Raw genomic sequence first — 56,079 nt, forward strand, 5'->3', positions numbered from 1 at the left:
CGGCGTCGGTTTGGCTCTGTACACGGCCGCCCTCGAACACTGGCGCGGCCACTGCGCCGGTCAAGCGCCACAGCGCGGTCGGCGCGTTGACGAAGTCGTGCCACTTCAGGTTTTGCACGCCGCCCACCGCCGTCAGTTTGAACGATGGCAGCAGTTGGTCGCGCGTCGCTTGCAGGTTGGCGTTGATGGCGATCAGGTTGTATTCGGCGCGCGCGATGTCGGGACGGCGGCGCAGCAGTTCGGATGGCAGTCCTGCCGGCACTGAAGGCGCTTCCAGCTGCGCCAGTTCAACGCCGCGCGCGATCGGGCCGGGATTGCCGCCGGTGAGGATGGACAGCGCGTTTTCCTGCTCGAAGATGGAGCGCTTCAGTTGCGGCACCTGTTCGGCGGTGGTCTGGTATTCGGCCTGTGCTTGCAGCCATTCCAGCCGCGAGCTGTAGCCGACGTCGAACTGTTTCTTCGCCAGCCGTGCGGATTCCTCGCGCAGCTTGAGCGTGGCTTCGGTCAGCGCCAGCTGCGCATCGAGGCCGCGCAGGTTGAGGTAGCCCGATGCGACGGTGGCGGCGATGGACAGCGCGGCCGCGTCGGCGTTGGCTTGCTCGGATTGCCAGGTGGCGGTGGCGGCGTCGGTCAGCGCGGCGAGGCGGCCCCACACGTCGACTTCATAGCTGGCCTGGAATTCGGCCTGGTAGACGTTGGTCACGTAGGGCACGCCGTTGTAGGCCAACTGGCGCGTGCGGGTTGGCGCGCTGTCGACGATGACGTTGGCTTTCTGTCCCGCCGCCGTGACGCCAACCAGTGCGCGATACTGCGCCACGCGGGCGCGGGCGATGCGCAGGTCGCCGTTGTTCTCCAGCGCCCTGGACACCAGCGAGGTCAATGCGGGATCGCCAAAGCCCTGCCACCACTCGCGCGCCACCGGCCCGCTGCCCTGCCCCTCGACCGCGCTGCGCCACGCCGCCGGCTTCTGCACGCTGGATGCGGGCGGAGGCGGCACCGTCGCCGCGCATCCCGCCAGCAGGGCGACAACGATCGTCCCCGCACCGCGAACGCGCCAGCCAGTCGCGCGGCGCCGCGTCATGGCTTGGCTCCGGCGACCGCCGGCGACTGGCTCGTGTCGCGCACCTGCACCGAGGTGTCGATGCTGACGATTACCGACATGCCCGGCGCCAGGCGGCGCGCCTTCGCCTGTCCTGCATCGATGCGGATGCGCACCGGAATACGCTGCGCGATCTTCACGTAATTGCCGGTCGCATTATCGGCCGGCAGCACGCTGAACTCCGAACCGGTGGCCGGAGAAATCCGCTCCACCACGCCGGTCAGCTGCGCGCCATCGAGCGCATCGACCTTGAACGTGGCCGGCTGCCCAACCTGCACATTATTCATCTGCGTCTCTTTGAGATTGGCGATCACCCAAAGCTGCTTCGGCACCAATCCCATGAGCTGCGCGCCGGTGTTCACATACGCGCCCTTGCGCACCGTGACCTGCCCCAGCTGCCCATCTTCAGGCGCCACGATGCGCGTGTTATCCAGATCCACCTTGGCCGCCTTGAGCGCCGCTTCCGCCGCCGCCACCGCCGCCTCCAGCGACTGCTTGTTCACCGCCACCGAGCGCACCTGCTGCTTCGCGATTTCCAGGCTGGCGCGCGCCTGCGCCACCGCAGCTGCTGTCTGCGCCTTCGCCGCCTTGGAAGAATCCTGCTCGCGCAAAGACAGCGAACCATCCGCCGCCAGCGAATCGACCCGTTTCAAATCCGCCACCGACTTGGCCGCCTGCGCTTCCGCATTCGCCAGCGTGGCCTGATTCAGCAACACGCCCGCCTCCGCCGTGCGATGCGACTGTGCCCAGTTGTCCAGCGCCGCCTTTTGTGCCGCCAGTTGCGCCACCGCCTGCGCATAGCGCTGCTGGTAAGTGCGGTCGTCGATCTGCGCCAGCAAATCGCCCTGCTTCACGTACTGGAAATCCTGCACCTTCACATCCACCACATAGCCGGGCAACTGGGTGCCGATCAAAGTCACCTGCCCGCGCACCAGCGCATTCTCGGTCGAGACGATGGCGCTGCTGAACGGCGGCAGCCGCCACGCGTACAGCACAATCAGCACGCCGACCAGCGCCACCAGCGAAAACACAATAGTCGAAATAATCTGCGCACGCCGGTCCGGTGCCGGTGCGGTGGGCGCCGCTGCCGCAACCGCTGCCGCCGCTGCTGCCGCAGCCACCGCCGCTACGCGGGTTTCAGAAGAAGATGCATTGTCCGGCGTATTTTTATCCATGTTATTCAACGGGATCCAGAATTATTGAGAGAGACATTCGCCATGCCGGTCTGCGCATTGTGCGCAGGCTTCGGCTGGCACACCACACACACCGTCCACAGATGACGCCCCAGCAGCCACGCCATCGTCAGCAGCGCCAGCACGGTAATCGCGAGGAACACGTCGTTGTAGGCGAGGATGTTGGCTTCCCGCGTGGCCACGGCTCCCAGCGAGGCTACACCGCCGGATTGAACGCGCGCCGCCACCTGCGGGTCCAGCAGCGTGAGATGGTCGACCAGGATGCTGGAATGGTACTTCTCGCGCCACACCTGGAAGGTGCCGGTCAACGCGGTGCCGAGCAAGCTGCCCAGGGTTTGCGTGATGCTGAACATGACCGAGAAGCTCACCAGATTATTCGGCGCCGCGATCACCGCGCCAAAGCCTGAGACAAAGGTCGGCCCGACAAACATCGCGCCGCCAAAGCCGAGCAGGAACTGTGAGACGTACAAGTCCGATGGCCGCGTGAGATTGGTCGCATCGGAATCCATGTAGGCGCCCAAGGCCATCACCGCCAGCGAAAAGATCATCTGCACCGGAATGCGCGCCGGCGTGATGGTGAGCGCGCTGACCACCATGCCCGCAATCGCGCCAAACATCACGATCCACCACAGTTCCAGCATCTGGTCGTTGTTGAGGCCCAGCGCCTGCAGGAAGCCCACCGTGCCGCTGGCCTCAGATTGCACCACGCGGATCAGCAGCACCGACAACGCCAGCCGCGCAATATTCGCATTGGTCAGCCAGCGCGTATTCAGCAGCGGGCGCGCGCGGTTATGTTCCACCGCCAGCGCCGCTGTAATCAGCACGATGGCGCCGATCAGCGCATAGCCCAGCCAGCGCGACTCCAGCCACCATACCGTGCGGCCCAGCGCCAGCACCGCCGACAGCAGCGCCACCCCGGGCGCGAACAGGCCGAAGGTGACGAAATCCATTTTCTCGAACGCCTTGATGCGGTCCCCCGGCGGCAGCTTGAGGAACAGCACGCAGGCCAGCGACAGCAGCGCCAGTCCCAGCTCGAAGAAATACAGGCCGCGCCATTCGGCGATCTCCATCAGCTCCGACGAGAACAGGCGCGCCATCGGCGTCGCCAGCTGCGAAAAGCCGATGCCCAGCACCACGCCCTTGAGCCGGTGCTCGGCCGGGAAGGCTTGCAAGCTGTAATACAGTCCCAAGGTGGTGAGCGCCGCGCCGCTCATGCCGTGCGCCGCGCGCACCGCGATGGCCGATCCCAGTCCATGCACGAACAAGTGGGCCACGGTGGCCACCGCGTACAGCACCAGGAACAATTCGGTGAACAGGCGCAGGCCGTACTGCTGGCGGAATTTGACCAGCAACAGGTTCATGGAGACATTGGCCATCACGTAGGCGGCCGGCAGCCACTGGATCTCGGCCGAGTACACGCCCAGCGAGCCTTGCAGATAAGGCAAATTGACCGACACCAGCGCGTTCCCAAGACCGCCGGTAATCGCCACGATGAAGCCGACCAGCAGGAAGGCGACGCGCTTTTCAAATACGTGATGCGGCGTGGACGGCGATCCCGGCAAGGTAGGTCGCTCGTGCGGCTGCCATACTTGGGGGGCGTAAACGTCCATGCGTCATGGTGAGAAGAATAGGCGGTATGGGGAGCATATCACTATGCTCCCCATTATTGAATCTTTCGATGGTATAGGGTGGAGTTACAGCGGGGCGGCGTCGGTTTCGCGGCGGAAGTCGCGATGGCTGGCCAAGGCCTGCTTGAATTCGGCCAGCGCGCCATCCAGCGCACCGGTGGCGGCGTGCCACAAGGCTGGATCGGGTGAGCCATCCTGCAGCGCCGCCGGCACGCCGGCTGCCGTCAGCAGATCGCTGCCGGCTCCCAGCGCCAGGATCGGTTTGCAGTGGCGGTATTGCAGGCGCACGAATTCACGCGCATCGGCGTCGCCGCTCAACATCGCTGCGCTGGAGGCGCCATCGGCAATAATCACCGCGTCGTACAGCACCGACGGGCCGGCGTCGATCGGGATCTCGACATCCACCCGGCTGCCGTCGGCCGCCACCAGTTGCCCCAGCTGCGGCGCCACCACGCGCGGCGCGGCGCCGGCGGCCAGCAGGTCGGCGTAGACCGTCTGCAGGCTAAGCGCATCGACGCCATGCGCGGCCAGGATGGCCACCTTGCGCGCCTTCACACCGACCGCGCCCGGACGCGCCAGCAGCGACAGCGCCGGCGATGGCTGATAATGCGGCGACGGCGCGTCGGTCGCCAGCGGCATCGCTTGCGGCACTTCCAGTCCCAGTCCCTGCGCCACGCCTTCCACCAGGATCGGATCGACATTGGCCAGCATCGACAGCAACCGCAGGCGCACGGCCGGAGTCTGCACCCGGCTCAATTCAAAGCGGAAGGCGTTGACGATGTGCGCCTGCTCGGCCGGCGTCTGGCTGATCCAGAACAGGCGCGCCTGCGCATAGTGTTCGGCGAACAGCTCGGGCTTGCCGCGCACCTTGTCTTCCGGCGCTTGCTGTACGCGGCTGAAGGCCGTGGAGAAGCCCGCCATGCCGGCCTGGAACGGACAGCCGCCGCCCAGCGAATTCGGTTCGTATGCCACGCGTCCGCGATGCACAGCCTGGCGATGCATGCCGTCGCGCTGGTTGTTGTGCACCGGCGCCAGCGGCGCGTTGACCGGGATCTCGTGGAAGTTAGGCCCGCCCAGGCGGCTGATCTGCGTGTCCAGATAGGAGTGGATGCGCCCCTGCAGCAGCGGGTCGTTGGTGAAGTCGATGCCGGGCACGATATGCGCGGTGCAGAACGCCACCTGCTCGGTCTCGGCAAAGAAGTTATCCGGATTGCGGTTCAGCGTCATCTTGCCGACCGCGCGCACCGGGACCAGTTCTTCCGGCACGATCTTGGTTGGATCGAGCACGTCGAACGGGAAGGCTGCCGCTTCTTCCTCGGTGAAGATCTGGACGCCCAGTTCCCATTCCGGATACGCGCCCGCCTCGATGGCTTCCCACAAATCGCGCCGATGGAAGTCCGGATCGGCGCCGACGATGCGCGCCGCTTCGTCCCACACCAGCGAGTGCGTACCGGCCACAGGATTCCAGTGGAATTTGCAGAACACCGATTCGCCTTGCGCGTTCACCAGCCGGAAGGTATGTACGCCAAAGCCCTGCATACTGCGGTAGCTGCGCGGGATGGCGCGGTCGGACATCTGCCACATCAGCATGTGAGTCGACTCAGGCATCAGCGAGACGAAGTCCCAGAAGGTGTCGTGCGCGCTCGATGCCTGCGGCATGGCGTGGTGCGGCTCCGGCTTCACTGCGTGCACCAGGTCCGGGAATTTCATCGCGTCCTGGATGAAGAACACCGGCATATTATTGCCGACCAAATCCCAGTTGCCTTCATCGGTGTAGAACTTGACGGCGAAGCCGCGCACATCGCGCACGGTGTCGGCCGAACCGCGCTCGCCGGCGACGGTGGAGAAGCGCACGAACACCGGCGTGCGTTTGCCGGCGGCGGCAAACGGCGCGGCGCGCGTGATGGCGCTCAGGTCCTGATAGCTTTCAAAGTAGCCGTGCGCCGCCGAACCGCGCGCATGCACCACGCGTTCCGGTATGCGCTCATGATCGAAATGCGTGAGCTTCTCACGCAGGATGAAATCTTCCATCGCGGTCGGGCCGCGCAGGCCAACCTTCAGCGAGTTCTGATTGTCCGCGACCGGCACGCCCTGATTGGTGGTCAGGCGCTGCTCGCTGCCATCGGCACGCACCCGGTCCAGATGGCCGGCCGGGCAAACGCCCACTGGCGGCGCGCCGTTGCCGACCTTGTGCGAGGCGTTGTTTTCGCTGGCGGTACTCGCGGTGGCAGCGGGATGCGGCACCGGACAGGTGGCGCCCGGCTGCGGCGTGCGCGCGGCATCGCCATGCTCGCCTTCCTTGTTGGCGTTGAACGCCATGCCGGCCGCCGCTTGTTGGCCGCCGGCCACTTTGTCGAGCAACACTTGTTCTTGCGGGCTGGCGCCGCCCAGACTGTCCGGCGGTGCGGCCGACGATGGTCCCGAAACGCTGCTTAATACGGAACCGGCCCCCATGACGGAGGCCGGTGTTTTTTTCTTGGTTGCCATGAATATCCTTTAAACGCTATTGGCGAACGGCGCCCGGCGTGAGGCGCTACCGTTCGCCCGGCAGCGCTAACGGCCGGGCAAGAGACTTATTTGCTGCTGCGCGAACCCAGCAGTTTGGAAATGCCATAACCGGCGGCAGCCGCCACCAGCACCGAGATCACCGGGCTGGCGCGCACGTGCTCGCGGCTCGATTCGGTCAGGGTACGGCAGCTTTCGGCCAACTGCTTGCCACGCGCGGCCAGGCGCTCGGAGGTGCTTTCCACGCCGTCGGCGACTTTATCGACACCGGTGTGGGCTTGTGCGCGCAGGCGCTCGGCGGTCGGCGGCACCTGATCAGCCACTTTATCGATGGTGGCGTGAGCGTCGGCACGCAGGTCTTTGCCGATCTGGGTGACACCGTCGCGGGTGTTGTTGATTTTGGTCTCGGTAGTGTTATCCATGATGGGATCCTCTCGTTGTGTGTGTACATGGCAGGAGATGTGACGATAGGCCGACCGGACGTGCTTGACCGTGCGGGAGCTAACAGTGACGAAAATGCGCCTTGCTATGTGAAATGGCACACGGACGCGGCTGTCCTTGCGGCGCATGCTATCGGTAGCCTGCTTTTAGCTTACTTCTGGAGAACTGCATGTTTCCCATCTCATCCTTGACACCGCCTGCAGCAACCTCTGCGGTTAGTAATGCTGGCATCAATGCAGTGGACACGGTCTCCGATGCGCCGCCGGCGCCGTCGGTGGCGGTTGACCTGTCTCCTGTCGCGAGTTTCTTGCTGTCAGTGGACAATGCACGGGAACAGCTGTCCAGCACGCAGGAGACGGGAGCGCAGCGGGCCGCGACAGTGAATGCTGCTGTCCAAGATGTGGTGGATGCGTTTAATCTGCTGCCGTCGGTGGATTTTGATCAGGGAGCAGCGCAGCAGGCGTCCCTGCTCAACAATCTGGTTGGCAGCCTGAATCAGAATGATGGCGGCAATTCGCAGGCGCAGAATCTGGCGCAGCTGGGCGTGACTTTGCAGCCGCCGCTGTTGTCGGACCTGACGGGCGGGCTGTCGCTGGAGCCGGAAGTGCTGCGGGCGGCGGTCAATGCAAACAATGAGCAGACCACCTCGACGTTGCAGAATACCTTGAATACGTTCCGGCAGATTGCGACGGATTTTGCGGAGCAGTTGAGTTCCGCCGGCAGTTCGCAGATTCCGGGGCTGAATCCGGAGCAGCAGCAGGCCTTGACGCAGGAGGACGTGGTCGCCAACGCGCGGCTCGATCTGGCCCGGGCGGCGCTGGATAATCTGGCGCAGAATCCACTGCCACCGACCGCTGCGGACCGGCTGGCGGCGCAACGCGCGCAGCTGGAACAGGCCGGCAATGCACAGCAACAGCCGATACCGTCGCCGATCGTGAATCAGCAGCTGGCGCAGCAGGGCAACCAGCAAGTGGCGCAACAGAATCAGGCGGCGCTGAACCAGCAAATCCAGCGCGGCAATTTCCAGCAGACGCAAAGCGCGCAGCAACTGCAGGCCACGCTGCAAGCGCAGCGGACCGACGCCACGCAGTTGGCGGCCCAGACGCAACAGGTGCAACAAGCCGGCGCGGAACAGCAGGACGCCAGCGCCGAGACGCAGCAGGCCAACACCGCGCAGTCGGCGGCCGAGCGGGCGCGCGCCACTGCCCAGGCCCAAGCCGTGCGTCAACAAGCCACCAGCAGCGTGAACTCGGCCAATGTCGCCGCCCAGGTGGCGCAGCAGCAGGCCGTCGCCGCGCAGAATGCTGCGCAAAGCGTGGTCATTCCAGCCAACGCCACCGCTGCCCAACAAGCCGAGGCGGCACAAAACGCTGCCGTGCAAGTGGCGATCGCCAACGCGGCCGCGCAGGCCGCAGCGGTGCAGGCGCAAGCGGCACAAAACGCCGCCGATGCGATGGCGGCCCAGAACGCCGCTGCCAACGCCGCTGCCGCACAGGCTCGCGCCGCACAGAACAACGCCGGCAACGCCGATGCCGCCACCACGGCGGCCACCGTCGCGGCCCAGCAAGCCGCTGCCGCACGCGAGACCGCATCCAGTCTGGCCGCCGCCAACGCAGCTGCGGCCAACGCGGCGCAACAGGCAGCGGCCGCAGCCAACGCCGCCCAGCAAGCAGCCGCTGCACAACAGGCCGCGACGGCCGAACAAGTCAGCGCCGCCCAGGCCGCCGCCGCGCGCAACGCCGCCAATGCACCGACCGATCCCCTGCGCGCCAACCCGGCGCTGGCCGCCGCGATTGCCGCCTACAACATCAACGACCTCGCCGGCACCAACACCCGCGCCGCCCAAGCTGCCAGTAGCGCCATCCCGGCGGTCGGCGCCGTGAACGGCCCAGCGGCAACCCGTACCATCGGCACCACACCTTAAGCGCTGCCGGCTGACAATTTGCACGGCTAGCGCCGCTGCGGCGCCGCCCGGGCCAGCACAGTTCGGTGCCGGCCGCCAGCCGCGCCGCGCATTGCTTTTCCGGCATGGCGGCTTTTTTCTGCAATAATCGGAGGCATGCCCATGACCATGCCACCATTGCGCCACCTGATCACGGTTCTTCTGCTGGCCGCCTTGCTCAGCTGCACCCTCGCGCCGCGTGCCGTCGCCGGCCCGCCAACCATCCCCCTGATCATCGGCGACACGCTGGATGAACAAGGCAAGCCCAAACCTCTCAGCCCTTTCAAGCGCAAGCTGCTGGACGCGGTGGAGCGTGAACTGGGCGTGGTGTTCGAGTTGCGCATGTACCCGTGGGCACGCGCCGAACGCTATGCGGTGGACGGCGCAGGCCTGATCTTCGGCCTGCCGAAAAACGCCGACCGCCTGCACGCCCTGCGTTATTCCGACGTCGCCGCCTACAACAAGCTGTGGATCGTCACCCGCAGCGACGCCACCTTCCGCTTCAACGGCATCGAGGACTTGCGTGGCAAATCCATCGGCGTGGTGCGCGGCTATAACTACGGCGCGGAAGTGGAGCAGGCGCGCGCCAACAAGCTGTTTCGCACCGATGAAGATATCGCCTCGCGCGGCACCCGCCTCACCCGCCTGATGCTCAAGCGCGTCGACGCCGTGCTGCTGTTTCAGCCCAGCCAGCAAACCGCGCGCGAGGTCGAGACCGAGGTGAACACCTTCATGGCGCCGCGCCTGCGCGCCATCGGCGCCGCCGCCAACGCCAGCTACAGCGTGCTGCCCAAGCCATTGTCCATCGACGATGGTGTCTTTTTCGCCATTGCCCGCAGCAAGGACGACGGCATCATCGACCGTATCAACGCCGCGCTCACCCGGCTGCACCAGCACACACCGAATTAAATTTTGATTACCCACCCTCAACACGCACGATAATATTCTGCGATTTTGGGGATAATCACCGCATCATTAAAAACCGCAGTTCGAATCAGGAGATCGCATGAAACTGAAGCACACCGCCGCCGCACTGGCCCTGTTGGCCGCCTTTGGCGCCCAGGCGCAAGACACCGTCGTCAAGATCGGCCATAGCGGCCCGCTGTCCGGCTCCCAGTCCTTCTCGGGCAAGGACAACGAAAGCGGCGCGCGCCTGGCGGTGGAAGAGCTGAACGCCAAGCCGATCACCGTGGCCGGCAAGAAGCTGAAATTCGAACTGCTGTCGGAAGACGACCAGGGCGACCCGAAGGCCGGCGTGGCCGCCGCCCAGAAGCTGATCGACAACGGCGTGCGCTATGTGGTCGGCCCGTACAACTCGGGCGTGGCGATTCCTGCCTCGCGCGCCTACAACGACGCCGGCGCGCTGATCGCCACCGTGGCCACCAATCCGAAACTGACGCAGCAAGGCTACAAAGGCCTGTACCGCGTGAACGCCAGCGATACCCAGCTGGGCTCCAAGATGGCGCTGTACGCAGCCAATGAGCTGAAGCTGAAGAACGTCGCCGTGATCGACGACCGCACCGCCTTCGGCCAGGGCGTGGCAGAAGAATTCAAAAAGCAGGCCAAGGCCGCCGGCATGACCGTGGCCGGCCACGAGTTCACCAACGACAAGGCATTCGACTTTACCCCCATCCTGACCAAGCTGAAAACCAAGAAGGTGGAAGCCATCTTCTTCGGCGGCTATGCACCGCAAGCCGCGCCGATGGCGCGCCAGATGAAACAGCTGGGCATCAACGCCAAGCTGCTGGGCGGCGACACCATCTGCACCGCTGAAATGGGCAAGCTCGGTGGCGACGCCGTCGGCGATAACGTCCTGTGCTCGCAGGGCGGCGCGATTTTGGAGAAGTCCTCCAGCGGCCCGGCCTTCAAGGCCAAGTTCAAGGCCCGCTTCAAGCAGGAAGCTGACGTCTACGCGGCCGCCTACTACGACGCCGTGATGATGTACGCACAAGCGATGCAGAAGGCGAATTCGGTCGACGCGCAGAAGGTGCAAGCGATCATCAGCGCCGGTTCGTACCAGGGCGTGGCCGGCACTTACGCGTTTGACGCCAAAGGCGACATGAAACAGTCGCCAGTGACCATCTTCACCTTCAAGGCCGGCCAGCCTTCGGCGCTGACCAGCTATTAATACGCTTTGAAGTTGGCGCTCACGCGCTGCTTCAGATAAGCGTCCGCACTGATGGCCGGGTACTTCTTGCCCGGCCCTTCAATCATCACATCGCGATTGGCCTGGCAGAAGAACGCCAGGCTGTAACGCGGCCCCTGATACTCATGCGGCAGCGGGTTCTTCACGCGATGAAAGTTGGACGGCAGCTGGTCGTCGCTCCAGCGCATCAGCATATCGCCGATATTGCAGGTGATGACATCGTCGGCCGGCTCGATGCTGGTCCACTCCTGCGCATCCATCTCCTTGCCGGGGCAGACCTGCAGGCCGCTCTGGTTCTTCTGCTGGAACAGCAAAGTAAGGCAATCGAAATCGGTATGCGCGCCGGCGCGCCACAGATCCAGCTTGTCTTTCATCGACGGATCGATGGCGTAGTAATGCAGCAGCCGCAAGGTGCTCTGGTAGCTGGCCTGCTGCGGATCGTGCGCCCGGGTGAAGAAGTCACTGTCGAATCCCAGCTTGTCGGCAAAGCAGGACAGCAGGCGCATGCCGACCTGCCAGCACTGCGCTTCGAATTCCAGCATGGTTTGTTTGAAACCCGGCAGCTCTTCCTCGCTCGGCCACAGCACCTCCATGTGCGGGCGCGTGATCTGGTAGGACTCTTTCTGGTCGGCGGTGCCGGTCGACGGACGTACTTGCGCCTTGCTCTCCCAGCCGGCGTTGTCGGCCTTGCGCAGCGGGTACTTGGACTTCACTGATTCGGGCAGCGCGAAGAAGGCTTCGGCAGCGGCGAAGGCGCCACGCACTTTCGCCAGATCGATGCCGTGGTTGCGTACCTGGAAAAAGCCCACGTCCACCGACGCGGCCCACAGCTCGTCGGCGATTTGCGCCTTGCGGGTGTTGAAGTCGGAGAGATCGATGCGGCGGATTTCGCGCTTGCCGGTTTCGGTGCCGAAGGTGCCCATGCGGGCTTCTTTGTTCAGTTCATTGAGTGCGTACATAAGCGTTCCTCTTGAATGGATGTTGGATTCAAGAGCAATTCCCTACCGGCGGGCGCCGGCTGAACGCTTATACTCTTGCGGCTTGAAGATGCAATTTACAGGCCAGCGAAAAAGCGCACATTTGCAGCGCGTGCGCACCATTTTCGCCGCAACGCGCATCACACTGGTGCGTCGCACATACCATGCGTGGGCAAAAATCGTGGCACAGGATTTGCATCACAGGAGGGCAAGAGTATAAGCGTTCACCTGCGGTCCGCCGCAGTCGGGAAATTGCTCTTGAAGCTGCGCCAGTGCGCATCTTCAGGAGACGCTTTATTCTTCATGAAGGTGTGATCGCAGGCGCGTTATCAACGCTCTCTGAAAAGACCATCATGCGACTGCTCACCTTATGCCTTAGCCTTTGCCTCAGCATCCCTGCGCTGGCTGCCGACAAAGTCACCTTCCTCACCTCGTGGTACGCACAAGCGGAACATGGCGGCTTTTATCAAGCCGTCGCCACCGGCATCTACAAGAAGTACGGCCTCGATGTCACCATCCGCATGGGCGGCCCGCAAGTCAACGGCGTGCAAATCCTCAGCAGCGGCCAGGCCGACTTCCTGATGGGCTACGACCTGCAAGTGCTGAAGAGCGTGGAAACCGGCGTGCCGATCACCACCGTCGCCGCCAGCTTCCAGAGCGAACTGCAAGGCATGATGACGCACGATGACGTCAAGAGCCTGGCCGAACTGAAGTCGCGCACCGTGCTGGTCTCCACCTCCGGCCGCACCACGTGGTGGCCGTGGCTGAAGAATAAATACCAGCTCGATGAAGCGCAGTCGCGCGTCTACACCTTCAACCTGCAGCCCTTCTTTGCCGACCCGCGCTCTGCGCAACAGGCTTACGCATCGTCGGAAGTCTTCGCTGCCAACAAGGGCGGCGTGAAGACGCGCTTCTTCCTGTTCGCCGACGACGGCTATCCGCCATACGGCACCACCATCGTCGCCATGCAAAAGACCGTGAAGGAAAAGCCTGAACTGGTGGCGCGCTTCGTCAAGGCCTCGATGGAAGGCTGGAAAAGCTATCTCGCCAATCCCGCACCGGGCAATGCGCTGATCAAGAAAGACAACCCGGCCATGCAGGACGACCAGCTGGCATGGGGCGTGGAAAAGCTCAAGGAGTACAAGATGATCAGCAGCGGCGACGCCGCCACGCAAGGCATCGGCACCATGAGCGACGCGCGCTGGCAAAAGACCCGCGACTTCATGGTCAGCACCGGCCTGTTGAAAGCGGACGTCGACTGGAAAAAAGCCTACACCACGCAGTTCGTCAAAGACCTGCGCGTGATGCCATAAAGGAGAAGATCATGGCCGCCATGCTGCCGGAGTTGTACGCCAATCAGGTCGAGAAGACCTACCCTAACGGCACCCTCGCGCTGGAGAGCGTGAAGCTGGGCATACAGCCCGGCGAATTCGTCTCGCTGCTGGGGCCATCCGGCTGCGGCAAGAGCACTCTGCTCAAATTGTTCGCCGGGCTGGAACAGCCTTCGGCCGGCCATATCCGCCGCGCCGAGGGCCGCAAGCTGGCAATGGTATTCCAGGAAGCGACCTTGATGCCGTGGGCGCGCGTAGCCGACAACGCGCGCCTGCCACTGGACCTCGCAAAGCTGGACCGTGCCGAAGCCGACGAACGCGTGGCGCGCGCCCTCAAACTGGTGGGGCTGGAAAAATTCGGTACTGCGTATCCACGCGAACTGTCAGGCGGCATGCAGATGCGCGTCTCCATCGCCCGCGCGCTGGCCACCAATCCGGACCTGCTGTTGATGGACGAACCATTCGGCGCCCTGGATGAATTCACCCGCAACAAGCTCGATGCCGACCTGCGCAACCTGTGGGCCGAGCGCGGACTGACGGTGGTCTTCGTCACCCACAGCATCTACGAGGCGGTGTATCTGTCCAGCCGCGTGATCGTGATGGCGGCGCGCCCCGGCCGCGTGATCGCCGACGTGGCCATCGACGGCCCGGTACTGCGCGACGACGCCTTCCGCGTTTCACCAGCCTTCATGCGCCACTGCGCCGAACTCTCATCGCTGCTGACGCAAGCGAACACCGAACACGAAAGGAACGCAGCATGAATCCTCCCCTTCTCTCCCGTCCCGCCGTGCAGCGCGTAGCGGCGCCGCTGGCGGTCGGCGTGATCCTGCTCGGCATCTGGCAAGCGGTGTGCATGGCGCTGGCGGTGCCGGACTACCTGGTGCCCGCACCCAGCACCATCACCCGCGCGCTGATCGAAGACTGGTCGCTGCTGGCCGGTTCGCTATGGGTCACGCTGCGCATCACGCTGATGGCGTTCGCGCTGGCCGTGGTGGTCGGCAGCGCCGCCGCCTTCCTGTTCGTGCAAAGCCGCGTGATCGAAGCTAGCCTGCTGCCGTATGCCATCCTGCTGCAGGTGACACCGGTGGTGGCGATTGCGCCGCTCATCATCATCTGGGTCAAAGACCCGACGATGGCGCTGGTGATTTGCGCCACGATGGTGGCAGTGTTCCCCATCATCTCGAATACGGTGCTGGGACTGCGCAGCGTCAATCCCGGCCTGCTCAACCTGTTCCGCATCAACCACGCCAGCAAATGGGACACGCTGCGCCGGCTGCGCATCCCTAGCGCGCTGCCCTACTTCTTCGGCGGCCTGCGGATCTCCTGCGGTCTGGCGCTGATCGGCGCGGTGGTGGCGGAATTCGTGGCCGGCACCGGCGGCACCGGCGCGGGCCTGGCCTACCAGATTTTGCAGGCCGGCTTTGCGCTGAATATCCCGCGGCTGTTTGCCGCACTGTTCCTTATCACCGTGAGCGGCGTGGTGCTGTTCGGCGTGATGGCGATGGTGACACGCCTGGTTCTGTCACACTGGCACGAAAGCGAACTGGCATGACCCAACAGACTATCCTGATTCGCAACGCGAGCGCCATCCTGACCGGCGTGCGCGGCGACGGCGAACGCCATGCAGGCCCGGACATCGGCATCGCCGACGGCGTTATCGCCGCGATGGGCGAGCTATCGGCGCAACCCGGTGAACGCATCATCGACGCGCGCGATTGCGTGGTCTACCCAGCGTGGGTCAATACCCACCACCACTTGTTCCAGTCACTGCTCAAGGGTGAGCCGCAGGGCATCGACATGACGCTGACGCCGTGGCTGGCCGCTACGCCCTACCGCTTCCGCGCCGCTTTCGATGAGCACAGCTTCCGGCTGGCCGCGCGCATCGGCCTGGTGGAGCTGCTGCGCAGCGGCTGCGGCACAGTGGCCGATCATAACTACTTGTACTACCCCGGCATGCCGTACGACGGTTCGGCCATCCTGTTCGAGGAAGCGGAAAAACTGGGCCTGCGGTTTGTGCTGTGCCGTGGCGGCGCAACCCGCACGCGCCAGCTGGAAAGCGAACTGCCGCAGGCGCTGCGGCCGGAATCACTCGATCACTTCCTCACCGATTGCGCGCGCCTGACCAGCCGCTATCACCAAAGCGCACCAGACGCCATGCGACGCGTGGTGATGGCGCCGACCACGCCGCTGTATTCGATGTCGCCGGAAGAACTGCGCACCTGCGCGCGCGAAGCACGCAGGCTCGGCATCCGGCTGCACAGCCACTTGTCGGAAACGGTGGAATACCAGAACGCCGCGCGTGAAAAATACGACCGCTCGCCAGTGGCCTTCTGCGGCGAATACGAATGGCTGGGGCCAGACGTGTGGTTCGCGCATCTGGTGAAACTGGACCGCAACGAAATCGCGCAGCTGGGCGCCACCGGCACCGGCATCGCCCACTGCCCGCAAAGCAACGGACGCCTCGGCAGCGGCATCGCCGACATTCCTGCGCTGGAGGCAGCAGGCGTGCCGGTATCGATCGGCGTCGATGGCGCAGCGTCCAACGAAGCAGCCGACATGATCTCCGAAACCCACGCCGCATGGCTAATGCAGCGCGCACGGCGAGGCGAACTCGCACGCAGCCGCGCCGGCGGCGGCACAAGCGAAGGCGGCGCCGACGCGGCCCGCATCGAGGACGTGGTGCGCTGGGGTACGGCCGGCGGCGCAGCGGTGCTGGGCATGGACGCCATCGGCACGCTGGAAGTGGGCAAGGCCGCCGATATCGCCATCTACCAGCTGGACGATCCGCGCTACTTTGGCCTGCACGATATCGCCATCGCCCCGGTGGCCAGCGGCGGCCGGCCGTCGCTGCGCGCCCTGCTGGTGGCGGGCCGCGTGGTGGCGGAACACGACGCCATCCCCGGCCTCGATCTGGCGGAACTCAACGCGCAAGCCCGCGCCGCAGTGAAGCAGATGCAGCAGGCCTGATTGCGCCGCGCTACCGGGCGGCGCGCACGTCGTCCAGTAGCGGCACGATCGCCAGCAGCAGCAAGGCCAGCGCCAACGGCACCGAGGCGATGAAACCGAGGTATTTATAGCCGAAGGCGCCGGCCACGCCGCCAACCAGGAACATCGCCAACAGGGACGCCAGCAAGGCAAGCTTGGGCCGGTCCGCGGTCACGCTGCCGGTGGCGGTATGGCTGCGATTCCAGTAACACAGCTTCCCCAATTCAATGCCGATATCGGTCACCAGCCCGGTCACGTGGGTGGTGCGGATCTCGGCGCGCGAAGCCTTGGTGATGATTGCGTTCTGCAGGCCCATGATGAAACACAGCAGCGCCACGATGGCTTCGATATGCCCAAGCTGCGCCACGCGCGCGCCCAGCAAACCAAACACCATCAACAGTGCAGCTTCCAGCAGCAAGGGCAAGGCGTAGCGGCTGTGCGCCTCGCGCCGCCGTCCCCAGTTAATCAGTACCGCCGAAGTGGCCGCGCCGCAGAAGAACGCGATCAGCGATGCCAGTCCGGCCCACAGCAACGCCGTGTCGCCCAGCGCCAGATTATCCGCCAGCGCCGACACCACGCCCGACATATGCGAAGTGTACTGCCCTACCGCGAAAAAACCGCCGGCATTGACCGCCCCTGCGACGAAGGCCAGCGAGCGCCCGAGGCGGCGGTTGCTGATATCGGTGCGTTGCAGGCCGGTGTAGCTGCGCAGGTAGTCGATGGGCATGGCGGACCTAGAAATCCTGATTGGCCGGGTACCAGGTATAAAAGTCGTTGTCCCACTTGAAGTGGGTGGTGGAAATGGTGATGGTGACGTCCAGCGCTTCGACGAAATGCCACCAGCCCACCGGCAGGAACAGGATTTCGCCCGGCTCCAGCACGCACTCGATCACCTGCACATCGGCCATCAGCGGGAAGCGCTGCAGGTCGATGTGGCGGCCGTCGACCGGCGTGTAGCAGTGGCGCTGGTTGTACAGCTTGGGCGTGTCGCATGGCGCGATCAGGCGCAGGCGCTTGCGACCGGCCACCTGGATCATGAAGTTGTTGGTCAGGTCGTGATGGAACGGCGTGATGGTGCCGGCCGGACCAAACCAGAAAAAGCCGCTGCTGCCTTCCTGCAGGTACTCGGTCAGCGGCGGCAGGTCGCTCATCAACTCGCGCAGGGCGTCGCGATTATGGCCGTCGTTATTGGCGGTCATGTAGAAATCGTTGGTGACGCCGGCATCGCGCACCAGCGCCACGTAGTCGCCGAACGGCATGCGGCGCCTGTGCTGCACGCTGTTGATTTCGTAATCGGGATCGGCGTCGCGGCCGAACTGCACTTCCACTTCGCGCTCGCCCAGCTGCGTGGCCAGATAATCGAAGCTCCACTTGCTGCGCGCCGCGCAGTCGTCCAGCATGCCGGTAATGATGACCGGCTGGTTGCGGCGGTAGTATTCGTCGAGGAAGGCCTGGCTGGACAGGCGCTCGCGGCGCGGCACCTTTTGCGGCGCCAGCTGGTTCAGGCGCGATTGGATGCCCAGCACCCAGTCGCGCTTGGCCACCCGGTTTGACAGCCGCAGCGCGCCGCGCAGGTAGGGGCTGCGCATGGCCGCTTCGAGTTCCGCGCGGGCACTGGACTCCGCGATGCCCTTCTGGACCATCACGCCAAGCAGCGCTTGCGGATGGCCGCCCAGCACCAGGTTTTCGGCAATCCAGCCGCGCCAGGAGTCATCGATGACGGTCGGCGGCGCGGCATGTGGCTGGTTCATCGAGGCGTTATCCTTTTGGCACTAAGCGGGTCAGGCTTTAGTGTAACAGGATGTGCTAGTAAGCGGCCTCCGGCAACACCGCGCGCGCCTTGCCGTCGCGGATATCGATTACCCGAGGGTATAACTTGCCGAGCGTCATCTTGTAGCACGCCTGGCCGTCCTTCCACGCAGAAGGCAACACCATCAGCATCTGGAACGCGGCCGGCGCGTCGTCCAGCACGGAAAAAATCGGCGGCGTGCCGGCCAGTACGATGGCTTCCAGCGGTTCCTCGCTATCGATTTCCATGTGCTGGCCGCGCACCGACATCTCGTGGATATCACCGGTGACGGTTTCCACGGTGGCGGTGCCGACCACGCCGGCGTTGCTGCGGTCGACCACCAGGTTGAGGCGCAGGGACGGACGGCCGACGGTGGCGCTGGTCACTTCATAAACGGCGGCAAATAGCTGACTCATGACAATTCCTAACGTGAAGATATGAAACAGGGCTTCACTGTAGGATGCAATGGCAGAACTTACCTTCCGAATACCTTCCGCGCTATAAGTGACTGTTTATGAAGGAATTTCAACGCTTCGGCAAGACCCATCCCGGACGCACATAATGGCAGGTGTAGCCGTTGGGAATGCGCTCCAGGTAATCCTGATGCTCGGGTTCCGCCTCCCAGAACGGGCCGGCCGGGGCCAGTTCGGTGGCCACTTTGCCGGGCCACAGGCCGGAGGCGTTGACGTCGGCGATGGTGTCCTCGGCGGTCGCCTTTTGTTGCTCGTCGAGATAGAAAATTGCCGAGCGGTAGCTCGTGCCAAGGTCGTTGCCCTGGCGGTTAGGCGTGCTCGGGTCGTGGATCTGGAAGAAAAATTCCAGGATCTTGCGGTAGCTGAGTACGGCCGGATCGTAGATGATTTCAATCGCCTCGGCATGGCTGCCGTGATTGCGGTAGGTGGCGTTGGCCACGTCGCCGCCGCTGTAGCCGACCCGGGTATGTTGCACGCCTGGCATCTTGCGGATCAAATCCTGCATGCCCCAAAAACAGCCGCCGGCCAGAATGGCCTTTTCCGTGTTGCTCGTCATCATCACATCCTTTTCGATAAGTGTCTGTGGGCAATTTGGAGACAGATATCGATTTCTTCAAGCAAGCTGATGAAATCCAACTATAATTGCCTCGCGTGCCCTCTCCCCGCCGCATCTATTTCCTCCGGCCTGGCCCCAGCCGAATGTAACGTTACACATTCGTTCAATATTATGGACCAGACCATTACTCAGCGTATCCTCGTTGTCGACGACAACAGCGACGCGGCCGACATCTCGGCCGAACTACTCGAACTCCACGGTTATCAAACGGCGGTGGCTTATGCCGGCCTGCCGGGGCTGGAGGCGGTGCGCACTTTCAGGCCGGACGCCGTCCTGCTCGACCTGGGCATGCCCGGCATGGACGGCTACCAGGTGGCCGAAGCCCTGCGCGCCGTGCCCGACTTCGACCAGGTGGCGCTGATCGCCTTTACCGCCTGGGGCGATATCGTGACCCGGCAGCGGGTCATCTCCACCGGCTTTGACGAACATCTGATCAAACCCGCCAATATGGATCGCATCCTGTCGGCAGTGCGTCACGCGATCGACAAGCGCGCGCAGCTGCTGGCAGCCAGCGAGGCGTAGCCGGGTTCAGTGGCGCAGCACCACCCGGCCGAAACCGGTGTCGGTGCGCTCGCCCTTGGCCTTGGGGTCATGAGCGAAACGACAGCTTTGCAAATATTCCACCGCCTGCGCGGCCAGCTCCGGCGGCTGGCCGCCTGCTTCGGCAACGATCCGCACCGGCGCGCCCTCGGCATTCACCAGGAAGCGCAACAGGATGCCATCCTTGCCGCTGGGGCGCGGATCGGCTTCGTGGAAAGCGGCAAAGCGCGGGGACGGATGGCAACTGCCGTGCACCAGCAAGGGTCGCGCGGCCGGCGCGTCATCGAACTTCCAGACATACTGCAGCGGGAACACCGTGCCATCGCGCGCGGCGGGCAAGTTGGGCTGGAAGCGGCATTGCGCGATGCTGTTCAGGGCCGCGTCATCAAGTATCTTCCAACCGCTGCTGCGGGTGATGGCAGGCCGCAGCACCGCGCCATCGGCGCCGATTTCAAACCGCACCGTGGTCGCCCCCTCGATCTCATAACGGCGCGCCTCGGCCGGCCACTGCGGCTGTACGCAGCTGGCGCCACCGACCAGCGCCTGCAACGGCGCCCGCTGCGGCCCGGACTGGGCGGAGCGCGGCACCAGATTGAGTGCGGCGATAACGACGGCGACAGCGGCAACAGCAAACAATTTCTTATTCATGCCGCGATGATAGCGCGAGTCATTCAGCGCCGGTGGAACTGGCGTACCAGTTCGGTGAAGTTTTTCACCGTGACGGATTTATCGCGCGGGCGCGTGATCAGGGCGATGGCGGTGCCGAGGTCTTTGTTGCTGATGTTCTGGTAGGTCACGCCCTCGGCGCGGAACTGCGCGATCGATTCGGGGATGATGGCCACGCCGAAGCCCGCCGCCGCCATGTTCACGCTCGACGAAATCTGCGGCGACTCCATTTCGATGCGCGGCGAAAAACCGGCCGCGCGGCAGGCGCTGATGATGGCGTCGTGCAGCTCGGGATTGATCGCGCGCGGGTACAGGATGAAGGGATCCGCAGCCAGCTGCTTCAAGTCGATGGTGCGGCGCCGGCCCAGCGCATGGCCGCTCGGCAGCACCGCGATCATTTTCTCCTGCACCAGCGGCGTCACCTTCAAGTCGCCGCAATCGAGCGGCAGTCGCACCATCGCGCAATCGACCTGGGCGTCGGCCAGCTTGCCGAGCAGCGCCACGCTGTTGCTCTCCTCGGTGCGGATCTTCACGCCCGGATACTCTTCGCGAAAGCGGCGCAGCAGCCGCGCCACGGTCGGATGAAACACCGTCGAACCGGCAAAGCCGATCGACAGGTTGCCGCTCTCGCCGCGCGCCGCCATCTTCACGTGTTCCAGCGCATCGCTGGCGTCGTCCAGCACGCGCTGCGCGCGCTCGCGGAAGATCATGCCGGCCTCTGTCAACTCTACCCGGCGCGGATGGCGGATAAACAGCTTGGTGCCGATCTCCCGTTCCAGCTTGATGATCTGCTGGCTCAGGGGCGGCTGCGCAATGCCCAGCCGCTCGGCCGCCACCGTGAAGTGCAGGTGCTCGGCCACCGCCAGGAAGTAGCGTAGCTGGCGAAATTCCATCGTCGTCCTCTCATCTCAAAATGCACTGCACAATCGCTTTGCGATATCTTTTTCGTCTTGAAGAGACTACCACGAAATATTGGATTCATCAGCGGCGCTCTTTTAAGCTGTATCCATCATGCTGAAATCCATGCTCACCACCGCCGCTGCCAAGACCAACCTGATGGACGGGATGCGCGCAGCCTCCGCTTCCGCCATCATGCTGCTGGTGGGCTGCGCGCTGCACGCGCCGGATTTTTCGTGGGCCGCCATCGGCGCCTTCTGGACCTCGCTGGCGACCGCGCCGCAGACCGCGCGCAGCCGGCTGGCGTCAATGCTGTCGTTCGCCGTGCTGTCGACGCTGGGCGGCGGCTTGACCATCTACGCCGCCAGCTTTGGTTTCGCGGCTGCCGCGCTGACCATCTTCACCTTCGTCACCGTGGCCGGCCTGACGCGCATCTGGGGCGACCGGCCGTATCAGGTGGCCATCCTCGCCGCCACCGCCTGCGTGGTGATGGTCGATCATCCATCGGCCGGCGGCGCGGGCGGCCTGGCATACCTTGGCTTGTATTTGCTGGGCTGCCTGTTCGCCGCTACGCTCAGCATGGTGCTGTGGCAGATCCGTCCCTTCGCGCCGGAACAGCATCACGACCGCTGGCATCAAGCGGCGGCACAGACGGCGCGCGATGCGCTGCGCCAGCTGCGCGAGCATGCCTCGCTGTCGAGCGACGGCGTGCACTTCGCCCTGCGTCTCGGCATCGCCACCACCGCCGCCTACCTGACCGTGCACCTGCTACAGCTGCCTTGCGGCTACTGGGCGACGATGGCGGTGTTGCTGATCCTGCAGCCGTCCGCCGCAGGCACCTTGCCGCGCAGCGTCGAGCGTGCGGTAGGCACCGTGATCGGCACGCTGATCGCAATCGCCATCGGCGCGCTGGCGCAAACACCGTTGACCATTGCACTGGCCGTGTTCCCGCTGATCGGGTTGACGATGGCCTTGCGGCCGGTCGGCTACAGCGTGTTCGTGGCCTTCCTCACGCCCTCCTTCGTGCTGGTGGCCGACTACGCCATGCCGGCCATCGACTACACCTACGCACTGGTGCGGCTGGAGAACAATCTGCTCGGCAGTGCGATCGCCATCGCCGCCACGCTAACCCTGTGGCCGCTGATGGATCGCCTGCGCAAATAACGGCGGCCGCGACACGCGCGTCGTGGTCTGACAAGCAAATCGGCGTCCTCCTACGCGGCCAGGCAACCGCCGCCGATAAGATGGACCTCCCAGCAGCCAACTCGCCAGGAGAGCCACCATGTTTGCGCTCAACTGGCCGGTCCCAAAGCCGGCAAACTGGCGCTCGACACCGCCATCGGCTTTTCGGGCAGCACCGCCGCATGGACCCAGGGCATCGTCGGCGCACTGACGGCGGCCACCCTGCTGACCCGTAAAGCCAAGCCGGCGTAGAGGCGAACAGGTCAGTTCGTCTCCGTCACCTTGCGCAACAACGGCGGGCAGTCCGGATCCAGGCCACGGGCGATGGCCACCTGAGCTGCCACCTTGTACAAGCTCTGAACCAGCACCAACGGCATCACGGCCGGCGCAAACGGCAGACAAGGTAAGCTCATGACCTCCGGCAGGGTCGCCCCGGCCAGTACCAGCGGTGCGGCGTACTCGTTCAGCTCGCGCGCCAGATGCAACGACCAGCGCTCGGTGGCGTCGGATTGACACAGCATCAGCACCGGCATGGGCCGTTGCAGCAGTGCCTTGGGCCCGTGGCAAAACTCGGCGCTGCTGAACGCTTCGGCGTGCAAGCCGCAGGTTTCCTTGAACTTCAATGCCACCTCCTGCGCTGCCGACAGACCGATCCCGCGCCCAAGCACCAGCAAATGCTCGGCCTCCACCAGGATTTCCGCTAGTCTGGACCAATCCTGCCCCCACGCCAGGCGCAGGCTGCCGGGCAAGCAAAGCATGTCCTCGGCCAGCACGCTGCTCTCACTCCAGTACGCGACCAGCTGCAAGCTGGCTGCCAGCGTACAGAGATACGACTTGGTCGCGGCAACGCTCTGCTCGACACCGGCATGCAAGGGCAGGCAATCATCGGCCAGTTCCGCCAGCGGCGAGTCGACCACATTGACCAGCGCCACCACATACGCGCCGGCGGCCTTGGCGGAGCGGGTCGCCGCCAACAGATCGGGGCTGCGGCCAGACTGCGAAATGGCGACAAAAACATAGCCCGACATGTCCTGCGAAACGCCGTACACGGACCTGACTGACGGTGCGACCGAGGAGGTGACCAAGCCCAGGTGCAGCTCTACCAGATAACGCAGGTAGGTAGCGGCATGGTCGGAACTTCCGCGCCCGCAGGTGATCACGGCACGCGGCCTGAGAGCACGCAAACGCTCCCCCAGCGCATGAAAGGCCGCGCTGTTTTCGCTGATCTGCGTGCTGATGCAGTCGGCAGCCTGCCGCGCCTCTTGCAGCATGAGCGTGGCGGGCAGGCCCGCCTGATTCATATCATTCATATCGCTCACTTCCTCGACTTAGTTTGAAAACTTCAAACCGACAAAGAACTGCCGGCCGCTGGCATAGAACGCCTGCGGGCGCTCCGACGTGGAGTAGTACTTGAGTACCGGATTATTCAAGTTCAATGCGTCGAAGGTGAACGTGACGTGGTCGTTAAACTTGTAGTTGAGCGACATGGCCAGGGTTCCCATGCCGGCCGCGTACTGCGGCGAGACATTGGCCAGACCGACCAGGAAAGCCGAGCGGTAGGTATAGGCAAGACGCGTGTTGAAGCCGCCTTTCTCGTAATAGACTTCGGTGTTGAAGGTATTCGCTGACGATCCCACCAGGGCTGAACCATCGGAGGTGCGGCCATGCGCATAGGTGTAATTGAGCGCGGCGCCGAAGTCTCCCCACAGTGGTTGTTGCCACGCCAGTTCCAGCCCTTTGTTCTTGGCCGAGATATTGAATGGCGAGGTGATGACAAAGTCGGCGAACTGGTTGATCGACGTATTCAGGTAGCGCCGGGTGTTGTAGCCGAAGGTGATATACGACGGCATGTCCATGTAGAACGCTGCCGCCGAGAGCAGCGACTGCGGCGCGTAATACCATTCCAGCGTAGCATCGGCGTTGTTGGAGCGCACCGGCTTCAGATCGGTATTGCCGCCCGAGCCGGTACCGTTGATGTTGTTGAGCGTGACCGCCGGCGTCAGCGCCGAATAATCTGGGCGCGACATGGTTTTCGACAGGGCGAAGCGCGCGACCAGGTTTGGATTCAGATCGAGCCGCAAATTGGCACTTGGCAGAACGTCGGTATAGCTATGCGAGACGCTCGCCTCCACCGGATGGTTATCGTCGTCGAAGTTATAGCCCAGGCTGCGCTGGCGGGTGCGTGCGACGCGCACGCCGACATTGCCACGCCAGCCCTCGCCGGCCAGGTTGGCCATCACGTAGGCGGCATTCGCTTTCTCGTCGATCGTGAAGTTACCCTGATAGTTGGGGCCTTGATCCGCATTGATGTAGCTGTTTTGCCAGCGTTCGACAGCGGCGGGATCGAGGGTCCAGAACTGCGTCAGGAAACCGGCGCCGCCGCCCAGGCCTTTGCCGTAGTTGGCCGGGCTCTTCTCGCCAGCCCACTGCGGCGCCGGCAAGGTGACGCCCGGATTGCCCAGGCAGGCTGCTTCGGGGTCCACGGCGCAACCATAGTTATGGCCATACGCTTCGCGTTTATGGTCGGCCAGGCGCAGGCCGAATTTGATGCTCTCGAGATTGCCCCAGTCGATATCGGCCAGTGCATCGACCTGCGCGTACTTCTCGCGATCCTTGACCTTGTAGCTGCCCGACCAGCTGCCGCCATTGGTCACGTTGGCCGGATTATGGAAGTTCGCGGTGTCCACGCCGGGGAAGGCGACATCGGCCGGACGGCCCTTGCCATTCATCTGGTAGACCAGCGCGGAATTGGTCAGGTACGCTTCGTAACCATAGTCGTGCGGAGTCTCGCCGAGGCCGCGCGTGTAGCCTGCCATGCCGGTGATCTGCAGCCGGTCGGTCGGCCGGTATTTGGCCGAGAAATCCACATACGATGCCATCGACGCCGCCTTCGGACGGTATATCACATCGCGCAAACCGGGGAAAGGCTGATCCGCGCCCGGCGTCGCGCCGCTGGGGTCGAAATGCGTAACGGGGAAGGTCGCCGCCACCAGGGTATTGCCGCGCACCGTGTAGCTGGTCGGCGCGATGCCTTTTTCCAGCAGGTCGGTGGGACTGGCGAGATAGTTGGTGTCGAAGTTGGTTCCTTCAAAGCGCGAATAGAAGGCATTCAGGTCGAGCGTCAGGTTCTTCATCGGTTTCGTCTGCACATCCAGCAGCGCGCCCTGCCGCTTGCTGTGCTGCGTGAACAGTGCCGAACCGATTTGCGATGGATACAGCACGCCATCCAGGTCCGGATGCGCAGCGATGATGTCCGGGTGGCTGATACTGCCCTGCCCCAGCAGGAACAATTCCTGCCCATCGCGGCGCTCATTGCGTGCCTCCGAAAACGCCTGGAACAGCACGCCGAAATTCTTCTCGTCGTTGCGCCAGTTGACCAGCGCATTTACCTGCGGCGCGTGCTTGCGCGGCAGGTCCGCATACATCGTCTGCACCGTGGCCTCGAGCGTGAGCGGTTGCTTGAAATCGAGCGGCTTGCGGGTGACGATGTTGACGTTGCCGGTGGTGCCGCCTTCGGTCACATCGGCCTGGGCGCTCTTCAGTACCTCCACCGAGCCGACGATTTCCGACGGCAGCAAGGTAAAGCTGACGCTGCGCCCGACAGTGCCGGTCTGGTCGCCTACATACCAGTCGCCGGTGGCGATCGAATGGCCGTTGACCAAGGTTTGCGTCAGGCTGGGATTGGTGCCGCGTATGCTCACACGGTCACTCTCCGAGAAACCGCCCTGCCCGCCCGAACCGGAGCTGATGTTCACGCCCGGTACACGCTGCACGGCATCGGCCACATTCTTGTCCGGCAGTTTGCCGATATCCTCTGCCGTCACCACATCCATCACGGAATCGGCGTCGCGTTTTTTGACCAGCGACTTTTCACGCGAAGAGCGGACGCCCGTTACCACCACCGTCTCCACCGCGCTGTCGGCCGCCACCACACGTGTGTCGCCGGACTGCTGCGCCAGCACTGGCAGGCAATACTGGCTTAGGGCCACGGCGACCGCCACGGCGATCGGGCTGCGATTAATGCTTTTCATGATCTCTCCAGATTTTGTTTTTTAAAATTAACGACGTGATTTCGCACCAGGGGACGGGCCCATCCCGCAATGCCAAGAATGAAGAACAGCGTGAGAAACAGTAGTGTCATCGCCAGCCGCAGACCGACCAGGTCGCCCAGCCAGCCGACCAGCAGCGGCAGCAGCGCGCCGCCGAGAATGCCGGTGCACAGGATGCCGGACAGCGCACCGTGATGGGTCGGCACCGAATTGAGCGCCAGCGAGAAAATAACCGAGAACATCACCGACAGGCAGAAGCCTGATGCCGGGAAAGCCAACACTGCGGCTTGCGCTGAACCGAACAGTGCCAACCCGACGCAGCCCAGCGCCAGCACAGCAAACAGCGCCAGCACGGCCCGCGAATCAAGCAGTTTCAGCAAGCCCAATCCGGCCAGGCAGCCCAGCGCCATCAGGCCCCAGAACTGGCCGACCGCATCGGCGCCGGCGCCGCTGGGCGATATGTGGTGATATGTGCTGAGAAATTGCGACATCCAGTTCGCCAGCGACTGCTCGGTGCCGACGTAGGCCACCAAACCCACAAAGAACAGCCGTACATCGCGGCGGTCCAGCAACTCGCGGTAGGCGTACCAGCCGCCGCTCTTTTCGCTGTCAGTCAGCTCCAGCTTGGGCAGCGGCAAAATGCGGTTCACCACCAGCAGCACACAAAACAGCAGGCTAAACGCCCAGTAGAACGCGACCCACACACCCACAGTCCGGGCCGGGCCGGCATCGGCCATCAGCCAGCGAAACACCAGCGGGCTCAGGAACGACGCCAAGCCAAACACCAGCTGCGCCATCACCGAGTAGAACGCGAATTGCGCTTCGCCGCCAGCGGTCCGCAACAGGGGATTGATCACCACCTGCAGCAAGGCCATGCCCAGCCCGATGGTGAACAAGCCGCCGATGACGGTCGCGTACTGCGGTTGCAGTGCGATCACCAATGAACCTGCCAGATTGAGGCCGAAGGCGCAGAACAAGGTGCCGCGCCCGCCCTTGCTTTCAACCAGCAGGCCGCCGGGGATCGAGATCAGGCCGTAGGCGAGGAAAAAGGAGAAGGGTAAAAAACCCGCCATCGCCAGGCTCAGATGAAACTCATCGATCATGATCGGCATCAGCGGGCCGATCAGATTGGTGACGAATGAGATCACGAACCAGATCAGCAGGATGTAGCCGATGATGAGCCGCCGGTGTTTCATGTCTCCTCCTTGAGGCAGTCGGCCAGCTCGCCTGGCTGGATCGCGCTGCGTGGGAACCGCTGCAAGATCGCCGCCGCCGCCCGGCAGCCCCCTGCCAGCGCCTGCGCCAGCCCGCCGCCACGCAGGCGCATGGCCAGATAACCGGCGTTGAAGGAATCTCCGGCACCGATGGTGTCAAAGATGGCAGCGCGCGCCGATTGCTGATGCAGCCGTTGGCCGCGCTGCACGCCGGTCACTCCTTTAGCCCCAGTCTTGACCACTATGCTTGCGCCAGGCTTACTCCAGTTCGCAAGCCGGTCCAGCGCCGCGTCCAGATCTTCGGTCGCGGTGATGCTGAGCGCTTCCAGTTCATTGATCAGCAAGTGATCGCACAAAGGTATCCATGAGGCGGCCAGGGCCCGGTTGGCCTCGGTCCAGTTGTCGGACGGCCAGCCGGTATCGAGCGCCACCTGGAAACCACGGGCACGGATGATTTCCATGAGTGCGGTGTAGTGCGCACGCAACCGAGGCAGCAGGAATACGCCGGTCAACAGGACGATCGCGCCGGCGGGACTGGCCGACGGCAAGCGCGTCAGCACATGCTCGAGCGAGAGGTGCTCGAGGTGGCCGTGGGTGGTGAAGAAATTGCGTTCGCCGCAGGCATGCATCAGCCCGACGGAAACCGTCGAAGGCATGTCGCAGATTTGCAGGTCGGCACGCAGACCGTGGAACTGGCCGTGCAGGAAACGGCCGAAGTCATCGTTGCCGACAGCGGAAATCAGGTGGGCAGGCAAACCCAGATGGCGCATGGCGAGCGCCGCATTGGCGGCCGAGCCACCGGCGCGAAGCTCGCTGCGAGGCAGCAGTACCTCGGTACCGATCTGCGGCCAGTCTTCAATCGACCCCATGACGAGATCGACGCCGAGGTCACCAACAACGAATAAAGGGGGATAGGTAGTGTTCATACCCCCGAATGTAGAGTACGTTCACCACCATGTCAATAAATAAAACCAATGGATGTATTTAATCAGAGTCCACCGGCAAGGCGCTGCTGCCCCAGCAATTCAGCTGCATCCACCTCGCTGCGGCGCTCTGATTGCAGCACATCCAGACGCGGCGACAACATGTCGTAAAGAGGCAACACAGCGGCGCCGAGAATGGAACTATCCTGCTCGTGTTCCGACAACATGATGCGCTGCGCGGCGCCCGCCACGCCCCCGCGCACCGAGCGCGCCAGTGGCTGCGCCAGCTGCACCAGATGCGCTACCAGTGCCTTCGGCGCCGAGCCGCCGATCACGATCGTGTGGGGATCCAGCATGTTTTCAATGGTGCACACCGCATCGCGCAGACAGGCGGCCGCTTGCTCGCACCACGCTGCAAACGCTGGCTGGTCCGCCTGCTCTATCCACTGCGAAATCGGACATTCGTGTATGCCGCCGTTGTCCACGCCAAGCGCCTCGGCCAATGAATACAGCGACACGTAGCGTTCGAGGCAGCCGGCATTGCCGCAGTAGCACTCACGCCCGCCTTTGACCACGGGAATGTGGCCGATCTCGGTAGCGTTACCACTGGCGCCGCGATAAGCCGACCTGTTGTCGACCAGCACGCCCCCGAGCCCCATGCCCATGTGCAGATAGAAGAAATTATCGAGCGACTTGGCCACGCCAAACAGCGTTTCGCCCAGCGCGCCGGCGACACTATCGACGCTGTAAAACACCGGCAAGCCGGTGGCGTGGCGCAAATCATCGATCACCGACAGGTCGCTCCAGCCTTCCAGCGAGGTCGGACCGATGAAGCTGACTTCGGTTGCCACCAGCGGGCCGGGCAAGGCAACGCCGATGCCCCAGATTCTTTCCTGCGCGCCACGGCGCAGTTCTCGCACCAGATCGACCATCGCCAGCAATACCCGCTGCGGATCTGCTGTGTCCACCTCGACGTGGCGGCGCTGCAATACCTCCCCCACCAGGCTCACCAGCGCGGCCGAGGCCTTGCCGTTCTCCAGGCTGATGCCAATCGCGCCACCGGCACCTGGGTTCAGCATGAATTCAATCGGAGGCTGCCCGCGCACCTTGTCGGCCTTCAGACGCCGGGAAACGATCAAGCCGATGGCTTCCAGATCGTTGGTGATGTTGGTGACGGTCTGTGGACTCAGCGAAACACTATCCACGATGTCTTTGCGCGACATCGCCCCTTGCTGACGAATCAGGTCGAGAACCACGCGCCGGTTGTAGGGTGCACTTGCTTGCTGATTCGTACCACGGGCATTGATCTTCATGGAAATAGCATCCTGTCTGTAAAGGCAACATCATACCGCAAGCGCGCCGCCAAAATACTTACAATCATTGTTTGTATTTATTGACTCGGCCTGCTGGCCGATTTATAGTGAAAAAACTGGCAACCGATTATTCCCACAACAAGGCTACACATGAGACCTGCATCGCGCACCATTTCACTTTTCCCTTTGGCCTTACTTGCGCTCCTTGCGCAGACGTGCACAGGCGCACAGGCCAGCCAGCCTGAGCCACTCACCGTGCAGATCAATCAGGTTGCCCTCGACAGCAACGGACCAAAAATCGCCGTAGTGGAATCGCGGAGTGACGCCAGTGCCGGCCGTTATCGCGTGCTGCAGGATAAGCATCAGGTCGGTGAAGGAGAACTGCGCGCACTGCCCGCGTTCACCGAGTGGGGCGAAGGCCGGCGTTATTTCGCGGCCGATTTCTCCTCCTTCACACAGACCGGCACGTATCAAATTGTGGTCGATATGAGCGGGCAATCGGCGGCGTCGGCGCCGGTCCCGGTCCACGCGAACGCCCTCTTCAGCACCACCGCCGCGTCACTGCTGGACTACTTCAAAAAAAGCCGCAATACCAGCAGCGCAGATCACAAGATCCGTATCTACGGCACCCCGCGCTACGTCGACGTCTGGGGCGGCTGGAACGATGCCGGCGGCGACAACGGCAAGTACTTATCGCATTTATCCTACGCCCACTTCTTCAACCCGCAGCAAGCTTCTATGGTCACCTGGGTGCTGGCAAAAACGGCGGACAGCACACCATCGCTGTACCGGCAGGCAGGCCTGGAAGCCGCCGTCTTGGAAGAAGCATTCTGGGGCGCGGACTACCTGCACCGCATCCTTGACCGGCAAGGTTATTTCTACATGACGGTATTTGATAAATGGGGCACCAACAATGCGGAACGCGTCGTTACCGGCTTTGAAGGCATAGACGGGGTCTACACGCGCAACTACAAATCCTCCTTCCGCGCGGGCGGCGGCATGGCCATCGCGGCGTTGGCGCGCGCGTCTATTTTGGCGCGCAACAGCGGCAAGCACGGACGCTACACCGCAAGCACCTATCTTGCCGACGCTCAGCGGGCCTTCGACCATCTGGAAAAGCACAACCGCGAGTATTGCAGCGATGGCGTTGAAAACATCATCGACGACTACACGGCGCTGATGGCCGCCACCGAACTGCATCACGCCACCCATCAGCAACGCTACCTTGATGCAGCAAGGCTGCGCGCAGCCCATCTCAACGCACGCCTGAACGCAAGCGGTGTGTTCATCAGTGACCAGGGCGAGCGCCCTTATTACCACGGCGCCGAAGCCGGGTTCCCGATTGTGAGCCTGGCTTATTATCATGAGGCAGAAACCGACACGCTGTTACGCAATCAAGCCAGCAAGACCATCGCTGCGGCCCTAAGCAAACAATTGGCCATGAATCGCAGTGTCGCCAATCCCTACAATTATGCGCGCCAGACATTCCGCACCTTTGCAGATGGCCGCCTATCCGACAGCAGCTATGAAGGCTTCTTCATGCCCCATGCGAACGAGACCGGCTACTGGTGGCAAGGAGAAAGTGCGCGCCTTTCCTCGCTGAGTACCGCAGCGCTGCTCGGCGGCCGCGTCAGCAATCCCGATCCAGCCGGCGCTTTCGGCGTCAGCAAAGAGTTGGCGGAGTTCGCCCAGAACCAGATCGACTGGACCTTGGGACGTAATCCCTACGGTATGACCATGCTGTACGGATTCGGCAAACTCAATCCCCCTTCCGCCGAGAGCGCTGGAACGATGCTGGCTGGCGGCATCTCCAACGGCATCACTGGCGCACAAGACAGCCCGCTGGGCGCTGGCATCGCGTTTGCACCGGGTCCGGATGAAGAGCAATGGCGCTGGGTCGAACAATGGATACCGCATAGCGCGTGGCTGCTGCTAAACGCCAGCGCGATGGCGCCCAAACAATAATCTCAGGCTGGCTCGCCCTGCGCCACCGCCAGAGCCAATGAAAGCGCCGACGCACGTTCGCTGACGCGCTCGACAGCCGCCAGCAAGGCGTCTTGCGATAAATGCTGGATCATGTGCCCGCCCCCCTTCGAGCACAGTCAGATCGACATCTTGAAGATCATGCTGCAGATGTTGAGAGTTATGTGCGGGACTGACGATCTTATCGCCATCCCCCACAATGATCGCTATCGGCATCGCCAATTCCGGATAATGCTTGTGCAGCACGGCGGCGCTGGGAATCATCATGGCTGTTTCTTCAGCCTCAGCGCGCAGCTGCTGTGGCCGGAGGGCCATCCACGGCGCCATGCGTTTGAAGCTGTCGGGAACCGCCGCCGGGAAGAACGCGCGATTTACTGCCGCAGGCCAGATCAAACGACCGATCAACGGCGACAATGTGTGAGCCAGCAAATTGCCCAGCAAAGGAATCGCTGGCGTCGCAGTCAGGACATCCAGCCTGACGCTGGGGTAGTAATAGCCAGACGCCAGCACCAGGCCGGTCACCCTCTCGGGCTTCTGCATGGCCATCGACAACGCCACCAGCGTGCCCCAGGAATGGGCCAGGATCACCGCATCCCGCACCTCCAGCTGCTCCAGCGCAGCCGCGATGAGCCTGGCCTGCGCCGCCGGTGTCCACAGTTTGCCGCGCGGGCGTTCGCTGTAGCCGAAGCCGGGGCGGTCGAACGCGATCACACGGTAGTTCTGCGCCAGCTGATCAAAGAGCCCCGCATTGCGGAAATCCTCGGCGATGACTCCGTTGCCGTGCAAAAGCACCACCGTGGAGCCCTGTCCTTTGCGGAAATAATGCAAGCGCACGCCATCCACGGTGATGAACTCGCCCAGAGGCGGATTCTCCCGCTCAGCTTGCACAGTCTTGTACCGCACTGCCAGCCAGGCCGCCGCAAAGATTGCTGCGCCTACCGCGAGTCCTGCATGCTTAGGTTTATCCTGAATCTGGTTTTTCATGGTCGACCTCTGGTGAAAAACTTCATCTTGCGCTTCAAATTACTGCAGCGCGGTAGGAGGGCATCAGCGGATGACGTAGGACAGGTGCTGACGCGCAGGACCGTCCGCTCGGTGCTGACATCACATTTGCGCTGGCCGCTAAACGCCAGCGCGATGGGGCCCAAGCAATAAGCCCGGCACCTCGTTTGCCTGCTCAGTATCAAAGCACATCTGCTTCTTATCGATATCTTGGAGAAACTGCCATGTTCGGCATTGGTTCAACTTATCTTTATCTAGACACCGTCATGTCAGAACTCAAGCCATTGCATTGGATCGGATCGGCAAAGAAAGAGTTGGAAGCGATGCCGGAAGCTGTACAGGACTCCTTTGGTTACGCATTGCTGCTGGCGCAAAAAGGCAGCAAGCACAACAACGCAAAACCGTTGACAGGCTTCGGCGGCGCCGGGGTGCTTGAGGTCGTCGATATCCATCACGGAAACGCCTACAGAGCCGTGTACACAGTGCGCTTTGCGAAAGCGGTTTATGTACTACACTGCTTCCAGAAGAAGTCAAAGAAAGGAATTGCAACGCCCAAGCGGCAAATCGATCTCATCAAAGCCCGCTTACTGATCGCAGCAGCACAGGAAAGGAGTGATTGGGCATGAGCACAATCTTCATCAATGGCGTTCCTATTGAACTAGGCAGCGGCAATGTGTACGCAGATTTAGGCTATCCAGACGCGGAGGACATGCTGGTCAAGGCCGGACTTGTACATCAAATCCAGCAAATAATCGACAGCAAAGGGCTGACGCAACAGCAAGCTGCAAAACAGATAAACGTTGAGGAAGCTTGGCTGTCAGACCTGCTCGATGGGAAATTCAGAAATATCGACACGTCCACCATCATGAAATATCTGGAGCAGTTGGCGCCCCCGCGTCGGGAATAAGAAATCGCGAATCTTCAGTAAGTAGACAACAAAAAACCCGCTTTCTCCGAGGAGAAAGCGGGTTTTCTGATTGTTCCTGGTGCCGCTTGCCGGAATCGAACTGGCGACCTTTTCATTACGAATGAACTGCTCTACCGACTGAGCTAAAGCGGCGACGACCCGCATTCTAACAAAGAACCTGCACTGCAACCAGCCCTAAAACGATAATTTTTGGATCTGGTTGCAATTTTCATATTGCTTTGTGCGAATCAGGCTTCCTGATGGTAGCTGGTTACCACCGCCACTTCATCACGCGAGCCCAGGAATACCGGTACGCGCTGGTGCAGCTTGGTCGGCTGGATGTCCATGATGCGCGTTTTGCCGTCGGTCGCTGCGCCGCCTGCCTGTTCGACGATGAAGGCCATCGGGTTCGCTTCATACATCAGGCGCAGTTTGCCCGGCATCGACGTGTCGCGGGTATCGGCCGGGTACATGAAGATGCCACCGCGATTCAGGATGCGGTGCACGTCCGCCACCATCGAGGCGATCCAGCGCATGTTGAAGTTGGTGCCGCGCGGACCGGTGTCGCCGGCCAGCAGTTCGCTGATGTAGCGCTGCACCGGCGGATGCCAGTGGCGCTGGTTCGACATGTTGATCGCGAATTCCTTGGTCTTGGCCGGGATCTGCATGCCGCGCTGGGTCAGCACCCACGAACCCATCTCGCGGTCCAGCGTGAAGCAGTTCACGCCGTTGCCGGTGGTGAGCACCAGCATGGTCTGCGGGCCGTACACGGCGTAGCCGGCCGCCACTTGCTTCGAGCCTGCCTGCATGAAGTCCGCTTCGGTTGGCTGGGTCATGCCGTCCGGCGCTTTCAGCACCGAGAAGATGGTGCCGATCGAGACGTTGACGTCGATGTTCGACGAGCCATCCAGTGGATCGAACAACAGCATGTATTCGCCTTTTGGATAGCGGTTCGGAATCGGGTGGATCGATTCCATTTCTTCCGACGCCATCGCCGCCAGGTGGCCGCCCCATTCGTTCGCTTCCAGCAGGATTTCGTTGGAGATGATGTCCAGCTTTTTCTGCACTTCGCCCTGCACGTTTTCGGTGTCGGCCGAGCCCAGCACTTCGCCCAGCGCGCCTTTACCTACCGAGTGGCTGATGGTTTTGCACGCGCGCGCGACGACTTCGATCAGCAGGCGCAGTTCGGCCGGGATGGTGTTGTGGAGGCGCTGCTCTTCCACCAGGTATTGCGTAAGACTGACTCGTTTCATTGTGTACCCTCGTTGATTGTAATTAGTTGGCCAGCGCCTTGGTGATGACCTCGGACACGTCATTCGACAGCTTGCGTTTGGCGACTTTTTCCAGCGCCTGTTTCATCTTGGCTTGCAGCGCCGGCACGTAACGGCGCCAGCGGTCCATGCCGCGCGCCAGGCGTGCCGCCACTTGCGGGTTGATCGCATCGAGCTTGATCACGTACTCGGCCCAGAATTCATACGCGCTGCCATCGGCCGCGTGGAATTGCGACGGGTTGCCGCTGATGAAGTTGAAGATCAGCGCACGCGCGCGGTTCGGCGTTTTCAGCGTGAAGGCCGGATGTTCCATCAGCTTGCGCACCGCGTCCACCTTGGTGGTCGGCGCGGCGGCCTGCATGGCGAACCACTTGTCGATCACCAGCGCTTCGTTTTCGAAATCGTCGTAGAACGCCTTCAAGTACGGCCCCGCTTCCGCGCCGCTGTGGATCAGGGCCACCAGCGCGGCCGAGCGATCGGTCATGTTGGAGGCGTTTTCAAACTGCTGCTGCGCGAGCTGGATCTCCGCCTGCTCCGGCGCCACCATCAGGTAGGACAGGCACAGGTTCTTCAACGCGCGCTTGCCGGCCGACAGCGCATCCGGGCTGTACTCGCCCGGCGTCTGGTTGGCGTGGTATTGCGCCAGCAGTTCGCTCTTCAGCGCCGCGCCGATGGTGCGGCGCATGAACTGGCGTGCGGCGTGGATGGCGTGCGGATCCACCACATCCATCTGCTCGGCGATGATGGTTTCCGACGGCAGGATCAGCGCCAGTTCGCGGAATGCCGGGTCCAGCGTTGCATCGGTCAGCACGGCGCGCATGGCGTTGATGAAGGTGCTGTCCAGTTTCAGGTTGGCGCCGCCGCCGGTGGCCACTTGCTTGGTCAGCTTGAGCAGGCGTTCCATCGCCAGGCGCTGGCCGGCTTCCCAGCGGTTGACCGGGTCGCTGTCATGGCTGAACAGGTGCAGCAGTTCGTCGTCGGTGTAGTCGTATTCGAGGATCACCGGCGCGGAAAAATCGCGCAGGATGGATGGAATCGGACGCTCGTCGACATTGCGGAAGCGGAAGATCTGCTCTTGCTCGGTCAGTTCCAGCACCACCGTGGTGGCGTTTTTGGCGTGCTTGCCGTTTTCCAGCGTCAGCGGCAGGTCTTTGCCGTTGGCGCCCAGCAGGCCCACCGCCACCGGGATGTGGAATAGCAGCTGGTCGGCCTGGCCGCGCTGCGACAGGATGATGTCGAAGTTGCGCTTGACCGCGTCGTAGCGGGTGCGCGCGGTGACCACCGGCGTGCCGGCTTGCGAGTACCAGCGTTCAAACTGGGTCAGGTCGCGGCCGTTGGCGTCGGCCATCGCGGCGCGGAAGTCGTCGCATTCAACGGCCTGGCCGTCGTGGCGCTTGAAGTACAGGTCCATGCCTTTGCGGAAGCCGTCGCGGCCCAGCAAGGTCTGGTACATGCGCACCACTTCCGCGCCTTTTTCGTACACGGTCACGGTGTAGAAGTTGTTGATCTCAACGAAGGAGTCCGGACGCACAGGGTGCGACATCGGGCCCGCGTCTTCCGGGAACTGCGCCTGGCGCAGCGTGCGCACCTGGTCGATGCGGGTGACGGCGCGGCCGCTGTCGGTGCCGATCATGTCGGCGCTGAATTCCTGGTCGCGGAACACGGTCAGGCCTTCCTTCAGCGACAGCTGGAACCAGTCGCGGCAGGTCACGCGGTTACCGGTCCAGTTGTGGAAGTATTCGTGGCCGACCACGGCTTCGATGCCGGCGTAGTCGACGTCGGTAGCGGTGCGTGGGTTGGCCAGCACGAACTTGGTGTTGAAGATGTTGAGGCCCTTGTTTTCCATCGCGCCCATGTTGAAGTCGCCCACGGCGACGATCATGAAGCGGTCCAGGTCCAGCTCCAGGCCGAAGCGCTCTTCGTCCCAGCGGATCGAGTTCTTCAGCGACTGCATGGCGTAGTCGGTCTTGTCGAGGTTGCCCTCTTCCACCCACACTTGCAGCAGCACGTCGCGGCCGTCGGCCAATTTGAAGGTCTCTTCCTGGCACACCAGCCTGGCGGCAACCAGAGCAAAGAGATACGATGGCTTCTTGAACGGGTCTTCCCACTTGGCGTAGTGGCGGCCGTCGCCGAGGTCGCCCTCTTCGACTAGATTACCGTTGGACAGCAGCACCGGGTAGGCGGCCTTGTCGGCGCGCAGCATCACGGTGTACTTGGCCATCACGTCCGGACGGTCCGGGAAGAAGGTGATGCGGCGGAAGCCTTCGGCCTCGCACTGGGTGAAGAAGTTGCCGTTCGAGACGTACAGGCCGGACAGCGTGGTGTTCTCCACCGGCGCGCAGATGGTTTCGATTTCCAGCACCACCTCGGCCGGAGCGCTGCGGATGGTCAGCGACGAGGCGGTCAGTTCATAGTCGCCGGCGCTCAGCAGCTTGCCGTTCAGGCGGATTTGCACCAGTTCGATTTCCTCGCCATGCAGCACGATATCGTGGCTCTTCGACGCCGGGTTCTGGCGCAGGGTGATGCGGTTGGCGACCACGGTGCGGGCCGGGGCCAGGTCGAAACCCAGTTCCACGGTATCAACCAGGTAGGCGGGCGGGGTGTAGTCTTTGCGGAAAATCGTCGTTGGGCTGCTGTCGTTGCGCATGGGGGCTCTGGGATGGACGGAGGCAAAAGCTTATTTTACCAATACCAGTGATTGAAAACTAACCTAACTGTAAGTTGCTGCTTTCCACGGTGGGGTAACATTCTGTAATAATCATGCAAGCTCCAGACCTGCGTCATACACTGAGTTCTGGGAAATACCGTCTTACTGAGAGGGCACCACCATGAAACATCTCGCCATCCTGGCGACTGCCGCCGTCATGCTGCTCAGCGGCTGCGCCACTACCATCAGCAGCAATGTGACCGCTTTCAATGCGTGGCCGGCCGATATCGCCGACAAATCCTATGCCTTCGAGGCGCCGCAGGGTGCGGACGATACGCTGGAATACCGCAACTACCAGGTGCTGGTGGCCAAGGAACTGGGCAAGCTGGGCTTCCAGCAAGTGCAAGACAACCAGCAACCTAAATTGCTCGTCGGCATGAAATTCTTTACGGTCGACCATCCGGTGCGCGTGCTGCAAACCGAGGATCCGTTCATGGGACCGTACTGGGGTCCGGGCTGGGGCCGCTACCCGTACTGGGGTTATTCGCGCTGGGCGTATCGCCCGTTCTTCTACGATCCGTACCGCTTCGGTCCGCCGATGTATGTGGAAGAACGCATCAAGCATCAGTACCAGCGCCAGCTGCGCGTGACCATCAACAACGTCAACGGCGCCAAGCTGTATGACGTGACGGTGCAGAACACCAGCAGCGTGCAAGCGACGCCGTACGTGATGCCGGCGCTGGTGCAAAGCGCGTTCACCGGTTTCCCCGGCCAGAACGGCGTGCCGCGCACCATCGACATCACGCTCGAGCCGAAGGCCGAGAAAGCTGAAGTCGTCACCCCGCCTAAAGCCGGTTAAGCCTCACATCCGGCGCTTGAGCCAGAGTGGCAGCAGCCACCAGGCGCACAGCACCAATACCGCCATCAGGGCTGACACGATCAGCCCGATGGCGAATCCAAACACTTCCGACATCACCAGATTGGTCCCCAGCACCAGGGCAATCGCCAGCGCAAACGCGCCGGCCACGACCTGGCGCGTCGCCACGCGCTTGAAGCCGGCGCGGTCCTTCAAGGGCCGCATCAGGCGGTGCTGGATGGCCGGTGCGCTGAGCAGCACCAGGCTGGCCAGCGAGAACAGGAAGGTCGCCAGGAACAGCTGCTTCTCCCAATGCACGATCTGCGAGAAGCCGGTGTTGAACGGCAAAATAATCAGGAAGGCCGACAGCATCTGCGCGCCCGGCAACAGGATGCGGGTCTCGCTCAGCAAGTCGGTGAAGTCACCATCGTCATCCGGTGCTTCCGGCTGCGCGCTCATGGCAACAGGATGGAAGAGCCGGTGGTTTTGCGGGCTTCGAGGTCGATGTGGGCCTGGCGCACGTCGGCCAGGGCGTAGCGCTGGCGGATGTCGATCTTGACTTCGCCGCTGCCGACCACGCCGAACAGCGACTTGGCCGACGCTTCCAGGTCCTCGCGCTTGGCCATGTAGGCCATCAGCGACGGGCGGGTGATGAACAGCGAGCCACGGCTGGCCAGTTCATTCAGTCCGAACGGCGGCACCGGCCCGGAGGCGTTGCCGAAGCTGACCATCGTGCCCAGTGGCTGCAGGCAGTCGAGCGAGCCGATGAAGGTGTCTTTGCCGATGGAGTCATACACCACCGACACGCCCTTGCCGCCGGTGAGCTCCTTCACGCGTTCGGTGAAGTTTTCCTTGTTGTAGTTGATGACGTGGTTGGCGCCGTTCTCGATCGCCAGCGCGGCCTTTTCTTCCGAGCCGACGGTGCCGATCAGGTTCACGCCCATCACGCGCGCCCACTGGCAGGCGATCAGGCCGACGCCGCCGGCGGCGGCATGGAACAGCACCGTATCGCCGGCTTTCAGCGGCACGGTGCGGTGGAACAGGTACTGCACCGTCAGCCCTTGCAGCATCATGGCGGCGGCGGTTTCAAAGTCGATGTTTTTCGGCAGCACCAGCAGCTGCGAGGCCGGGATGTTGCGCGCTTCCGAGTAGGCGCCGAGCGGGCGGCCGCCGTAGGCTACGCGGTCGCCGACTTTCAAGTCTTCCACGCCCTCGCCCACTTCTTCCACCACACCGGCGCCTTCCACGCCCAGCGCGCCGGGCAGCGGCTGCGGATACAGGCCGGTGCGGTGGTAGACGTCGATGTAGTTGAGGCCAATAGCTTCATGGCGCATCCGCACTTCGCCCGGACCGGGCGGCGGCAGGTCCACCTCCACCAGTTCCATCACTTCGGGACCGCCCACGCGGTTCATGCGGATCGCCTTGACCATGATCGTGCTCCTTATTTCGCTGCGGATTGCTGAAGTTGCGACAGTACCAGATGTGCCGACGCCACGTTGGTCGCGCACGGCGTATTGTGCACGTCGCAGGCGCGCACCAGGGCGTTGATGTCCGGTTCGTGCGGCTGCGGCGTCATTGGATCGCGCAGGAAGATCACCACGTCGATCATGCCTTCCACCAGCAGGGAGCCGATCTGCAAGTCGCCGCCGAACGGGCCCGAGTGCTTGCGGTCCACCGTCAGGCCGACTTCATTGGCCAGGCGGCCGCCGGTGGTGCCGGTGGCAACCAGCTGGCAGGTCGAGAGGTAGGCCTTGTATTCGGTGGCCAGGGCGATCATGTCGTCTTTTTTCTTGTCGTGAGCAATCAGGGCAATGCGGGTCTTCATGTCTTGATCCTATTTTTTTGACAGCAGATAAATCCCGGACAGCACGAGCGCAGTTCCGCCCAGTTGCCAGGAGGTGACAGGCTCGCCCAGCAACAGCGCGCCCAGGAACAGCGTTGAAACGGGGCCGATCATACCAGCCTGCGAGGCGGTGCCAGCGCCGATGCGTTCGACCGCGATCATGGTCATGAACACCGGCGCCACCGTGCACAGCATGCCGTTAATCAGCGACAGGCCGTAGACCGGCAGCGGCTGCAACAGGCCGGAGGCCGGGCGCAGCAGGAAGAACTGGCCGACGCAGGCGACGGTCGACACGCACATGGCGTAGGACACCAGCCGCAGCGAACCGAGGCGCTTGACCATTTCGCCGGACAGCAGCAGGTAGGCGGCGTAGGCGGCGGCCGAGCCGGTGACCAGCGCCGCGCCCAGCGCGACATTGCTGCCGCCGCGCAGGTCGTGCAGGAACACCAGCACGATGCCGCAGTAGGAAATCGCCAGCGCCATCCACTGCTTGCGACCGATGTGGTGCTTGAGGATGGTGGAGCTGATCAGCAGGACGAAGGTGGGTGTCAGGAACAGGATCAGGCGCTCAAGGCCGACCGAGATGTATTGCAGGCCGAGGAAGTCGAGAAAGCTGGACAGGTAATAGCCGACCAGCCCGAGGCCAACGATGCGCCAGCGGTCGCTGCTGGAGAGCGGCGGCGCGCCGCGCGTCTTCCAGATGGCCACGGCGGCAAACACCGGCAGCGCGAACAGCATGCGGAAGGCGATGACGGTGACGGCGTCGAGCTGGTAGCGGTACAGCAGCTTGGCGACGATGGCCTTGGTGGAAAACAAAACCGAACCGGCGACGGCAATGCCGAGCCCGCTGAGAAAGGCGGCGCGCGTCAGCCCGCCGGGTGTGTTGCTTTTATCCATGCACAAATTGTAAGGCCTAAAGCCAAACCCCGCTCGCCAGCCCTTCATTTTGAGCCACGTCAATCTGATTGGTGATAGGCTGTGTGAGCATCTGTGAATGACCATTACGATAAAAAAGTACGTACGCAAGGATCAATCCACACCATTCCAGCAGTGGTACTCTCGACTGGACAGGCGTGCAATGGCCAAAGTATCGGCAGCGATATTTCGTCTTCAACAAGGAAATTTTTCGCAAGTTAAATGGTTCTCGGGCATCGGCGAATATGTCATTGACTGGGGCTCCGGCTACCGTATCTATCTCGCAAAAGACGATGAGGACGTGGTCATATTATTCGACGGTGGGACCAAGAAGCGCCAACAGATCGATATCACACGTGCCAAAAATTTACACGATGAATTCAAGTTACGGAAAAAGGCGAAAGACGGAGGAACATTATGGAACTAACTGCCGACTTTGAAACAGGCCTGATTGAACAAGTCCGACAGGATCCGCTTTTTGCCAACGCACTTCTTGATGAGGTCGGTGAATTAATTTTGGCGAAAGAGAATTTTCCCGCCCAAGGTATGCTGCGTGTATTGGTCAACGCTACGGTTGGACTTGATACACTCGCCGAAGCGCTATCCATGACGGGCCCATCACTGCGAAAATTGCTTTCGCAAGACACGGATATCGATACCGCCAGCTTGCAGGCCATAACACAGGCACTCAAGCTGGCATTGGGGGTAGCTGCTAGCTGATGGTCACTGCCGGGCTGCCGGCGGTAACGGTCGCGGTGGTGGTGCGGGCGATGACGGTGGCTGGAGCAGCAGTGCCGACCAGTTTGTTCACCTGCTTGAACTGCGCCGTCAGTTTTCCCGCTGTCAGCGTCACCAGCGTGTAACCCTGAGCATCGGTGTTCAAGTGCTTGAGCCACGGGTTGTTGCCCAGCGCGGACAGTTGCTGCGCCAGTGCCAGCAGGCTGATGTTGAAATCGCTGTTGGCTTGCAGGCCGGCCAGCACTGCCGTTACCGTCGCCTCCAGCTGCGCTTCCGGTACACCTTTGGCCGCAAGGCCGCTACGCAGCTGCACCCGGGTCTGCTCCAGCAACGATGCCAGCGTCGGCGCGGTCTTGCCCATCGTGTAGTCCAGCAGGTTGAAGCTCAGGTTGATCGTGCCCAGGCCCGTCACCGGCACCGCCAGGGGATAGGACACCAGCGTGCCGATATCACCCAGCGTCGATGCCGCATCGCGCAGATAGCTGAAGAACGAGTCCGAGCTGATGCCGGCCGATACAAGGTCCACCATCACCGGCGTGCCGCCGCCGGCCGCATCGAAATCATCATTCACCGTGCCGGCGAAGAAGGAGTGAATATCGCCCGTCAGCGCTACCACGTTGCCGATGTTGTTGGTCTTCAGGTGCGCCATCAGCGTTTTGCGCTCGGTGTTGTAGCCGTCCCACTGGTCGCAGTTGAGCAGGAAGCGCGTGAAGAACGCTGCCAGCGCCTCCTTCTTGCCTGACGCCGCCACGAAGGCCGAATTGGCCTCGTTGGCCTGGACTTCCGGCTTGATGTAGCCAAAGGCGATAGTCTGCGCCGCCGCTGCCGCCAGTTGCGCAGGGGTGGCAGGTACGATGCCGCTGCCGGCGATGATGGTCTTGCCGTAGGTCGCCACCGCGATCGACGCTTGTGCTGCCGTCAGGCCGGCTTTCACGCCAGCTGCAGCCTGCGCGTCTGCCGCGCCGCCTGCCGCAGTCGCCGCAATGGCGCCCGCGCCGGCTTGCGCGACAGTGCCCGATGCGCCAGCCGTCACCGCCGCCACGATCGCGCCGGCGACGGCGAAGTTGCCGCCCGCCGCCGACGCCGTGCTGGCCACCGAGGTCGCCAGCGTGGGGACGGCGCTCAATGCCAGCAAGGTCGCCACCGCGTCCGTGCCGTTGAGGCCCATGCGCAGCAGGGACACTTCATTACCCCACAATTTCCAGGTCGCGGTGGCGGACTTCATCTTGTCCATCCACCACTGGCGCTGGGTGTTGCCAAGGATGGTGGCGGTGGTCAGCGGATCGAGGCCGATGGTTTTGGCGCCGGCCATCTTCTGCGCTTCCACGCTGTCGAACAAGTCCTGCGGCACCAGGTAGCGCGAGCCGATGCGGCCCAGCGGTTTGCCAGTGGCCGGGTTCACCGACGATTCCGGAATGATGTGGTCCGCGCGGTACAGACGTTCGTCGGTCATCACCAGCTGCATCAGCTTACCGAACTGGAAGTCGCGGTAGATCTTGATGTTCTGGAAGCCGGTGGCGGCCGAGTCCAGCGCCACGTCGGCCGCCATGAACTCAAACCAGGCCTGGTTGGCGTTGCGGCGGCGCGGGGTCTGGTGCAGGTCCGAGCCGTCGACGTTGAAGGAGCCGTCGTAGGTTTGCGCATCCTGCCACGCATCGTCCGAGAACTCGTGATCGTCCCAGATGGCAATGAAGGCGAAGCGCTCGTGCAGCGCCTGCAGGCGCGTATCGGTGCGGTATTTCTTGTACAGGTAGCGGTAATCGGCCAGCGTGCTGGCGTACTTGGCGCCCGAGGTGCCGTTCTTGTAGACGCCGTCCGGCAGCACCAGCGCGTCGTGGCGGCTTTCCACCGCGCCCAGTTGGAAATCCTCGCCTACGGTCTCGTAGATGTAGTCGCCCAGGTGAACGATGAAGTCGAGGTTCTCGGCGGCGATGGCGCTCATCGCACCCCAATGGTTGACGCTCCAGTCCTGGCACGTCATGTAGACGAACTGCAGTTGCGAGACGTCGGCATCGGCCGCCGGCGCAGTCTTGAAGCGGCCGACATTGGAGCGGTTGTCGCCGGCAATGAACTGGTAGTAGTACGTGGTCGCCGCCGACAGGCCGGTCAGCTTGTGGCGCACGGTGTTGTCGTACAGCGCTTGCAGCGGCAGCGAGACGTCGGCCACGGTGGTCCCGCTCAGCGCCGCGTTGCTGCCGAGCGCCTTGCTGTTGTCGGCCGAGGTGACCACCAACCGGATCGAGGCATCGGCGCCGCCCGCCACCACCGCCACGTTGTCGGCCGATGCCGGCACGGCGCGCGTCCACAGCAGGATGCTGTCGGCGCGCGGGTCGCCCGAGGCCACGCTTTGCGGGAATTTCCACGCGCCGCTGGCCGCCGGCAGTTCGCTGCCCGCGCCGCCGCTGCCGCCACACGCGCTCAAGCCGGCGCCCGAGGCCACCGATACCGTGATAAAGCTGCCGAATTTCAGAAACTGCCGTCGATCCATGTCCGCTCCCGCTGCAATAATGTCAAAAAAGTAAACACTAGCAGCAGGATATGACAGCCGCCCTACAAAAAGTGGAGCGTGCCCTCTAGCGTGGGCGCAGGGCGGGGCCGACGGTTTTTGACTAGCCTCTTATGCTAGAATACCGCCCTCACCGCACACCAATGACTCACCGCCGAAGGAAGACCGAACATGGCTGGACACAGCAAATGGGCCAACATTAAGCACAAAAAGGCAGCAACTGACGCGAAACGCGGCAAGATCTGGACCCGCCTCATCAAGGAAATCACTGTAGCAGCCCGCATGGGCGGCGGCGATATCGCGTCCAATCCACGCCTGCGCCTGGCTATCGACAAGGCGGCCGACGCCAATATGCCGAAGGATAACGTGCAGCGCGCGATCACGCGCGGCACCGGCGGCGAGGACGGCGCGTCGTACGAAGAGGTACGCTACGAAGGCTACGGGATCGGCGGCGCGGCCATCATCGTCGACTGCATGACCGACAACCGCGTGCGTACCGTGGCTGAAGTGCGTAACGCCTTCAACAAAAACGGCGGCAATATGGGCAACGAAGGCTCGGTGGCCTTCATGTTCAAGCACTGCGGCCAGTTCCTGTTCGCACCAGGCACGAATGAAGACGCGCTGATGGAAGCCGCGCTGGAAGCCGGCGCCGAGGACGTGGTCACCGACGAAGAAGGCGGCATTGAAGTGCTGTGCGGCCCACACGATTTCGCCAACGTCAAAGACGCGCTGGAAGCCAAGGGTTTCAAGGCCGAAGTGGCCGAGATCATCATGAAGCCGGACGCGGTTACCGCAGTCACCGGCGACAACGCAATCAAGATGCAGAAACTGCTGGACGCGCTGGAAGCGCTGGACGATGTGCAGGAAGTGTATTCGAACGTTGAAATCCAGGACTGAGGACTTATGAAAATTTTGGTAGTCGGCTCCGGCGGCCGTGAACACGCGCTGGCATGGAAACTGGCGCAATCCGAGCGCATCCAGATGGTGTACGTGGCCCCCGGTAACGGCGGCACCGCACGCGACGCGCGCCTGGTCAACGTCAACATCACCGACCTGCACGAGCTGGCCAACTTCGTCGAGAGCGAAGGCATCAGTCTGACCGTGGTCGGCCCGGAAACCCCGCTGGCCGGCGGCATCGTCAACCTGTTCCGCGCGCGCGGCCTGAAAGTATTCGGCCCAACGAAAGAAGCGGCGCAGCTGGAGTCGTCGAAGGACTTCGCCAAGGCCTTCATGCAGCGCCACGGCATCCCGACCGCCAAATACCAGACTTTCTCGGACGTGGCGCAAGCCCACGCCTACATCGACGCCAACGGCGCACCGATCGTCATCAAGGCCGACGGCCTGGCCGCCGGCAAAGGCGTAGTGGTGGCGATGACGCTGGAAGAAGCGCATGCCGCAGTGGACCACATGCTGTCCGATAACGCCTTTGGCGACGCCGGCGCGCGCATCGTGATCGAAGAATTCCTGGCTGGCGAAGAAGCCAGCTTCATCGTCATGTGCGACGGCAAAAACGTCCTGCCGCTGGCTACCAGCCAGGATCACAAGCGCCTCAAGGACAACGACGAAGGCCCGAACACCGGCGGCATGGGTGCCTACTCGCCTGCCCCGATCGTGACGCCGGCCATGCACGCCCGCGTGATGCGCGAGATCATCAACCCGACCATCGCCGGCATGGCGAAGGACGGTATCGTCTTCACCGGCTTCCTGTACGCCGGCCTGATGATCGACGCCGCTGGCAATCCGCGCACGCTGGAATTCAACTGCCGCATGGGCGACCCTGAAACGCAACCGATCATGTCGCGCCTGAAGACCGACCTGGTGACCGTGATGGAACACGCCGTCAACGGCACGCTGGATCAAGTGGAACTGGAATGGGACCGCCGCACCGCCGTAGGCGTGGTACTGGCCGCCGCCGGCTATCCGGACGCGCCGTTGAAAGGCGCCGTGATCGAAGGCATCCCGGCCGAAACGCCGGAATCGGTGACCTTCCACGCCGGCACCGCCGACGTCAACGGTCAGTTGCAAGTCACCGGCGGCCGCGTGCTGTGCGTGGTCGGTCTGGCCGACAGCATCAAGCTGGCGCAGAAAGCGGCTTACGAAGTGGTCGATCAGATCAGCTTCGAAGGCATGCAGTGCCGCCGCGATATCGGCTGGCGAGGCCTGAAACACTAAGATGACCAATCCGAATCCTGCGGCAGTCAAAGCCTGGCTGCTCGATCTGCAAACCCGCATCGTGCAAGCGTTGGAGGCCGTCGACGGCCAGTCCTTCCTGCGCGATGAGTGGCAGCGCGCCGAAGGCGGCGGCGGGATTTCGCGTCTGGTCGAAGAAGGCAATGTGATTGAACGCGGCGGGGTGAATTTCTCTCACGTGCTGGGCGCCAAACTGCCGCCATCGGCGTCGGCGCACCGCCCGGACATCGGCGGCAATCCGTGGGAAGCAATGGGTGTATCGCTGGTGATCCACCCGCGTAACCCATACGCCCCGACGGTGCACATGAACGTGCGCTTCTTCAGCACCACCAACGCAGCCGGCGAGCCGGTATGGTGGTTCGGCGGCGGCATGGATCTGACGCCGTACTATGGCAACAAAGAAGACGCGAAGCACTTCCACCAGACCTGCCGCAACGCCCTCGCCCCTTTCGGCGACGACCTGCACGGCAAGTTCAAACAGTGGTGCGACGAGTACTTCTACCTGAAACACCGTCAGGAAGCGCGCGGCGTGGGCGGTATCTTCTTCGATGACCACAGCGCCGGCGGTTTCGAGCAAAGCTTCGCCATGACGCAAAGCGTGGGCGACGCCTTCCTCAAGGCTTACCTGCCAATCCTGGAAGCGCGCAAGGACACGCCGTACGGCGAGCGCGAACGCGATTTCCAGGCTTACCGGCGCGGCCGCTATGTCGAATTCAATCTGGTATTCGACCGTGGCACCCTGTTTGGCCTGCAATCGGGCGGCCGCACCGAAGCGATCCTGATGTCGATGCCGCCGATCGTCAAATGGCGCTATCGCTGGGAGCCTGAAGCCGGATCGCCGGAAGCGGCGCTGTATTCCGACTTCCTGCCACACCGCGACTGGCTCGCCGCGTGACGATGGCCTACCGCATCGCACTGCTGGGAGGCAGCTACGATCCGGTGCACCTAGGTCACGTCGCGCTGGGCGAGTACTTCGCCAATCTGCTGCAAGTTGACCAGTTGCGCGTGATCCCGACCGGACTGCCGTGGCAAAAATCCACGCTGAAAGCCTCGTCGCAGCAGCGCGCCGACATGGTGGCGCTGGCCTTTGCCGGCCAGCCGTTCAGCGTGGCGGTCGACATGCAGGAGATCGCGCGCGGCGCCCAGGGGCTGCCGACTTACACTATCGATACGCTGCGCAATGTGCGCGACGAATTGGGGCCGCAGGCCTCGGTGGCCTTTTTAATGGGCGCCGACCAGCTGCAGCGGCTCGACACCTGGCACGAATGGCAGTCGCTGTTCGACTACGCCCATATCTGCGTAGCGGCTCGGCCAGGGTATGACATCGCCACCGCCGGCCTGCCGCCGGCCGTGGCACAGGCGTTTTCCAGCCGTTTGGGAACGCCGGAACAAATCCGTAGCACGCCGCATGGTCTGACGTATCTGGCACAGGACTTCGCGGTGGATATCTCCGCAACCCGGATACGTGCGGCATTACAACGGGGGGAAGTGGCAAACTCGCTTATCCCGCCGCTAGTGCTAGACTATATTGAACAACACAATCTATACAAAAGCTAAATGGACATCAAAAAACTGCAAACCCTGGTCGTTGACGCCCTCGAAGACGTTAAGGCCCAAGATATCGTCCTGTTCGACACGACTCACCTGACCAGCCTGTTCGACCGCATCGCCATCGCCTCCGGTACCTCCAACCGCCAGACCAAGGCGTTGGCGGCTTCGGTGCGCGACAAGATCAAAGCCGCCGGCGGCGAAGTCTATGGCATGGAAGGCGAGGACACCGGTGAATGGGTGCTGGTCGACCTGGGTGACATCATCGTCCACATCATGCAAGCACCGATCCGCGCCTACTACCGCCTGGAAGAAATCTGGGGCGACAAGCCGGTGAAACTGGGCGCCGCCAAGCGCAAAGGCACCAAGGAAGCTGAAGAGGCCGAGCCGAAGAAGATCAGCAGCCACTTGGCCGCCGGTAAAAAGGCCGTCGCCGCTACCCCGGTGGTCGAGAAAAAAGCCGCCGTGCGCAAGCCAGCCGCCGCCAAGACCACCGCCACCAGCGCGACCAAAAAAACCGCCGCCAAGCCAGCCGCCGTCCCAGCCGGCAAGAAGATCAAGGTCGGCGCACCGAAGGCTACCGTCGCTGCTGTGAAAGCACTGAAAGCTACGGCCAAGCCACGTGCTGCCAAGCCGAAGGCGGAAGAAGCCCCGGCCAAGACCGTCATCAAGCGTATTAAAAAAGCTGCCGAGTAAGGCGGCGCTATGCAGCTGATTATCGCTGCGGTCGGCCACAAAATGCCGGCCTGGATCGAAACCGGCTACGCCGAGTATGTGAAGCGCATGCCGCCGGAACTGAAGATCGTGCTGAAGGAAATCAAGCCGGTCGAACGTTCGGGCAGCAAGACCGCCGCCACCGCGATGGCGCTCGAACGCGAGCGCATCGAGGCGGCGCTGCCGAAGTCGGTGCGCATCATCGCCCTCGACGAACGCGGCAAGGACCTCACTTCCGTGGGCTTGTCGCAACAGCTGGAGGCGTGGCAGCAGGACGGCCGCGACACGGCTTTCCTGATCGGCGGCGCCGACGGCCTCGATCCAGCGTTGAAGGCGCGTGCCGAAGGGCTGATCAGGATTTCCAGTATGACCCTGCCGCATGGTATGGTGCGGGTGATGCTGGCCGAGCAGTTGTACCGTGCCTGGACCATTACGCAGAACCACCCTTATCACCGCGTCTAACAACAACCATATGAAACCGGTCGACAAGAAGATTTACCTAGCTTCCAAAAGCCCGCGCCGGCGCGAACTGCTGCGCCAGGTCGGGATCGATTTTGAATTGCTGCTGCTGCGCAGCGACGGCCCGCGCGGCCCGGACGTGACCGAGGAGGTCACCCCCGGCGAAGCGCCGATGGATTACGTGGCCCGCGTCTCGCTGGAAAAAGCCAAGTTCGCCGCCAACCTGGTGGTCCAGCGCCGCATGGCGCCGCGCGCCGTGCTGTCGGCCGACACCACCGTCACCATCGACGGCGCCATTCTCGGCAAACCCGCCAATCCGGCCGAAGCCACAGCCATGCTGCAGCAGCTGTCGGGCCGTACCCATCAGGTGCTGACCTCGATCGCGGTGGCCTCGCCCGACTTCACCGGCCAGATCACCCAGGTATCGGACGTGCGCTTCGGCGTGCTGTCGCCGGCTGCCATCGCGGCCTACTGCGCCACCTCCGAGCCTTACGACAAGGCCGGCGCCTATGGCATCCAGGGGCCGGCGGCGGTGTTCATCGAACACATCACCGGCAGCCATTCCGGCATCATGGGCCTGCCCATCTACGAAACCGTGCAACTGCTGCGCCAAGCCGGTTTGCCGCTGCCGTAATGCCCGTGTATGATCGGGCCATGAACGAAGATATCCTGATCAACATCACACCACAAGAGACTCGGGTCGCCCTCATCGTGCAGGGCGCCGTGCAGGAACTCCACATCGAACGCACCCTCACGCGCGGACTGGCCGGCAACGTTTATTCCGGCAAGGTGGTGCGCGTGCTGCCCGGCATGCAGTCGGCCTTCATCGACATCGGACTGGAACGCGCGGCCTTCCTGCACGTGGCCGACATCTGGGAAGCGCGTCCGCACGACGGCGGCAACAACGCCGCGCCGACGCCGATCGAGAAGATCCTGTTCGACGGCCAGGTGCTGACGGTGCAAGTGATCAAGGATCCGATCGGCACCAAGGGCGCGCGCCTGTCGACCCAGATTTCGATCGCGGGGCGCATGCTGGTCTACCTGCCGCAGGACGGGCACATCGGCATCTCGCAGAAAATTGAAAAGGAAGCCGACCGCGAAGCGCTGCGGGCGCGCCTGCAAAGCCTGCTGCCGGCGGACGAAAAAGGCGGCTACATCGTGCGCACGCAGGCGGAAGACGCGTCGGACGCCGACATCGCGGCCGACGTGGAATACCTGCGCAAGACCTGGGCCGCGATCACCCACGGCGCGCGCACCAAGCCGGCCACCACCCTGCTGCACCAGGACTTGAGCCTGGCCCAGCGCGTGCTGCGCGACTTCGTGCATGACGAGACGGCCACCATCCAGGTCGACTCGCGCGAGAATTATGTGAACCTGCAGGAGTTCGGCAAGGCTTATACACCGGGCGTGCTGCCACGGCTGAATCACTACACCGGTGAGCGTCCGCTGTTCGATTTGTACGGCGTCGAGGAAGAAATCCTGCGCGCGCTGGGGCGGCGCGTCGACCTGAAGTCGGGCGGCTACCTGATCGTCGACCAGACCGAGGCCATGACCACCATCGACGTCAACACCGGCGGCTTTGTCGGCGGGCGCAATTTTGCCGACACGATTTTCAAGACCAACCTGGAAGCGGCGCATGCGATCGCGCGCCAGCTGCGGCTGCGCAACCTGGGCGGCATCATCATCCTCGACTTCATCGACATGGAAAACACCGAGCATCGCAACGCGGTGTTGAGCGAGTTGAAGAAAGCCTTGTCGCGCGACCGCACCAAAGTGTCGGTCAGCGGCTTCTCGGCGCTGGGGCTGGTGGAGATGACGCGCAAGCGCACGCGCGAATCGCTGGCGCACATTTTGTGCGAGCCGTGCCCGGCCTGCAACGGCCGTGGGCAGGTGAAAACTTCACGCACCATCTGCTACGAAATCCTGCGCGAGCTGCTGCGCGAAGCCAAGCAGTTCAACCCGCGCGAATTCCGCATTTTGGCATCGCAGGAAGTGGTCGACCTGTTCCTCGAAGAAGAGTCCCAGCACCTTGCCATGCTGGGCGATTTCATCGGCAAAAAAATCTCGCTGCAAGTCGAGAACAGCTACCACCAGGAACAGTACGACGTTATCCTAATGTGACGGCTTTTTGAAGCGCAGTACGAAGCGGTCGGTTTTGCCGCGCACGGCGGGGTCGAAGATTTTCAGCTGATGGTCGTCGCCCGGTACTGCCAGCACGGTGGTTTCGCCATCGAGCACGAAGCCCGCTTTTAGCACCTCGGCCTTGACCGCTTCTGGATCGATGCGGTGCAGGTCTTCGGTATTTTTCAAGCCGCTGCCCGCGACTGCCGCGTGGTCTGCCACGATGTAGTAGCCGCCCGGTTTCAGGCGCTTGAAGACGGCCTGGTTGAAGGCGTTCACGTCGGCGCCTTTCATAAAGCTGTCGTGCAGGTCGTGGTAATTCTCGAAGGTCCAGAAGACGTCGACTTTGTTGTATAGATCCGTTTGCGGCTGCTCGGCGGCGGGATAGGACGTCGCTTCGACGTTGCCATGACCCGGTTCGGACGAAATGGCTTTGGCCAGCGCCAGCGGATCGGATTTGAAGCCGGTGATTTCGGCCGGCACGTAGGCGTAGACTTTGCCGTTAGGCCCCACCAGCGTCGAGAACAGGCGCGACCAGTAGCCGCCACCCGGCCAGATATCCACCACCACGTCGCCCTTTTTCACTTTGGAGAACGCCAGCAGTTCCGCCGGCAGGCGCACGCTGTCCTGCTGAACATCTTTTTCGGGACGTGCTTTATCAGTAACCGCCGATGACGGCGTCTGCGCCTGCGCTGGCAGCGACAGCAGCAACGGCGTGAGTGCCAGCATCGCCAGCGTGGACTTCAAGAACAATGCAGATTTCATGGATCGGACCTTTCCTGAGTTTCCGCGCCCGTCGCGCGGCTGCGCTATCTTACTCCGCCCATAAAAAAAGCTCGCCGAAGCGAGCTTTCGTTGAACCGAACCGGTCTTAGAACTGGTTCATGGTGTTGTCTTTACCAGCGGCCTTCAGGGCTGCTTCGCCGCTGAAGTAGTCTTTGTGGTCATCGCCGATGTCCGAGCCGGACATGTTCTGGTGCTTGACGCAGGCGATGCCTTGACGGATCTCTTTACGCTGCACGCCAGCCACGTAGCCCAGCATGCCCTGGTCGCCGAAGTATTCCTTGGCCAGGTTGTCGGTCGACAGCGCGGCGGTGTGGTAGGTCGGCAGCGTGATCAGGTGGTGGAAGATGCCGGCTTCGCGGGCGGCGTCCGCCTGGAAGGTGCGGATCTTCTCGTCGGCCACCTTGGCCAGCACGGTCTCGTCGTACTCGACACTCATCAGTTGCGAACGCTCGTAGTTCGACACGTCCTGGCCGGCAGCCTTCATCGCGTCGTAGGCCTGCTGACGGAAGTTCAGGGTCCAGTTGAACGATGGGCTGTTGTTGTACACCAGCTTGGCGTTCGGGATGACCTTGCGGATTTCGCTGACCATGCCGCCGATCTGGGCGATGTGCGGTTTCTCGGTTTCGATCCACAGCAGGTCGGCGCCGTTTTGCAGCGAGGTGATGCAATCGAGTACGCAGCGTGCCTCGCCGGTGCCGGCGCGGAACTGGAACAGGTTGCTTGGCAGGCGCTTAGGACGCAGCAGTTTGCCGTCGCGCTTGATGATGACGTCGCCGTTGCCCAGCGCGTCGGCCGAGACTTCGTCGCAGTCCAGGAAGGAGTTGTACTGGTCGCCCAGGTCGCCAGGGGTGTTGGTGACGGCGATCTGCTTGGTCAGGCCGGCGCCCAGCGAGTCGGTACGGGCCACGATGATGCCGTCGTCCACGCCCAGTTCCAGGAAGGCGTAGCGGATGGCGCGGATCTTGGCCAGGAAGTCTTCGTGCGGCACGGTGACTTTACCATCCTGGTGACCGCATTGCTTCTCGTCCGATACCTGGTTCTCGATCTGGATGCAGCAGGCGCCGGCTTCGATGAACTGCTTGGCCAGCAGGTAGGTCGCTTCGGCGTTGCCAAAGCCGGCGTCGATGTCGGCGATGATAGGCACGACATGGGTCACGTGGTTGTCGATCTTCGATTGGATCGCGGCCTTTTCAGCAGCAGGCGCGGCGTCCAGCTGGCGGAACAGGCCGCCCAGTTCGCGGGCATCGGCCTGGCGCAGGAAGGTGTACAGCTCTTTGATCAGCGCCGAGACGGCGGTTTTCTCGTGCATCGACTGGTCTGGCAGCGGGCCGAATTCCGAGCGCAGTGCGGCAACCATCCAGCCCGACAGGTAGAGGTAGCGGCGGTCGGTGCTGTTGAAGTGCTTCTTGATCGAGATCATTTTTTGCTGACCGATGAAACCGTGCCAGCAGCCCAGCGACTGGGTGTATTTCGATGGATCCTTGTCGTAGGCCTCCATGTCGGCGCGCATGATCTTGGCGGTGTACTTGGCGATATCCAGACCGGTCTTGAATTTGTTCTGGGCGCGCATGCGTGCGGCGGACTCGGGATTGATGGCGTTCCAGGCGGCGCCTTGTTGCTCTTTCAAACCAGCAACTGCCTTGATGTCGTCTTGGTACTGGGACATGGTGTATCTCCTAAAAGAAAAGTAAGTAAGTCTTCAAGCTAAGTCTTCGAGTGCCGAACTGCATGACTAAATAGTAGGCCATTCTGATGCGTTGCACAAAGTCTTATATAAGACATATAACTTAATTTATTTCCTTATTTTTCAATTAGTTAGATACGATTTTCCATGATACAAAATTACTTTTCAAAAAATGGAAAAAATCATGCGGCGGGCCACCATGTCAAATTCCGCGATGTGAAACGACTTTTCTTATACCGAGGTAATCACATTGTTTAAGCGCCGTACCGCCTGTTCCGGCAGCACCAGCTTGCCGGCTGCAAGGTTCTGGCGCAGGTGCACGCGCGACGAGGTACCCGGAATCAGCAAGATATTCGGCGCGCGCTGCAGCAGCCAGGCCAGCGCGGTTTGCATCGGCGTGGCGTCCAGCTCGGCCGCCACCTCGGCCAGGATGGACGATTGCAGCGGCGAGAAACCGCCCAGCGGGAAGAACGGCACGTAGGCGATGCCCTGCCCGGCCAGCTGGTCGATGAAGGCGTCGTCCTGGCGGTACACCAGGTTGTACTGGTTCTGCACGCAGACGATGTCGGCAATGCCGCGCGCCTGCTGCACCTGGCGCGCGGTGGCGTTGCTCAGGCCGATGTGGCGAATCAGGCCGCGCTGCTGCAAGCCGGCCAGCGCGGTGATGTGAGCTTCGATATCGCCTTCGGCCGGGCCCATCACATCAAACATCAGGCGCATGTTGACCACGTCCAGCACGTCGAGGCCGAGGTTGCGCAGGTTGTCGTGTACGGCGGCTTCCAGCTCCTCGGGAGACTGGGCCGGCAGCCATGAGGCATCGGCGCCGCGTACCGCGCCGACCTTGGTGACGATAGTCAGCCCGTCACGATATGGATGCAGGGCTTCGCGGATCAGCTGATTGGTGATGTGCGGGCCGTAGAAGTCGCTGGTGTCGATGTGGTTGACGCCGCTCTCCACCGCCTCGCGCAGCACCGCCAGCGCTTCCTCGCGGTTCTTGGGCTGGCCGAAGGCATGCGCGCCGGCCAGTTGCATGGCGCCATAGCCCATGCGGTTGATGGTCAGATCACCAAGCTGGAATGTACTCATGTGTTTCTCCTGTAGATGGGTTGATGAGCACAGTCTAGGCATCCTGGCGCTGTGCGACAATACATGGCAATAGCACAGCTTGTGCCGGATTCAGGACAATCAAAATATGGCGGATTTACAGGACGTGGGCGCATTCGTCGCCGTGGCCCGGCATGGCGGCTTTCGCGAAGCCGCGCGCAAGACCGGCAGCAGTGCCTCGCAACTGAGCGAGGCGGTGCGGCGGCTGGAAGCAGGACTGGGCGTGCGCCTGCTGCACCGGACCACGCGCAGCGTGGCCGCCACCGACGCCGGCCAGCGCCTGCTGGAACAACTGACGCCGGCGCTCGATGCGGTGGAGACCGCGCTCGATGTGGTCAACGGCTTCCGCGACCGGCCGGCCGGGCGGCTGCGGCTGAACGTGCCGACCAGCGCGGCCAAGGCGGTGCTGCCGCGCATCCTGCCGGCTTTTCACAGAGCCTACCCCGACATCACAGTGGAGGTGATCGTCGACGACAGTTTCGTCGACCTGCTGCGCAGCGGCTGCGACGCCGGCATCCGCTACGGCGAACGCATGGAACAGGACATGGTGGCCACGCCCATCGGTCCGCGCCGGCAGCGGTTCGCGCTGGCCGCCTCGCCCGCCTATTTGCAGCAACACGGCGTACCCAAAAAGCCGCAAGACCTGCTGCAGCACATCTGCCTGCGCGGCCGCTTCAACAGCGGCGCCATGCCGCCGTGGGAGTTCGAGCACAAGGGCAAGAAGGTGGTGATCGAACCGCATGGCCCGCTGATCGTCAACCTGGGCGCGGGCGCCGATCTCAAGGTCGATGCCGCCGTCGGCGGCGCCGGACTGGTGTACCTGTTCGAGGACTGGCTCCAGCCCTACTTCGAGCGCGGCCAGCTGGCGCCGGTGCTGGAACGCTGGTGGCCGGCGT

The 56,079-nt window shown here is 62.8% G+C and carries 52 protein-coding genes and 1 tRNA gene (2 of these 53 running past the window's edge); 24 read left to right on the plus strand and 29 right to left on the minus strand.

What is annotated here, in order from left to right; genetic code table 11:
- From BMZ70_RS14020 to BMZ70_RS14040, 5 genes are all read right to left on the minus strand, one after another.
- Window positions 1–1,081 carry the 5' portion of an efflux transporter outer membrane subunit gene (locus tag BMZ70_RS14020; protein ID WP_092275224.1) on the minus strand. Its footprint begins 323 nt before the window's first position, so 1,081 of the gene's 1,404 nt are visible here — the first part of the coding sequence; its start codon is at window positions 1,079–1,081; the stop codon falls past the left edge of the window.
- Window positions 1,078–2,274 (minus strand): HlyD family secretion protein, encoded by a 1,197-nt coding sequence (locus tag BMZ70_RS14025; RefSeq protein ID WP_092277839.1) that lies wholly within the window; start codon window positions 2,272–2,274, stop codon window positions 1,078–1,080. Before BMZ70_RS14025 ends, BMZ70_RS14020 begins: the two co-directional genes overlap by 4 nt.
- Window positions 2,275–2,279: 5 nt before the next feature.
- Entirely contained in the window at window positions 2,280–3,902 is a 1,623-nt protein-coding gene (locus BMZ70_RS14030) for an MFS transporter (protein ID WP_092275227.1), read from the minus strand.
- 84 nt (window positions 3,903–3,986) lie between these two features.
- Window positions 3,987–6,407 carry a catalase gene (locus BMZ70_RS14035; RefSeq protein WP_092275230.1) on the minus strand — a complete coding sequence of 807 codons (2,421 nt, stop codon included), beginning with the start codon at window positions 6,405–6,407 and terminating at the stop codon, window positions 3,987–3,989.
- A gap of 86 nt (window positions 6,408–6,493) precedes the next feature.
- On the minus strand, window positions 6,494–6,847 hold the full coding sequence (locus BMZ70_RS14040; RefSeq protein ID WP_092275233.1) for a hypothetical protein: 354 nt from the start codon (window positions 6,845–6,847) through the stop codon (window positions 6,494–6,496).
- 257 nt (window positions 6,848–7,104) lie between these two features.
- Here BMZ70_RS14040 and BMZ70_RS14045 point away from each other — a divergent pair, with 257 nt between their 5' ends.
- The 3 genes from BMZ70_RS14045 (at window position 7,105) to BMZ70_RS14055 (ending at window position 10,936) form a co-directional block, all read left to right on the plus strand.
- Window positions 7,105–8,790 (plus strand): hypothetical protein, encoded by a 1,686-nt coding sequence (locus BMZ70_RS14045; protein ID WP_130300770.1) that lies wholly within the window; start codon window positions 7,105–7,107, stop codon window positions 8,788–8,790.
- Between the two features lie 141 nt (window positions 8,791–8,931).
- Window positions 8,932–9,717 (plus strand): substrate-binding periplasmic protein, encoded by a 786-nt coding sequence (locus BMZ70_RS14050; RefSeq protein ID WP_229205404.1) that lies wholly within the window; start codon window positions 8,932–8,934, stop codon window positions 9,715–9,717.
- Window positions 9,718–9,814: 97 nt separating this feature from the next.
- Window positions 9,815–10,936: a branched-chain amino acid ABC transporter substrate-binding protein gene (locus BMZ70_RS14055; protein WP_092275239.1), complete on the plus strand. Its 1,122-nt coding sequence runs from the start codon at window positions 9,815–9,817 to the stop codon at window positions 10,934–10,936.
- On the opposite strand, the gene BMZ70_RS14060 is transcribed toward BMZ70_RS14055, so the two are convergent.
- A complete protein-coding gene (locus BMZ70_RS14060; protein ID WP_092275242.1) occupies window positions 10,933–11,913 on the minus strand; it encodes an isopenicillin N synthase family dioxygenase in 981 nt (326 codons plus the stop codon). The genes BMZ70_RS14055 and BMZ70_RS14060 overlap by 4 nt on opposite strands.
- Window positions 11,914–12,284: 371 nt before the next feature.
- Between BMZ70_RS14060 and BMZ70_RS14065 the strand changes: the two genes are divergently transcribed.
- From BMZ70_RS14065 to BMZ70_RS14080, 4 genes are read left to right on the plus strand one after another with little or no spacing between them, the layout of a single operon-like run.
- Window positions 12,285–13,244: an ABC transporter substrate-binding protein gene (locus tag BMZ70_RS14065; protein ID WP_092275245.1), complete on the plus strand. Its 960-nt coding sequence runs from the start codon at window positions 12,285–12,287 to the stop codon at window positions 13,242–13,244.
- Between the two features lie 11 nt (window positions 13,245–13,255).
- Window positions 13,256–14,023, plus strand: a complete 768-nt coding sequence (locus BMZ70_RS14070) for an ABC transporter ATP-binding protein (RefSeq protein ID WP_092275248.1) — start codon at window positions 13,256–13,258, stop codon at window positions 14,021–14,023.
- On the plus strand, window positions 14,020–14,814 hold the full coding sequence (locus tag BMZ70_RS14075; RefSeq protein ID WP_092275251.1) for an ABC transporter permease: 795 nt from the start codon (window positions 14,020–14,022) through the stop codon (window positions 14,812–14,814). The genes BMZ70_RS14070 and BMZ70_RS14075 overlap by 4 nt, the downstream gene beginning before the upstream one ends.
- Window positions 14,811–16,229 (plus strand): amidohydrolase family protein, encoded by a 1,419-nt coding sequence (locus BMZ70_RS14080; RefSeq protein ID WP_092275254.1) that lies wholly within the window; start codon window positions 14,811–14,813, stop codon window positions 16,227–16,229. Before BMZ70_RS14075 ends, BMZ70_RS14080 begins: the two co-directional genes overlap by 4 nt.
- Window positions 16,230–16,239: 10 nt before the next feature.
- On the opposite strand, the gene BMZ70_RS14085 is transcribed toward BMZ70_RS14080, so the two are convergent.
- From BMZ70_RS14085 to msrA, 4 genes are all read right to left on the minus strand, one after another.
- Window positions 16,240–16,974 (minus strand): YoaK family protein, encoded by a 735-nt coding sequence (locus BMZ70_RS14085; RefSeq protein WP_092275258.1) that lies wholly within the window; start codon window positions 16,972–16,974, stop codon window positions 16,240–16,242.
- Between the two features lie 7 nt (window positions 16,975–16,981).
- Window positions 16,982–17,998: a cupin-like domain-containing protein gene (locus tag BMZ70_RS14090; protein ID WP_092275260.1), complete on the minus strand. Its 1,017-nt coding sequence runs from the start codon at window positions 17,996–17,998 to the stop codon at window positions 16,982–16,984.
- Between the two features lie 55 nt (window positions 17,999–18,053).
- Complete coding sequence (locus BMZ70_RS14095) at window positions 18,054–18,452, minus strand: DUF1842 domain-containing protein (RefSeq protein WP_092275263.1); 399 nt, start codon at window positions 18,450–18,452, stop codon at window positions 18,054–18,056.
- A gap of 109 nt (window positions 18,453–18,561) precedes the next feature.
- The gene (gene msrA, locus BMZ70_RS14100) at window positions 18,562–19,065 is read right to left on the minus strand and encodes a peptide-methionine (S)-S-oxide reductase MsrA (protein WP_092275266.1); all 504 of its coding nucleotides are present in this window, start codon (window positions 19,063–19,065) and stop codon (window positions 18,562–18,564) included.
- Between the two features lie 171 nt (window positions 19,066–19,236).
- Between msrA and BMZ70_RS14105 the strand changes: the two genes are divergently transcribed.
- Complete coding sequence (locus BMZ70_RS14105) at window positions 19,237–19,647, plus strand: response regulator (protein WP_092275269.1); 411 nt, start codon at window positions 19,237–19,239, stop codon at window positions 19,645–19,647.
- A 6-nt stretch (window positions 19,648–19,653) separates the two neighbouring features.
- On the opposite strand, the gene BMZ70_RS14110 is transcribed toward BMZ70_RS14105, so the two are convergent.
- Together BMZ70_RS14110 and BMZ70_RS14115 are read right to left on the minus strand one after the other, a co-directional pair.
- Window positions 19,654–20,313, minus strand: a complete 660-nt coding sequence (locus BMZ70_RS14110) for an energy transducer TonB (RefSeq protein WP_092275271.1) — start codon at window positions 20,311–20,313, stop codon at window positions 19,654–19,656.
- Window positions 20,314–20,336: 23 nt separating this feature from the next.
- Window positions 20,337–21,224, minus strand: a complete 888-nt coding sequence (locus BMZ70_RS14115) for a LysR family transcriptional regulator (protein ID WP_092275274.1) — start codon at window positions 21,222–21,224, stop codon at window positions 20,337–20,339.
- Window positions 21,225–21,342: 118 nt separating this feature from the next.
- On the opposite strand from BMZ70_RS14115, the gene BMZ70_RS14120 reads away from it, so the two are divergent.
- Window positions 21,343–22,392, plus strand: coding sequence for an FUSC family protein (locus BMZ70_RS14120; protein ID WP_092275277.1), 1,050 nt, complete (start codon window positions 21,343–21,345; stop codon window positions 22,390–22,392).
- 281 nt (window positions 22,393–22,673) lie between these two features.
- Here the strand turns inward: BMZ70_RS14120 and BMZ70_RS14125 are convergent, their stop codons facing one another.
- From BMZ70_RS14125 to BMZ70_RS14145, 5 genes are all read right to left on the minus strand, one after another.
- A complete protein-coding gene (locus tag BMZ70_RS14125) occupies window positions 22,674–23,594 on the minus strand; it encodes an SIS domain-containing protein (RefSeq protein ID WP_207231506.1) in 921 nt (306 codons plus the stop codon).
- A 144-nt stretch (window positions 23,595–23,738) separates the two neighbouring features.
- Window positions 23,739–26,441 carry a TonB-dependent receptor gene (locus tag BMZ70_RS14130; protein WP_092275280.1) on the minus strand — a complete coding sequence of 901 codons (2,703 nt, stop codon included), beginning with the start codon at window positions 26,439–26,441 and terminating at the stop codon, window positions 23,739–23,741.
- Window positions 26,438–27,655, minus strand: coding sequence for an MFS transporter (locus BMZ70_RS14135; RefSeq protein WP_092275283.1), 1,218 nt, complete (start codon window positions 27,653–27,655; stop codon window positions 26,438–26,440). The genes BMZ70_RS14130 and BMZ70_RS14135 overlap by 4 nt, the downstream gene beginning before the upstream one ends.
- Window positions 27,652–28,599, minus strand: coding sequence for a carbohydrate kinase family protein (locus tag BMZ70_RS14140; protein ID WP_092275286.1), 948 nt, complete (start codon window positions 28,597–28,599; stop codon window positions 27,652–27,654). The genes BMZ70_RS14135 and BMZ70_RS14140 overlap by 4 nt, the downstream gene beginning before the upstream one ends.
- Before the next feature lie 62 nt (window positions 28,600–28,661).
- Window positions 28,662–29,909: an ROK family transcriptional regulator gene (locus tag BMZ70_RS14145; protein ID WP_092275289.1), complete on the minus strand. Its 1,248-nt coding sequence runs from the start codon at window positions 29,907–29,909 to the stop codon at window positions 28,662–28,664.
- A 255-nt stretch (window positions 29,910–30,164) separates the two neighbouring features.
- Here BMZ70_RS14145 and BMZ70_RS14150 point away from each other — a divergent pair, with 255 nt between their 5' ends.
- The gene (locus BMZ70_RS14150; RefSeq protein ID WP_175500776.1) at window positions 30,165–31,874 is read left to right on the plus strand and encodes a glycoside hydrolase family 9 protein; all 1,710 of its coding nucleotides are present in this window, start codon (window positions 30,165–30,167) and stop codon (window positions 31,872–31,874) included.
- Here the strand turns inward: BMZ70_RS14150 and BMZ70_RS14155 are convergent.
- Window positions 31,842–32,876, minus strand: a complete 1,035-nt coding sequence (locus BMZ70_RS14155) for an alpha/beta fold hydrolase (RefSeq protein ID WP_092275295.1) — start codon at window positions 32,874–32,876, stop codon at window positions 31,842–31,844. The two genes, BMZ70_RS14150 and BMZ70_RS14155, sit on opposite strands and share 33 nt — an antisense overlap.
- A 242-nt stretch (window positions 32,877–33,118) precedes the next feature.
- Here BMZ70_RS14155 and BMZ70_RS14160 point away from each other — a divergent pair, with 242 nt between their 5' ends.
- Together BMZ70_RS14160 and BMZ70_RS14165 are read left to right on the plus strand one after the other, a co-directional pair.
- Window positions 33,119–33,520 (plus strand): type II toxin-antitoxin system RelE/ParE family toxin, encoded by a 402-nt coding sequence (locus BMZ70_RS14160; RefSeq protein WP_229205405.1) that lies wholly within the window; start codon window positions 33,119–33,121, stop codon window positions 33,518–33,520.
- Window positions 33,517–33,801: a helix-turn-helix domain-containing protein gene (locus BMZ70_RS14165; RefSeq protein ID WP_092275298.1), complete on the plus strand. Its 285-nt coding sequence runs from the start codon at window positions 33,517–33,519 to the stop codon at window positions 33,799–33,801. The genes BMZ70_RS14160 and BMZ70_RS14165 overlap by 4 nt, the downstream gene beginning before the upstream one ends.
- Window positions 33,802–33,878: 77 nt before the next feature.
- On the opposite strand, the gene BMZ70_RS14170 is transcribed toward BMZ70_RS14165, so the two are convergent.
- From BMZ70_RS14170 to pepN, 3 genes are all read right to left on the minus strand, one after another.
- Window positions 33,879–33,954: transfer RNA gene (locus BMZ70_RS14170), tRNA-Thr, on the minus strand.
- 95 nt (window positions 33,955–34,049) lie between these two features.
- Window positions 34,050–35,054 carry a class 1 fructose-bisphosphatase gene (locus BMZ70_RS14175; RefSeq protein ID WP_092275301.1) on the minus strand — a complete coding sequence of 335 codons (1,005 nt, stop codon included), beginning with the start codon at window positions 35,052–35,054 and terminating at the stop codon, window positions 34,050–34,052.
- A gap of 22 nt (window positions 35,055–35,076) precedes the next feature.
- Window positions 35,077–37,719: an aminopeptidase N gene (pepN, locus tag BMZ70_RS14180; protein ID WP_092275304.1), complete on the minus strand. Its 2,643-nt coding sequence runs from the start codon at window positions 37,717–37,719 to the stop codon at window positions 35,077–35,079.
- 181 nt (window positions 37,720–37,900) lie between these two features.
- Here pepN and BMZ70_RS14185 point away from each other — a divergent pair, with 181 nt between their 5' ends.
- On the plus strand, window positions 37,901–38,578 hold the full coding sequence (locus BMZ70_RS14185; RefSeq protein ID WP_092275307.1) for a DUF4136 domain-containing protein: 678 nt from the start codon (window positions 37,901–37,903) through the stop codon (window positions 38,576–38,578).
- A gap of 3 nt (window positions 38,579–38,581) precedes the next feature.
- On the opposite strand, the gene BMZ70_RS14190 is transcribed toward BMZ70_RS14185, so the two are convergent.
- From BMZ70_RS14190 to BMZ70_RS14205, 4 genes are read right to left on the minus strand one after another with little or no spacing between them, the layout of a single operon-like run.
- Window positions 38,582–39,034 carry a DUF6328 family protein gene (locus BMZ70_RS14190; protein WP_092275310.1) on the minus strand — a complete coding sequence of 151 codons (453 nt, stop codon included), beginning with the start codon at window positions 39,032–39,034 and terminating at the stop codon, window positions 38,582–38,584.
- The gene (locus BMZ70_RS14195) at window positions 39,031–40,005 is read right to left on the minus strand and encodes a quinone oxidoreductase family protein (RefSeq protein ID WP_092275312.1); all 975 of its coding nucleotides are present in this window, start codon (window positions 40,003–40,005) and stop codon (window positions 39,031–39,033) included. The genes BMZ70_RS14190 and BMZ70_RS14195 overlap by 4 nt, the downstream gene beginning before the upstream one ends.
- An 11-nt stretch (window positions 40,006–40,016) precedes the next feature.
- Complete coding sequence (locus BMZ70_RS14200; protein WP_092275315.1) at window positions 40,017–40,400, minus strand: methylglyoxal synthase; 384 nt, start codon at window positions 40,398–40,400, stop codon at window positions 40,017–40,019.
- Window positions 40,401–40,409: 9 nt separating this feature from the next.
- Entirely contained in the window at window positions 40,410–41,315 is a 906-nt protein-coding gene (locus BMZ70_RS14205; RefSeq protein ID WP_092275318.1) for a DMT family transporter, read from the minus strand.
- A 97-nt stretch (window positions 41,316–41,412) separates the two neighbouring features.
- Between BMZ70_RS14205 and BMZ70_RS14210 the strand changes: the two genes are divergently transcribed.
- Both BMZ70_RS14210 and BMZ70_RS14215 read left to right on the plus strand, forming a co-directional pair.
- Window positions 41,413–41,760, plus strand: a complete 348-nt coding sequence (locus BMZ70_RS14210) for a type II toxin-antitoxin system RelE/ParE family toxin (protein ID WP_092275321.1) — start codon at window positions 41,413–41,415, stop codon at window positions 41,758–41,760.
- The gene (locus tag BMZ70_RS14215) at window positions 41,751–42,053 is read left to right on the plus strand and encodes a hypothetical protein (RefSeq protein ID WP_092275324.1); all 303 of its coding nucleotides are present in this window, start codon (window positions 41,751–41,753) and stop codon (window positions 42,051–42,053) included. Before BMZ70_RS14210 ends, BMZ70_RS14215 begins: the two co-directional genes overlap by 10 nt.
- Here BMZ70_RS14215 and BMZ70_RS14220 read toward each other — a convergent pair.
- Window positions 42,046–44,559 (minus strand): alkaline phosphatase D family protein, encoded by a 2,514-nt coding sequence (locus tag BMZ70_RS14220; protein ID WP_092275327.1) that lies wholly within the window; start codon window positions 44,557–44,559, stop codon window positions 42,046–42,048. The two genes, BMZ70_RS14215 and BMZ70_RS14220, sit on opposite strands and share 8 nt — an antisense overlap.
- Window positions 44,560–44,748: 189 nt before the next feature.
- Between BMZ70_RS14220 and BMZ70_RS14225 the strand changes: the two genes are divergently transcribed.
- The 8 genes from BMZ70_RS14225 to rng are packed head-to-tail and all read left to right on the plus strand — an operon-like array spanning window position 44,749 to window position 51,609.
- Window positions 44,749–45,474, plus strand: a complete 726-nt coding sequence (locus tag BMZ70_RS14225; RefSeq protein WP_092275330.1) for a YebC/PmpR family DNA-binding transcriptional regulator — start codon at window positions 44,749–44,751, stop codon at window positions 45,472–45,474.
- 6 nt (window positions 45,475–45,480) lie between these two features.
- On the plus strand, window positions 45,481–46,749 hold the full coding sequence (gene purD, locus BMZ70_RS14230) for a phosphoribosylamine--glycine ligase (protein ID WP_092275333.1): 1,269 nt from the start codon (window positions 45,481–45,483) through the stop codon (window positions 46,747–46,749).
- A gap of 1 nt (window position 46,750) precedes the next feature.
- Entirely contained in the window at window positions 46,751–47,662 is a 912-nt protein-coding gene (gene hemF / locus BMZ70_RS14235; RefSeq protein WP_092275336.1) for an oxygen-dependent coproporphyrinogen oxidase, read from the plus strand.
- Between the two features lie 2 nt (window positions 47,663–47,664).
- The gene (locus tag BMZ70_RS14240; RefSeq protein WP_092275339.1) at window positions 47,665–48,324 is read left to right on the plus strand and encodes a nicotinate-nucleotide adenylyltransferase; all 660 of its coding nucleotides are present in this window, start codon (window positions 47,665–47,667) and stop codon (window positions 48,322–48,324) included.
- Complete coding sequence (gene rsfS, locus BMZ70_RS14245) at window positions 48,325–49,011, plus strand: ribosome silencing factor (RefSeq protein ID WP_092275342.1); 687 nt, start codon at window positions 48,325–48,327, stop codon at window positions 49,009–49,011.
- Window positions 49,012–49,020: 9 nt separating this feature from the next.
- The gene (gene rlmH / locus BMZ70_RS14250) at window positions 49,021–49,491 is read left to right on the plus strand and encodes a 23S rRNA (pseudouridine(1915)-N(3))-methyltransferase RlmH (RefSeq protein ID WP_072789839.1); all 471 of its coding nucleotides are present in this window, start codon (window positions 49,021–49,023) and stop codon (window positions 49,489–49,491) included.
- 10 nt (window positions 49,492–49,501) lie between these two features.
- The gene (locus tag BMZ70_RS14255) at window positions 49,502–50,122 is read left to right on the plus strand and encodes a Maf family protein (protein ID WP_092275345.1); all 621 of its coding nucleotides are present in this window, start codon (window positions 49,502–49,504) and stop codon (window positions 50,120–50,122) included.
- Between the two features lie 20 nt (window positions 50,123–50,142).
- Window positions 50,143–51,609 (plus strand): ribonuclease G, encoded by a 1,467-nt coding sequence (gene rng / locus BMZ70_RS14260; RefSeq protein ID WP_092277847.1) that lies wholly within the window; start codon window positions 50,143–50,145, stop codon window positions 51,607–51,609.
- Here rng and BMZ70_RS14265 read toward each other — a convergent pair.
- The 3 genes from BMZ70_RS14265 to BMZ70_RS14275 all read right to left on the minus strand — a co-directional run bounded on the left by BMZ70_RS14265 (window position 51,601) and on the right by BMZ70_RS14275 (window position 55,165).
- Window positions 51,601–52,374 carry a class I SAM-dependent methyltransferase gene (locus tag BMZ70_RS14265; RefSeq protein WP_229205406.1) on the minus strand — a complete coding sequence of 258 codons (774 nt, stop codon included), beginning with the start codon at window positions 52,372–52,374 and terminating at the stop codon, window positions 51,601–51,603. The genes rng and BMZ70_RS14265 overlap by 9 nt on opposite strands.
- Before the next feature lie 106 nt (window positions 52,375–52,480).
- On the minus strand, window positions 52,481–54,061 hold the full coding sequence (locus BMZ70_RS14270) for an isocitrate lyase (protein ID WP_092275348.1): 1,581 nt from the start codon (window positions 54,059–54,061) through the stop codon (window positions 52,481–52,483).
- A 249-nt stretch (window positions 54,062–54,310) separates the two neighbouring features.
- A complete protein-coding gene (locus tag BMZ70_RS14275; protein ID WP_092275351.1) occupies window positions 54,311–55,165 on the minus strand; it encodes an aldo/keto reductase family oxidoreductase in 855 nt (284 codons plus the stop codon).
- 106 nt (window positions 55,166–55,271) lie between these two features.
- Here BMZ70_RS14275 and BMZ70_RS14280 point away from each other — a divergent pair, with 106 nt between their 5' ends.
- A protein-coding gene (locus tag BMZ70_RS14280; RefSeq protein ID WP_092275354.1) for a LysR family transcriptional regulator crosses the window boundary here: on the plus strand, window positions 55,272–56,079 show its 5' portion. Its footprint extends 92 nt past the window's final position; the window shows 808 of its 900 coding nt (coding positions 1–808); the start codon lies at window positions 55,272–55,274; its stop codon lies beyond the right edge, outside the window.

The sequence above is a fragment of the Duganella sp. CF402 genome (assembly GCF_900109645.1).
GTDB lineage: Bacteria > Pseudomonadota > Gammaproteobacteria > Burkholderiales > Burkholderiaceae_D > Rugamonas.

Excerpts from the sequence above, each read along its gene's own strand:
- BMZ70_RS14025 (WP_092277839.1), bottom strand. The coding sequence starts at position 2,274 with ATGGATAAAAATACGCCGGACAATGCATCTTCTTCTGAAACCCGCGTA.
- BMZ70_RS14030 (WP_092275227.1), bottom strand. The coding sequence starts at position 3,902 with ATGGACGTTTACGCCCCCCAAGTATGGCAGCCGCACGAGCGACCTACC.
- BMZ70_RS14035 (WP_092275230.1), bottom strand. The coding sequence starts at position 6,407 with ATGGCAACCAAGAAAAAAACACCGGCCTCCGTCATGGGGGCCGGTTCC.
- BMZ70_RS14040 (WP_092275233.1), bottom strand. The coding sequence starts at position 6,847 with ATGGATAACACTACCGAGACCAAAATCAACAACACCCGCGACGGTGTC.
- BMZ70_RS14050 (WP_229205404.1), top strand. The coding sequence starts at position 8,932 with ATGACCATGCCACCATTGCGCCACCTGATCACGGTTCTTCTGCTGGCC.
- BMZ70_RS14055 (WP_092275239.1), top strand. The coding sequence starts at position 9,815 with ATGAAACTGAAGCACACCGCCGCCGCACTGGCCCTGTTGGCCGCCTTT.
- BMZ70_RS14060 (WP_092275242.1), bottom strand. The coding sequence starts at position 11,913 with ATGTACGCACTCAATGAACTGAACAAAGAAGCCCGCATGGGCACCTTC.
- BMZ70_RS14065 (WP_092275245.1), top strand. The coding sequence starts at position 12,285 with ATGCGACTGCTCACCTTATGCCTTAGCCTTTGCCTCAGCATCCCTGCG.
- BMZ70_RS14070 (WP_092275248.1), top strand. The coding sequence starts at position 13,256 with ATGGCCGCCATGCTGCCGGAGTTGTACGCCAATCAGGTCGAGAAGACC.
- BMZ70_RS14075 (WP_092275251.1), top strand. The coding sequence starts at position 14,020 with ATGAATCCTCCCCTTCTCTCCCGTCCCGCCGTGCAGCGCGTAGCGGCG.
- BMZ70_RS14080 (WP_092275254.1), top strand. The coding sequence starts at position 14,811 with ATGACCCAACAGACTATCCTGATTCGCAACGCGAGCGCCATCCTGACC.
- BMZ70_RS14085 (WP_092275258.1), bottom strand. The coding sequence starts at position 16,974 with ATGCCCATCGACTACCTGCGCAGCTACACCGGCCTGCAACGCACCGAT.
- BMZ70_RS14090 (WP_092275260.1), bottom strand. The coding sequence starts at position 17,998 with ATGAACCAGCCACATGCCGCGCCGCCGACCGTCATCGATGACTCCTGG.
- BMZ70_RS14095 (WP_092275263.1), bottom strand. The coding sequence starts at position 18,452 with ATGAGTCAGCTATTTGCCGCCGTTTATGAAGTGACCAGCGCCACCGTC.
- msrA (WP_092275266.1), bottom strand. The coding sequence starts at position 19,065 with ATGACGAGCAACACGGAAAAGGCCATTCTGGCCGGCGGCTGTTTTTGG.
- BMZ70_RS14105 (WP_092275269.1), top strand. The coding sequence starts at position 19,237 with ATGGACCAGACCATTACTCAGCGTATCCTCGTTGTCGACGACAACAGC.
- BMZ70_RS14110 (WP_092275271.1), bottom strand. The coding sequence starts at position 20,313 with ATGAATAAGAAATTGTTTGCTGTTGCCGCTGTCGCCGTCGTTATCGCC.
- BMZ70_RS14115 (WP_092275274.1), bottom strand. The coding sequence starts at position 21,224 with ATGGAATTTCGCCAGCTACGCTACTTCCTGGCGGTGGCCGAGCACCTG.
- BMZ70_RS14120 (WP_092275277.1), top strand. The coding sequence starts at position 21,343 with ATGCTGAAATCCATGCTCACCACCGCCGCTGCCAAGACCAACCTGATG.
- BMZ70_RS14130 (WP_092275280.1), bottom strand. The coding sequence starts at position 26,441 with ATGAAAAGCATTAATCGCAGCCCGATCGCCGTGGCGGTCGCCGTGGCC.
- BMZ70_RS14135 (WP_092275283.1), bottom strand. The coding sequence starts at position 27,655 with ATGAAACACCGGCGGCTCATCATCGGCTACATCCTGCTGATCTGGTTC.
- BMZ70_RS14140 (WP_092275286.1), bottom strand. The coding sequence starts at position 28,599 with ATGAACACTACCTATCCCCCTTTATTCGTTGTTGGTGACCTCGGCGTC.
- BMZ70_RS14145 (WP_092275289.1), bottom strand. The coding sequence starts at position 29,909 with ATGAAGATCAATGCCCGTGGTACGAATCAGCAAGCAAGTGCACCCTAC.
- BMZ70_RS14155 (WP_092275295.1), bottom strand. The coding sequence starts at position 32,876 with ATGAAAAACCAGATTCAGGATAAACCTAAGCATGCAGGACTCGCGGTA.
- BMZ70_RS14160 (WP_229205405.1), top strand. The coding sequence starts at position 33,119 with ATGTTCGGCATTGGTTCAACTTATCTTTATCTAGACACCGTCATGTCA.
- BMZ70_RS14165 (WP_092275298.1), top strand. The coding sequence starts at position 33,517 with ATGAGCACAATCTTCATCAATGGCGTTCCTATTGAACTAGGCAGCGGC.
- BMZ70_RS14175 (WP_092275301.1), bottom strand. The coding sequence starts at position 35,054 with ATGAAACGAGTCAGTCTTACGCAATACCTGGTGGAAGAGCAGCGCCTC.
- pepN (WP_092275304.1), bottom strand. The coding sequence starts at position 37,719 with ATGCGCAACGACAGCAGCCCAACGACGATTTTCCGCAAAGACTACACC.
- BMZ70_RS14185 (WP_092275307.1), top strand. The coding sequence starts at position 37,901 with ATGAAACATCTCGCCATCCTGGCGACTGCCGCCGTCATGCTGCTCAGC.
- BMZ70_RS14190 (WP_092275310.1), bottom strand. The coding sequence starts at position 39,034 with ATGAGCGCGCAGCCGGAAGCACCGGATGACGATGGTGACTTCACCGAC.
- BMZ70_RS14195 (WP_092275312.1), bottom strand. The coding sequence starts at position 40,005 with ATGGTCAAGGCGATCCGCATGAACCGCGTGGGCGGTCCCGAAGTGATG.
- BMZ70_RS14200 (WP_092275315.1), bottom strand. The coding sequence starts at position 40,400 with ATGAAGACCCGCATTGCCCTGATTGCTCACGACAAGAAAAAAGACGAC.
- BMZ70_RS14205 (WP_092275318.1), bottom strand. The coding sequence starts at position 41,315 with ATGGATAAAAGCAACACACCCGGCGGGCTGACGCGCGCCGCCTTTCTC.
- BMZ70_RS14210 (WP_092275321.1), top strand. The coding sequence starts at position 41,413 with ATGACCATTACGATAAAAAAGTACGTACGCAAGGATCAATCCACACCA.
- BMZ70_RS14215 (WP_092275324.1), top strand. The coding sequence starts at position 41,751 with ATGGAACTAACTGCCGACTTTGAAACAGGCCTGATTGAACAAGTCCGA.
- BMZ70_RS14220 (WP_092275327.1), bottom strand. The coding sequence starts at position 44,559 with ATGGATCGACGGCAGTTTCTGAAATTCGGCAGCTTTATCACGGTATCG.
- BMZ70_RS14225 (WP_092275330.1), top strand. The coding sequence starts at position 44,749 with ATGGCTGGACACAGCAAATGGGCCAACATTAAGCACAAAAAGGCAGCA.
- purD (WP_092275333.1), top strand. The coding sequence starts at position 45,481 with ATGAAAATTTTGGTAGTCGGCTCCGGCGGCCGTGAACACGCGCTGGCA.
- hemF (WP_092275336.1), top strand. The coding sequence starts at position 46,751 with ATGACCAATCCGAATCCTGCGGCAGTCAAAGCCTGGCTGCTCGATCTG.
- BMZ70_RS14240 (WP_092275339.1), top strand. The coding sequence starts at position 47,665 with ATGGCCTACCGCATCGCACTGCTGGGAGGCAGCTACGATCCGGTGCAC.
- rsfS (WP_092275342.1), top strand. The coding sequence starts at position 48,325 with ATGGACATCAAAAAACTGCAAACCCTGGTCGTTGACGCCCTCGAAGAC.
- rlmH (WP_072789839.1), top strand. The coding sequence starts at position 49,021 with ATGCAGCTGATTATCGCTGCGGTCGGCCACAAAATGCCGGCCTGGATC.
- BMZ70_RS14255 (WP_092275345.1), top strand. The coding sequence starts at position 49,502 with ATGAAACCGGTCGACAAGAAGATTTACCTAGCTTCCAAAAGCCCGCGC.
- rng (WP_092277847.1), top strand. The coding sequence starts at position 50,143 with ATGAACGAAGATATCCTGATCAACATCACACCACAAGAGACTCGGGTC.
- BMZ70_RS14265 (WP_229205406.1), bottom strand. The coding sequence starts at position 52,374 with ATGAAATCTGCATTGTTCTTGAAGTCCACGCTGGCGATGCTGGCACTC.
- BMZ70_RS14270 (WP_092275348.1), bottom strand. The coding sequence starts at position 54,061 with ATGTCCCAGTACCAAGACGACATCAAGGCAGTTGCTGGTTTGAAAGAG.
- BMZ70_RS14275 (WP_092275351.1), bottom strand. The coding sequence starts at position 55,165 with ATGAGTACATTCCAGCTTGGTGATCTGACCATCAACCGCATGGGCTAT.